Below are 55301 nucleotides of genomic sequence, written 5' to 3'. Positions count from 1 at the left end.
GGGCGTCGCAGGCGTTGGCTGGTTTTCGGCGGAGCGGGCGTCCTGGCGGTCGCAGCGCTGGCGTGGCTCTTTCTGCCCCGGCCGGTGACGGTCGAGGTGGCGCGGATCGGACGCGGCCCCATCGCCGAGCGGGTGGAGGACCAGGGCAAGGCGCGGGTGCGCGAGGCCTATCTGGTGTCGGCGCCCGTGTCCGGCCGCCTCGCGCGCATCGAGCATCATGTGGGGGATCGGATGGTTGCGGGGCGGACGCTCGTGGCCCGCATCGAGCCCCTGCCGGCCGACCTGCAGGATCCCCGCACCCGGGGCCAGGCCGAGGCCGCGGTGTCGGCCGCCGCCGCAGCGGTCGAGGCGTCCCGCGCCTACGCCGAGCAGACCGGCGCCGAGCTGCGGCGGGCCGAATCCGATCTTCGGCGCCTGCAGGCGCTGACCGAGCGCGGCTTCGCCTCCGCGCAGGCGCTGGAGGCGGCGGAGACCTCGGCGCGCACCGCGCGCGCCGCAAGCGAGGCGGCGCGGGCCGACGTGGCCCTGCGGCGAGCCGAGCTGGCGGCCGCGCGCGCCGCCCTGACCGGGCCGGAGGCGCGGGGCGGGACGACGGTGGAGGTGCTGGCGCCCGTCTCCGGCTATGTGACCCGGATCATCGAGCCCAGCGAGCGGACCGTCGCGATGGGCGAGCCGTTGCTGGAGATCGCCGACGCCGGCGGACTGGAGGCGGCGATCGAGTTCCTGTCGCAGGACGCGGTGCGCATCCGCGAAGGCATGGCCGCAGAGATCTACGACTGGGGCGGGCCGGGGACCCTGACGGCCCAGGTGCGCCGGGTCGAGCCGCTGGGCTTCACCAAGGTCTCGGCCCTCGGCGTCGAGGAGCAGCGGGTCCTGGTGCTGCTGCAGTTCACCGATCCGCCGGCGAAGTGGGCGCAACTGGCGCCGGGCTATCGCGTGTGGGGCCGCGTGTTTCTGCGCCAGGCGCCGGACGCGGTGAAGGCCCCGCTCGGCGCGCTCGCCCGGGCGGACGGCGGCTGGGCGGTGTTCCGGGTCGAGGGCGGCAAGGCCCGCCTGCGCCGCATCTCGGTCGGCGCCATCACTGATCGGGACGCCGAGGTGCTGGAGGGGCTCGCCCCCGGGGACGTCGTGGTGGTCTTCCCGTCCGACAAGGTGCGCGACGGCGTGACGGTGCGGGCCGCACGCTGAGGTCTTAGCCCGCGGCCGGATTGGCCCTGCGTGGGGCGGCGGGGGAGGCGCACTCGCCGCGCTCGCCCAGTCCCTTCAGATAGGCGCGACGCACGGCGCCCGAGAGAATCGCCTCGCGGGCCTTTTCCTCGTGCGCCTCGGCGCCGGTCATCTTCCGTATGACGCCGCGGAAGGGAATCCAGCCCGTCGTCAGGCTGCGGAGCGCGCCGGTCACCATGTCGTTCACCGCCGCATCGTCGCCCTCGTCGCCGTCAGCCGCGTCGAGATCCGGGCCGAGCGCGCTGTCGAGGCGCCTGATGTCTGCGGCCAGGGCCGGGCATGACAGGTCCGCCGGCGGCGCGTACGGGCGGCGTGCCGCCGCCTCGAGCTGCGGAGGAATCGGGTCGCGGGTGATGTTGAAGTCCGTGAAGGGCTGCATCATCGCGTCGCCGAAATCGTCCTTGGGATCGACCAGCTGCGACGATGACGTCGAGGGAGCCGTCGCGCCGGTCCCAGTCGAGGTGGTCTGGCATCCGGCGAGGGCGATGGCCGCCATCGCCGCGGACGCGGCCAGTCTTCGAAAGCTCATTCCCGTCACATGCACCTCCAGACAGCCGCGCCAGTGTCCGGCGCCGGCGACAGGGGTGCAACGTCCGGGCGCTAGAGAAGGGTTCCTGCGCGACCGGGGCGGGTATTTCGGAAGACTGGGAAAATGGCGCGAGTGACGGGGCTCGAACCCGCGACCTCCGGCGTGACAGGCCGGCGCTCTAACCAACTGAGCTACACCCGCGTGGGTCTCGCGCAACGCGAGGCGCGCTTGATAGGTTCGCACCGGAATCGTGTCAACCGGCCAGTTCGCCCGGGTGCGAATAATGCACAGGCGCGCCGGGTCCGGTCGGCAGCTCGAGCATCGCCCAGGCGCCGGTCATGAGCATGCCTGCGGCCATCATCGCCGCCGAGTACGGCAGCATGGCGCTGATCAGGCCGCCGACGCCGAAGCCGGGCCGCCAGCGCTGGCAGAACCCCAGCACCAGGCCGAAGTATGGCATCAGCGGCGAGGCCATGTTCACCGTGGAATCGCCCATGCGGTACGCAGCGGTCGTCATTTCCGGACTGACCCCCACCAGCATCAGCATCGGGACGAGCACCGGCGCCAGGGCCGCCCACTTGGCCGACGCCGAGCCGATCAGCATGTCGAGCCCCGCCGTCAGCAGAACGATGGCCATCATCAGCACCGGGATAGGAAGGCCGGAGGCGCGCAGGGCGTCCGCACCGTGGATCGCCAGGATCACGCCGAGGTTCGACCAGGTGAACATGGCTATGAAGTGGGCCGCGGCGAACGCCAGCACGATATAGGGCGCCATCGCCGCCATCGACTCGGACGCCAGGCGCACGACGTCGCGGTCGCTGCGGATCGTGCCGTTGGCCCGGCCGTAGGCGACGCCCCCGGCCAGGAAGAGCACGAAGAAGCCCGCCACCAGGGAGCGGAAGAACGGCGTCCAGCGCGCCGGGCCCTCGGCCTCGTGGTCGACCAGCGGCGCGCCGGGGGCAAGCGTGAGCGCCGCCCACAGCGCCACTACCGTCAGGGCGGCCAGGCCGGCCCAGACCAGGCCGCGCCGCTCTTCGGGCAGGAGGGGCGCGTCGTGGGCGGGCAGGCCGCCCGCCGGCTCCCACGGTCCCAGGCGCGGTTCGACGATGCGCACGGTCACCCACCAGGCGACGGGAACGAAGACCACAGCCCCGGCGGCGGTGAACCACCAGTCGCCGGCGAGGTTCGCAGTCCAGTCCGCGTCGATCAGCCGCGCCGCCGGCTCGCTGAGCCCCAGGATCAGGGCGTCGAACTGGCCGGGGAGGGGATTGCCGGCGAAACTGCCCACCACGCCGGCGAAGGCCGCAGCGATGCCGGCGATGGGGTGCCGGCCCACGGCGGCGAAGGCGGCGCCGGCCAGGGGCAGGAGGATGACGAAGCCGGAATCGGCCGCATGGTTGGAAAGCAGGCCCAGGAGGATCACCATCGGGGTGACGAGGCGGGGCGGGCTCGCCCGCATCATCACCCGGATCGCCGCCGACAGAAGGCCGGTCCGCTCGGCCACGCCGGCGCCCAGCATGATCAGCAGCACATAGCCGAGCGGAGCGAAGCCGGTCAGCGTCTTCGGCATCTCCACCAGCAGCGTGCGCACGTTGTCGGGCGCAACCAGGCTCTTGGCCTGCAGCACCTCGCCGTTCACGGGATTGATCGCGCTGACCCCGGCCCAGGCGCAGATCATGCTGGCCGCCACCAGGGCGCCGATGATCCAGAAGAAGATGAACACCGGATCGGGCAGCCGATCCCCCAGGCGCTCGATCGCATCCAGAGCCCGGTGCACGGCGGTTTTTCGGGTCAATCGCAACTCCCCCTCGGAACGAGACTAGAGGGGTTCGCCCCGCCGATGAAGGCCGTTCGGCGCCGCCGAATCCCGCGGCGCCGCGGCGCCGGCTTTCCGATCATCGTTCTGCGGACGGGGCGGCGCAGCGGAAGTATTTGCGAGCGCTTCGCATCATTGTCCGGGGTGTTTGAACCCCGCGCATTGCTGGTCTAGAAGGGCGCGCGACTCCTTCGAGGACTCCATGAACGCGTTTCTCCTGCAGTACCTGCCGATCGTGATCTTCCTTGGGATCGCGGGGGCTCTGGGGCTGGCTTTCGTCCTGGCGGCCGCCGTCCTGGCTCCCAAGGCGCCCGACCCCGAAAAGCTGTCGTCCTACGAATGCGGCTTCAACGCCTTCGACGACGCCCGCATGAAGTTCGACGTCCGGTTCTATCTAGTCTCGATCCTGTTCATCATCTTCGACCTCGAGGTCGCGTTCCTGTTCCCCTGGGCTGTTGCGCTGATGAAGCTGCCGGCCGAGGTGTCGCAGTTCGCCTTCTGGTCGATGATGACGTTCCTGGGCGTGCTCACCGTCGGCTTCATCTACGAATGGAAGAAGGGAGCCCTGGAATGGGAGTGATCGTTCCGGCCGGCTCGGCCGCCCGCTCCAGCGTCGAGGGCTACGATCCCAAGGTCCATGATCCGTTCTTCGACGGCGTCACCGACCAGCTCGCGGACAAGGGCTTCATCACCGCCGCCGCCGACGACCTCATCACCTGGGCCCGCACCGGCTCGCTGATGTGGATGACCTTCGGCCTGGCCTGCTGCGCTGTGGAGATGATGCAGGCGTCGATGCCGCGCTACGACCTCGAGCGCTATGGCTTCGCGCCGCGCGCCAGCCCGCGCCAGTCGGACGTGATGATCGTCGCCGGCACCCTGTGCAACAAGATGGCCCCGGCCCTGCGAAAGGTCTACGACCAGATGCCGGACCCGCGGTACGTGATCTCGATGGGCTCCTGCGCCAACGGCGGCGGCTACTACTACTTCAGCTATTCCGTGGTGCGCGGCTGCGACCGGATCGTGCCGGTCGACATCTACGTGCCCGGTTGCCCGCCCACCGCCGAGGCCCTGGTCTACGGCGTGCTGCAACTGCAGAAGAAGATCCGCCGCACGGGGACGATCGAACGATGAGCCACTGGTTCACCCCCGACGTGGACTTCGACGCCCTGGGCCAGAAGATCGTCGCCGACGGGCATGGGTTCCTCGGCCACCACGTGGCCTTCGAAGAGCTGACGCTGATCACCACCGCCGACCACGTGGTCGAGGCCCTGACCTGGCTGCGCGACGCCGCGGACCTGAAGTTCACCCAGCTCATCGACCTGACCGGCGTGGACTATCCGGAGCGCCGCCATCGCTTCGACGTGGTCTACCACCTGCTGTCCATGCCCCGGAACCTGCGCGTGCGGGTGAAGCTGGCGGTGGACGAGGACGCGGCCGTGCCGAGCGTCACCGGGGTGTTCCCCTGCGCCGACTGGTACGAGCGCGAGGTCTTCGACATGTACGGGGTGTTCTTCTCGGGGCACCCGGACCTACGTCGGATCCTCACCGACTACGGCTTCCACGGCCACCCGCTGCGCAAGGACTTCCCGATGACGGGCTATGTCGAGCTGCGCTACGACGACGAGCTCAAGCGCGTGGTCTACGAGCCTGTGAAGGCGGTCGAGTTCCGCAACTGGGACTTCCTCTCGCCTTGGGAAGGCGCCGACTACGTGCTGCCCGGCGACGAGAAGGCGGAGACCAAGTGATGGACGACAACGCCGCCAATTTCACGTCGGGGGAATCCACCGACGTCACCGCCGGCCACGCCCAGGAGGTCGCCAGCGGCGAGACCAAGGTCCGCAAGTTCAACATCAATTTCGGCCCGCAGCACCCCGCGGCCCACGGCGTGCTGCGCCTGGTGCTGGAGCTGGACGGCGAGGTGGTCGAGCGCGTCGACCCGCACATCGGTCTGCTCCACCGCGGCACCGAAAAGCTGATGGAGTACCGGACCTACCTCCAGAACATCGGCTACTTCGACCGCCTCGACTACGTGGCGCCGATGAACCAGGAGCACGCCTTCTGCCTGGCCATCGAGAAGCTGGTGGGGCTGGAGGTTCCGATCCGCGGACAGCTGATCCGGGTGCTCTATTCCGAGATCGGCCGGATCCTGAACCACCTCCTGAACGTGACGACCCAGGCGATGGACGTCGGCGCGCTCACGCCGCCCCTGTGGGGCTTCGAAGAGCGCGAGAAGCTGATGATCTTCTACGAGCGCGCCTCGGGGGCTCGGCTCCACGCCAAGTACTTCCGTCCGGGAGGCGTCCACCAGGACCTGCCGCCGCAGCTCATCGAGGACATCGACGCCTGGGCCGAGCACTTCCCCAAGGTCTGCGACGACATCGAAGGCCTGATCACCGACAACCGGATCTTCAAGCAGCGCAACGTCGACATCGGCGTGGTGTCCAAGGAGCAGGCCTTCGCCTGGGGCTTCTCCGGCGTGATGGTTCGGGGTTCCGGCATCGCCTGGGACCTGCGGCGCAACCAGCCCTACGAGTGCTATTCGGACCTGGAGTTCGAGATTCCGCTGGGCGTCAACGGCGACTGCTACGACCGCTATCTCTGCCGCATGGAGGAGATGCGCCAGTCCACCCGGATCATCCGCCAGTGCTGCGAGCGCCTGCGCAAGACCCCGGGCCCGGTGCTGACCGAGGACAACAAGTACGCGCCGCCGCGCCGGGGTGACATGAAGCGCTCGATGGAGGCGCTCATCCACCACTTCAAGCTCTACACCGAAGGGTTCCACACGCCCGAAGGCGAGGTGTACGCCTGCGTCGAGGCCCCCAAGGGCGAGTTCGGCGTCTACCTGGTCTCCGACGGCACCAACAAGCCGTACCGCTGCAAGATCCGCGCGCCGGGCTATCCGCACCTCATGGCGATGGACTGGATGAACCGCGGCCACATGCTGGCCGACGTGTCCGCCATCCTCGGCTCGCTGGACATCGTGTTCGGGGAGATCGACCGGTGAGCGGCGCAGCGGAGATCGTTGCGGCGCAGCTCGCGGCCTACAACTCGCAAGACCTCGACGCCTTCTGCGCCTGCTACGCCGAGGACGCCGTGCTCGCCGGCTACAACGGCGAGGTGACGAATCGCGGCCTCGCCTCGATCCGTGAGCGGCACGCCAAGCTGTTCGCCGACTTCCCGCACAATCGCGCCGAACTGGTGAACCGGATCGTCGTGGGTGCGAACGTGATCGACCACGAGAAGGTCTCGCGCGCCCCCGGCGGCGAAAGCTTCGAGGTCGCGCCGATCTACACCATCGCGGACGGGAAGATCGTCCGCGTCGATTTCGTGAAGTGAGGGCCTCGTGAGCGTCCGTCGCCTTTCGCCGACCCAGCCGGAGAGCTTCGCCTTTTCACCGGAGAGCCTGAAAACGGCCATGTGGTGGATCGCCAAGTTCCCCGAGGGCCGCCAGCAGTCCGCCGTCATCCCCTTGCTGTGGCTCGTCCAGAAGCAGGAGGGGTGGGTCAGCGAACCGGCCATCCGCGTGGTGGCCGAGATGCTGGGCATGGCCCAGATCCGCGTGCTGGAGGTCGCCACCTTCTACACCATGTTCATGCTGGAGCCGGTCGGTTCGGTGGCCCTGGTGCAGGTGTGCGGCACGACCCCATGCATGCTGCGGGGCTCGGGCGACCTGATGTCCGTCTGCAAGAAGAAGATCGGGCCGAAGGACCACCTGAGCGCCGACGGCAAGTTCTACTGGCAGGAGGTGGAGTGCATGGGGGCCTGCTCCAACGCGCCCATGGCAGCCATCAACGACTATTACTACGAGGATCTGACGGCGGAGAGCTTCGAGGCGCTGCTCGACGACTTCGCCGCCGGCAAATCGCCGAAGCCGGGGTCGGCCATCGGCCGCCAGGGCGCCGCGCCGGAAGGGGGGCCGGCGACGCTCAGCGACCCCTCGCTCTATGACGGCTCGCGCTCCAAGGCGATCAAGAAGCTGCCGAACGCCGCGCCGAAGCCCAAGAAGGAGCCCGCGGCGTGACCGGCGTGCTTGAAGACAAGGACCGCATCTTCACCAACCTCTATGGCCTGCACGACTTCGGTCTGGAGGGCGCCAAGGCGCGGGGCGCCTGGCACCTGACGCGGGAGATCCTGCAGCAGACGCCCGAGTGGATCTGCGACCAGATCAAGGCGTCGGGCCTGCGGGGGCGCGGCGGCGCCGGCTTCTCGACCGGGCTGAAGTGGACCTTCATGCCCAAGCAGGAGAGCGAGCGGCCGCACTACCTGGTCGTCAACGCCGACGAGTCCGAGCCGGGCACCTGCAAGGACCGCGAGATCCTGCGCAACGACCCGCACCTGCTGATCGAGGGCTGCCTGATCGCCAGCTACGCGATCCGGGCGCACACCTGCTACATCTACATCCGCGGCGAGTACGTGCATGAGCGCGAGCGCCTGGAGGCGGCGATCGCCCAGGCCTACGCGGCCAAGCTGATCGGCAAGGGCAACGTCCACGGCTGGGACTTCGACCTGCACGTCACCCACGGCGGCGGGGCCTACATCTGCGGCGACGAGACCGCCCTGATGGAAAGCCTGGAGGGCAAGAAGGGCCAGCCCCGGCTGAAGCCGCCGTTCCCGGCGGGCGCGGGCATCTACGGCTGCCCAACGACGATCAACAACGTCGAGTCCATCGCGGTGGTCGGCTCGATCCTGCGGCGGGGCGCCGAGTGGTTCGCCGGCTTTGGGCGGCCGAACAACACTGGCGTCAAGCTGATGGCCATCTCCGGCCACGTGAACCGCCCGTGCGTGGTCGAAGAGGCCATGTCGATCCCGCTCAAGCAGCTCCTGGAGGATCACTGCGGCGGCGTGCGCGGCGGCTGGGGCAACCTGAAGGCCGTGATCCCGGGCGGCTCGTCCGTGCGGATGATCCCGGCGCACGAGGCCGAGACGGCCCTGATGGACTTCGACAGCCTCTCGGCGCTGAAGTCGGGCCTGGGCACGGCGGCGGTGATCGTGATGGACCAGTCCACCGACATCGTGAAGGCGATCGCCAGGCTCTCCTACTTCTACAAGCACGAGAGCTGCGGCCAGTGCACGCCCTGCCGCGAAGGCACCGGCTGGATGTGGCGGGTGATGGAGCGGATGGTCACCGGCGAAGCCGAGATGCACGAGATCGACCTGCTGCTGGACGTCGCCAGCCAGGTCGAGGGCCACACCATCTGCGGCCTGGGCGATGCGGCCGCCTGGCCGATCCAGGGCCTGTTCCGCCACTTCCGCCACGAGGTGGAGGAGCGCATCACCCAGTACCGTGCCGGTCGGCCCCATGTTCAGGGCGCCAAGCTGGAAGCGGCGGAGTAACCGGGATGCCGAAAGCCAAGGTCAACGGGGTCGAGGTCGAGTTCGAGCCCGGCATGAACGTCCTGCAGGTGGCGGAACTGGCCGGGGAGGAGATCCCGCGGTTCTGCTACCACGAGCGCCTGTCCATCGCCGGCAACTGCCGCATGTGCCTGGTCGAGGTGAAGCCTGGGCCGCCGAAGCCGCAGGCCTCCTGCGCCCTGCCGGCCGCCGACGGCCAGGAGATCTTCACCAACACGCCGATGGTGAAGAAGGCGCGCGAAGGGGTGATGGAGTTCCTGCTCATCAACCATCCCCTGGACTGCCCGATCTGCGACCAGGGCGGCGAGTGCGACCTCCAGGACCAGGCCATGGGCTATGGCCGCGACGATTCCCGCTATGCGGAGAACAAGCGCGCGGTCGAAGAAAAGTACATGGGTCCGCTGATCAAGACGGTCATGACCCGCTGCATCCAGTGCACCCGGTGCGTTCGGTTCATCACCGAAGTGGCCGGCGCGCCCGAGATCGGTCTTATCTCTCGCGGCGAAGACGTTGAAATCACGACCTATCTCGGCGCTGCGGTGACGAGCGAGCTGTCGGCCAACGTGATCGACCTGTGCCCGGTCGGCGCGCTGACGTCCAAGCCCTACGCCTTCAACGCCCGTCCCTGGGAGCTGAAGAAGACCGAGAGCGTCGACGTGATGGACGCGCTGGGATCTGCGATCCGGGTGGATTCCCGCGGGCCGGCGGTGCTGCGCGTGCTGCCGCGCATCAACGACGACATCAACGAAGAGTGGATCAGCGACAAGACGCGCTACGCCGTCGACGGCCTGGGGCGTCAGCGCCTGGACCGGCCGTACGTGCGCGAAGGCGGAAAGCTGCGCGCGGCCACCTGGGCCGAAGCCCTCGACGCGGTCGCCGCCAGGCTGAAGGCCGCTGCGCCCGAGCGGATCGGGGTGATCGCCGGCGACCTGCAGGACGCAGAGTCGATGAAGGCGGCGCTGGACCTCTTCGGCGGCCTGGGCGTCAGGAACATCGACTGCCGCCAGGACGGGCTCGTCCTCGGCGCCGGGCCTCGGGAGAGCTGGCTGTTCAACTCGACCCTGGCCGGGATCGAGGACGCCGACGCGATCCTTCTCGTCGGGACCAATCCGCGCCTTGAGGCGCCGGTGCTCAACGCGCGCCTGCGCAAGCGCTGGCTGGCGGGCGCCCTGAAGGTCGGCGTCATCGGCGAGCAGGCCGACCTGACCTACGCCTACGAGTATCTCGGCGGCGGCGCGGCGACGCTGGAGGGGCTGGCCAAGTCCCGCGGCGACTTCGCCAAGGCCTTCAAGGCGGCCGAGCGTCCGGCGGTGATCGTCGGCATGGGCGCCCTGGCGCGCCCGGACGGGGCGGCCGTGCTCAAGGCGGCGGCCGGCGCGGCCAAGGCGTTCGGCGCCACCTGGAACGTGCTGCACACCGCAGCCGCGCGGGTCGGCGGCCTGGACATGGGCTTCATCCCCGGCGAGGGCGGCAAGAGCGCTGGCGAAATGGTCGCCCCGGGCGCCCTGGACGTGCTGTTCCTGCTGGGGGCGGACGAGATCGACGCGACGGCCTCGGACGCCTTCGTGGTCTACCTGGGCACGCACGGGGACGCGGGGGCGCACAAGGCCGACGTGATCCTGCCTGGCGCTGCCTACACAGAGAAGAACGGGCTCTATGTGAACACCGAGGGCCGGGTCCAGATGGGCCAGCGCGCCGTGTTCCCGAAGGGCGAGGCGCGCGAGGACTGGGCGGTCCTGCGAGCGCTGTCGGAGCGCGTAGGGACCAAGCTGCCCTATGACACGCTCGACCAGCTTCGGGCGAAGCTCTTCGCGGACCATCCGACCTTCGGCCAGATCGACTATGCGCCGGCCGGCGGCGGGGCGGGGTTGGACCTGGCGGCGCTGGGCGCGGCCGGGCCGACCTCCGAGGCGCCGTTCCTCAGTCCGATCAAAGCCTTCTATCTGACCAACCCCGTCGCGCGGGCGAGCGTGACGATGGCCGAATGCCAGGCTCTGGCGTCCGGGCAGATCAAGATCGCGGCGGAGTAGGGTATGGACGCTTCCACCAACTTCTGGGCCACGCCGGGCGGCTGGACCCTGATCGCGGTCGGCCAGATCCTGGCCGTGATGATCTGGATTCTGCTGTCGCTGGCCTTCCTGCTGCTGGCCGACCGGAAGATCTGGGCCGGCGTGCAGATGCGCAAAGGCCCCAACATCGTGGGCCCCTTCGGCCTGCTGCAGTCCTTCGCCGACTTCCTGAAGTTCGTGCTGAAGGAGATCGTCATCCCCGACGGCGCGGACAAGGTGGTCTTCCTGCTGGCGCCGCTGATCAGCTTCACCCTGGCCTTCGCCGCCTGGGCGGTGATCCCGCTGGCCCCGGGCTGGGTGGTCTCGGACATCAATGTCGGCGTGCTCTACCTGTTCGCCATTTCCTCGCTCGGCGTCTACGGGATCATCATGGGCGGCTGGGCGTCCAACTCGAAGTACCCGTTCCTCGGCAGCCTGCGCTCGGCGGCGCAGATGGTCTCCTATGAGGTGTCGATCGGTTTCGTGATCATCACGGTGATCCTGCTGGCCGGCTCGATGAACCTGCAGACGATCGTCGCCCAGCAGGCCGGCGGCTTCTGGAACTGGAACGTCCTGGGCGGCGGGCTGCACAACCTGCCGATGGCCCTGGTGATGATCCCGATGATGGTGGTCTTCTTCATCTCGGCCCTGGCCGAGACGAACCGGCCGCCCTTCGACCTGCCGGAGGCCGAATCCGAACTCGTGGCCGGCTACCAGGTGGAGTACTCCTCCACTCCGTACCTGCTCTTCATGATCGGCGAGTACGCGAACATCGTGCTGATGTGCGCCCTGATCACCATCCTGTTCTTCGGGGGATGGCAGGCGCCGGTGCACCTGGCGTTCGTGGAGAGCTGGGCGCCGACGGCGCAGAGCTTCTACGGGTTCATGTGGTTCTTCCTGAAGGTCATCTTCTTCTTCTTCATGTTCGCCATGGTGAAGGCGATCGTGCCGCGCTACCGCTACGACCAGCTGATGCGCCTGGGCTGGAAGGTGTTCCTGCCGACCTCGCTGGTGGCCGTGGTCCTGGTGTCGGCCTGGCGGGTCTTCGGGCCGGCGGCGGCATGAGGGGGGCGCTGATGATCCTGTCCGCCACCCTGGCCCTGGCCGGTTGCGCCGGCGGCGTCCATAGCGCCGGGGGCTATGCGACCTATGACGACCTGAAGCGGGCGACCGACGCCTGCGCGGCCCGCGGCGGCCGCCTGACCCTCGTGCGTGGCGGCGACGCTCGCGACATCCAGGACTACACCTGCGACAAGACGAAGGCTGAAGCGCAATGATGCAACGGATCGGACAAGCCATCCGGGGCGCGGCCCTGATGGACTTCGCCGGCGCCTTCGGCCTGGCGTGGAAGTACATGCTGCGGCCCAAGGCCACGGTGATCTATCCCAACGAACGGGGGCCGCAGTCGCCCCGGTTCCGCGGCGAGCACGCCCTGCGGCGCTATCCGAACGGAGAGGAGCGCTGCATCGCCTGCAAGCTGTGCGAGGCGATCTGCCCGGCCCAGGCCATCACCATCGAGGCCGAGCCGCGGGCGGACGGCAGCCGCCGCACGACCCGCTACGACATCGACATGGTCAAGTGCATCTACTGCGGCCTGTGCCAGGAGGCCTGCCCGGTGGACGCCATCGTCGAGGGGCCGAACACCGAGTTCGCCACCGAGACCCGTGAGGAACTCTACTACGACAAGGAACGCCTGCTCGAAAACGGGGACCGTTGGGAGCGGGAAATCGCGAAGAATCTGGAACTCGACGCGCCGTATCGCTAAGACGTGCGCGCGATTCCGGAAGGCTTTTGACCCGCGCCGGGACTGGCTTGGCCAGTCCTGTCGCGGCGTCTCTTTGAGGGGAGCTTGATCCGCCGATGGCCTTGCAGGCGATCGCTTTCTACCTGCTGGCGACGATCACCGTCGCGGCAGGCTTCGCCGTGGTGTCGGCGAAGAACCCAGTGCACTCGGTGCTGTTCCTGATCCTGGCCTTCTTCTCGGCCGCGGGCCTCTTCGTGCTGCTCGGCGCGGAGTTCCTGGCGATGCTGCTGGTGGTGGTCTACGTCGGCGCGGTGGCGGTGCTCTTCCTCTTCGTCGTGATGATGCTCGACGTGGACTTCGCCGCCCTGCGCCAGGGCTTCGCCCGCTACATGCCGCTGGGCGGCCTGGTGGCCGGGGTGCTGGCGATCGAGATGATCGTGGTCTCCACCACGGTGGCGAGCGGCGGCGCGGCCGGCAGGTCGGCCGGTCCCGTGGCGCCGACGGGGGACGTCACCAACGCCGAAGCGATCGGCCGGGTGCTCTACACCGACTACGTCTACTTCTTCCAGGCCGCGGGCCTGGTGCTGCTGGTGGCGATGATCGGGGCCATCGTGCTGACGCTGCGCCACAAGCCGGGCGTGCGCCGCCAGAACATCGCCGACCAGGTCGCGCGCTCGCCGAAGACCGGCATGCGCGTGGTGACGATCAAGCCAGGCGAGGGGATCGGCGAATGACCATCGGGCTCGAGCACTATCTCGCGGTCGCCGCGATCCTGTTCACGATCGGCGTGTTCGGCATCTTCGTGAACCGCAAGAACATCATCGTCATCCTGATGTCGATCGAACTGATCCTGCTGGCGGTGAACATCAACCTGGTGGCCTTCTCGGTCTATCTCCACGACGTGGTGGGGCAGATCTACGCCATGTTCGTGCTGACCGTGGCCGCCGCCGAGGCGGCGGTGGGCCTGGCGATCCTGGTCACCTTCTTCCGTAACCGCGGCGACATCTCCGTCGACGACGCCTCGATGATGAAGGGCTGAGCGCAGCAACCATGACTCCTCAGTCCATCGTCACGCTTCTCGTCTTCTCGCCGCTGGCGGGCGCGGTCATCGCCGGCCTGTTCGGCCGCCGGATCGGCGACATCGCCTCCCAGGCGGTGACCACCGGCCTGTTGATCCTTGCCTGCCTGCTGTCCTGGACCATCTTCAGCCAGTGGACATGGGGCGGCCTGGAGCCGTTCACCGTCACCTTGGCGCCGTTCATCAGCGTCGGCGACTTCCAGTCGAACTGGGCGGTCCGCATCGACGGCCTGTCGGCGGTGATGCTGGTGGTGGTGACCACCGTCTCGGCGCTCGTGCACATCTATAGCTGGGGCTACATGGCCGAGGACGACTCCCGGCCGCGCTTCTTCGCCTACCTGTCGCTGTTCACCTTCGCCATGCTGGCGCTGGTGACCGCCGCCGACTTCATGCAGCTCTTCTTCGGCTGGGAAGGGGTGGGGCTGGCCAGCTACCTGCTGATCGGCTTCTGGTTCAAGAAGCCCACGGCCAACGCCGCCTCGATCAAGGCCTTCGTGGTCAACCGGGTCGGCGACTTCGGCTTTGCGCTCGGGATCATGACGGTGTTCTGGGCCTTCGGCACGATCCAGTTCGCCCAAATCTTCCCGCAGGTCGCGGCCGGCGCGGCGCGGGTGTGGCACTTCGCCGGCCAGGACTATCACCTGGTCGACCTGGCCTGCGCCCTGCTGTTCGTCGGCGCCATGGGCAAGTCGGCGCAGTTCTTCCTGCACACCTGGCTGCCGGACGCCATGGAAGGGCCCACGCCCGTTTCCGCCCTGATCCACGCGGCGACCATGGTGACGGCCGGCGTCTACATGGTCTGCCTGCTCTCGCCGATGTTCGAGTACGCCCCGGTGACGAAGCAGATCGTCACCGTGATCGGCGCGGTCACGGCCCTGTTCGCCGCGACGGTCGGCCTGACGCAGAACGACATCAAGCGGGTGATCGCCTATTCGACCTGCTCGCAGCTCGGCTACATGTTCTTCGCCGCCGGCGTGGGCGCCTACCAGGCGGCCATGTTCCACCTGTTCACCCACGCCTTCTTCAAGGCGCTGCTGTTCCTGGGCGCCGGCTCGGTGATCCACGGCATGCACCACGAGCAGGACATGCGGCGCTACGGCGACCTGGCCAAGTTCCTGCCGGCGACCTACGCCGCCATGACGATCGGCACGATCGCCATCACCGGCCTGGGCATTCCCTACGTCGACTGGGGCTTCGCCGGCTTCTATTCGAAGGACGCCATCATCCACGCCGCCTATACGGCGGGCGCGCAGACCGGCACGGCCTACTTCGCCTTCGTGATCGGGGTGCTGGTGGCCGGATTGACGGCCTTCTACTCCTGGCGGCTGGCCTTCTTCACCTTCAACGGTCATGCCCGCTGGGGCCACGGCGATCACGGGCATGACACTCACGGTCATGACGCGCACGGGCATGCCGCGCACGGTCATGACGACCACGCCACCGCGGCGCAGCTCGAGACTCACGACGAGCCGCTGCCGGACGATCATGGGCACGGTCACGACCACAAGCCGCACGAGAGCCCGTGGGTGATGCTGCTGCCGCTGGCGGTGCTGTCCGTCGGCGCGATCGCCGCCGGCTTCGTCTTCAAGGAGCAGTTCATCGGCCACGAGCAGGTCGAGTTCTGGCGCGGGGCGATCTTCAACGGCCCGGCGAACCACGTGATGGAGCATCACGAGGCGCCGACGTGGGTGGTCCTGGCGCCCCTGGTCGCCTCGGTCCTGGGGCTGCTGGTCGCGGTCTACATGTACCTGGTGAAGGAAGGGCTGGGCGCGCGCCTGGCCGCCCGCGGCGGGCCGCTCTACACCTTCTTCTACAACAAGTGGTTTTTCGACGAGCTCTACGAGGCGACCTTCGTGCGCGCCGCCCGCGGCCTCGGAGACCTGTTCTGGAAGGGCGGCGACCAGAAGATCATCGACGGCCTGGGACCGGATGGCGTCTCCGCCGTCTCCTACGCCGTGGGCCGCCGCACCGGCAAGCTGCAGACCGGCTACGTCTATCACTACGCCTTCGTGATGCTGCTGGGCGTCGCGGGCCTGCTGTCCTACGCCCTCTGGGCGTGGGCGGCTTAAGGGGAGGGGGGACCTATGACCGGCATCCTGTCGCTCACCACCTACGCCCCCCTCGTCGGGGTGGCTGGGATCCTTTTGCTGCGCGCGTTCGGGCGTCCGGACGACGCCAGGACCGTCGAGGCGGCCAAGTGGATCGCCTTCGTCGCGACTCTCGCCACCCTGGCTCTGTCGGTGTTGCTGACGGCCCAGTTCGACCCCAACGACCCAGGCTTCCAGTTCGTCGAGGACGTCGCCTGGTTCGGCGGCCTCCACTACCGCATGGGCGTGGACGGAATCTCGGTCCTGTTCGTGCTGCTCACCGCTTTCCTGATGCCGCTCTGCATTGCGGCGTCCTGGAAGTCGATCGAGAAGCGCGTGCTCGAGTACATGATCGCCTTCCTGGTCCTGGAGACCCTGGTGATCGGCGTGTTCTGCGCGCTGGACCTGGTGCTGTTCTACATCTTCTTCGAATTCGGCCTGGTGCCGATGTTCCTGATCATCGGCATCTGGGGCGGCAAGAACCGGGTCTACGCGGCCTTCAAGTTCTTCCTCTACACCCTGCTGGGCTCGGTGCTGATGCTGGCCGCCATCCTGGCCATGATCGGCGTCGCCGGCACCGCCTCGATCCCAGAACTGATGACCTATCGGTTCGACCCGAACCTGCAGACCTGGCTGTGGCTGGCCTTCTTCGCCTCCTTCGCGGTGAAGATGCCGATGTGGCCGGTGCACACCTGGCTTCCCGACGCCCACGTGGAAGCCCCGACCGCCGGTTCCGTGATCCTGGCGGGCATCCTCCTGAAGATGGGCGGCTACGGCTTTCTGCGCTTCTCCCTGCCGATGTTCCCGCAGGCCTCCGAGTTCTTCACGCCGCTGGTCTTCGCCCTGTCGGTGATCGCCATCATCTACACCTCGCTGGTGGCGTTCCGGCAGACGGACATCAAGAAGCTGATCGCCTACTCGTCGGTGGCGCACATGGGCTTTGTGACCATGGGCATCTTTGCGGGGAGCCTGGAGGGCCAGCAGGGCGCCATCTTCCAGATGATCAGCCACGGGGTGATCTCCGGGGCGCTGTTCCTCTGCGTCGGCGTCGTCTACGACCGCATGCACACCCGCGAGATCGCCTTCTACGGCGGGCTGGTGAACCGCATGCCGTGGTACGCGGCGGTTTTCATGCTGTTCACCATGGGCAATGTCGGCCTGCCGGGGACCTCGGGCTTCGTCGGGGAAATCCTGACCATGACCGGCGCCTACCAGTATTCCACCTGGACGGCGCTGTTCGCGGCCAGCGGCGTGATCTTCTCCGCGGTCTACGCCCTGACGCTCTATCGGCGCGTGGTCTTCGGCGAACTGACCAACCCGGCCCTGGCCCAGATCACCGACCTGGACTGGCGCGAGGTGGCGATCTTCGCCCCGCTGATCATCTCGACCCTGGTGCTGGGCGTTCAGCCCGGCCTCGTGACCAACCTGACCGAAAGCTCGGTCGCCCAGCTGGTGACGGCGTACCGCGCCGCCATCGGCGGGTGAGGGACCTCTAGGCTCATGACGTTCCAAGCTTCCCTCGGCCTTGCGGTCCCCGAACTGATCCTCGCCGCCTCGGCGATGGTTCTGCTCGTCTGGGGCGCCTTCCAGCCGCGCGCAGGCGCGGTGTTCACCCTGGCCGCCGTGGGCGTGCTGGTCGCAGCCGCCGCGGCAGCGGCCGTGGGCCCGTTCGGCCGCGCCTTCGCGGGCGGCCTAGTGGTCGATGCGGCTTCGACCTTCGCCAAGGTGGCGATCTACCTGGCCAGCGCCGTGGCCATTCCCCTCGGCCAGCGCTGGTTCGAGCGTCGCGGGGTCCGCAATTTCGAGTTCCCGGTGCTGATCATCCTGGCCGCGCTGGGCATGGGAATGATGGCCTCGGCCGGGGACCTGATCTCGCTCTATGTCGGCGTCGAACTGCACTCCCTGGCGCTCTACGTGCTGGCGGCCATGTATCGCGACGACGCCAAGGCCTCCGAGGCCGGGCTGAAGTATTTCGTGCTGGGGGCGCTGTCCTCCGGCCTGCTGCTCTACGGCGCCTCCCTGGTCTACGGCTTCGCCGGCTCCACCCGGTTCGAGGATATCGCCGTGGCGGTGCAGGCCGGCGCCGGCACGGGCGTGCTGTTCGGCCTGGTGTTCCTGATGTGCGGCCTGGCCTTCAAGGTCTCGGCCGCGCCGTTCCACATGTGGACGCCGGACGTCTACGAGGGCGCGCCGACCCCCGTCGTGGCCTTCTTCGCCGCCGCGCCGAAGCTGGCGGCCATGGTGCTTTTCGCCCGCCTGCTGGCCGAGGGTTTCGCCGGCGCGGCCGACCAGTGGCGCCAGATCCTGGTGGCGATCGCGCTCCTGTCGATCGGCGTCGGCGCCTTCGCCGGCCTGGCGCAGAAGAACCTGAAGCGCCTGTGGGCCTATTCGTCGATCGCCAACGTCGGCTACGCCGTGCTCGGTCTCGCCGCCGGCGACACCCAGGGCGTCCAGGCCATGCTGGTGTTCATGGTGCTCTACATGATCGACGTGACGGGCTTCTTCGCCTGCCTCTCGGCGCTGTCGCGCCAGGGCCGGCCGATGGAGACGATCGAGGACATGGCGGGCCTGTTCAAGGAACGCCCGGGCCTGGCGCTGGCGATGACGGCGTTCTCGCTGTCGGCGCTCGGCCTGCCGCCGTTCTCCGGCTTCTGGGCCAAGGTCTATGTGTTCAAGGCGGCCATCGGCGCCGGCCTGGGCGTCGCGGCCGTGATCGGCCTGGTCGGCAGCGTGGTGGCGGCGTTCTACTACCTGCGCCTGATCAAGGTGATGTGGTTCGACGCGGCCCCCGGCGCCACCGACGCGCCGGCGCCGGAAGCGCGGCTCATCGCCATCGTACTGGCGCTCTTCAGCTTCCCCGTCGTCCTCGCCGCCCTGACCTGGCTCGACCCGCTGGCCCAGGCTGCAGCGGCCGCCCTCGGCCTGGCCTGACGTGAATCATCCGCCGGTCGAGGCCTACGAGGAACTCGACTCCACCAATGCGGAGGCGCGGCGCCGCGCTGAGGCCGGGGACGCCGGCCCGGTCTGGATCACGGCTCGGCGCCAGACCGCCGGCCGCGGCCGGCGCGGGCGCGCCTGGTCGACGGAGTCCGGAAATCTCGCCGCGACCCTGCTCTTCGTGACGGACAAGCCTGCGGCGGAAGCGGCGCAGGTGAGCTTCATCGCCGCCCTGGCGGCCGCCGACCTTGCGCAGACGTGCCTGGGCGCGGGGGCGGCGCGGATCAAGTGGCCCAACGATCTGCTGGTCTACGGCCGCAAGGCCGTCGGGATTCTGGTCGAGAGCGGCGCACGCGCCGATGGGCGGCTGTGGATGGCCGTCGGGATCGGGGTCAACCTCGCCCACGCGCCGCAAGACGTGGAGCGCCCGGCCACCGCCTTTTCGGAGCATATGGCGAGCCCGCCGCCCACGCCGCTCGACGCGCTGGAGGTGCTGGCGGCGGCCTTCGAGCGCTGGCGGCTGGCGTGGGAGCGCGATGGATTCGGCCCTATCGCCGCGGCCTGGACCGAGCGGGCCGTGGGGCTCGGCGAGCCGTGCGTGGCGCGGCTGCCCAGCGCCACCCTGTCGGGGCTGGCGGAGGGGCTGGACTTGGACGGGGCGCTGAAGCTGCGCCTCAGCGACGGAACGGTGGCGCGGATCACCGCCGGCGACGTGTTCTTCGGAGAAGGCTGATGCTGCTGGCCATCGAACAGGGCAACACCAACACGCTGTTCGGCGTGCACGACGGCTCCGAGTGGATCGCCCAGTGGCGCTCGGCGACCGACGCCAGCCGCACGGCGGACGAGTACGCGGTGTGGCTGTCGCAACTGCTGTCCATGGCCGGGCTGCAGTTGAGCGGCCTGAAGGCCTGCATCATTTCCAGCGTGGTTCCGCAGTCGATCTTCAACCTGCGGAACCTGTCGCGGCGCTATCTGCATGTGGAGCCGCTGGTGGTGGGCGAGAACGCCGACCTCGGCATCGCGGTGCGCATCGACAAGCCGAGCGAGGCCGGCGCGGACCGCCTGGTCAACGCCATCGGCGCGCATGTCGTCTATCCGGGCACCCTGATCGTCATCGATTCCGGTACGGCGACGACCTTCGACGTCATCGCCGAGGACGGCGGCTTCGAGGGCGGAGTGATCGCGCCCGGCATCAACCTGTCGATGGAAGCGCTGCACCAGGCGGCGGCCAAGCTGCCGCGGGTGGCGATACAGCGGCCGCAGCGGGTGCTGGGTAAAGACACCGTGGGGGCGATGCAATCGGGCGTCTTCTGGGGTTATATCGCCTTGATCGAGGGGCTGATCGCCAGGCTGAAGGCCGAGTGGGGCGCGCCCATGACGGTCGTGGCCACCGGCGGCGTCGCCTCGCTGTTCCACGGAGCCACCATGGCCATCGACCATTTCGACCCGGACCTGACGATCCGGGGCCTGCTCGAGATCCACCGCCGCAACACGGGCCACGGCTGATGGCCAAGGCCGGCGCCGCCGACGAACTCGTCTTCCTGCCGCTGGGCGGGTCGAACGAGATCGGCATGAACTTCAACCTCTACGGTTTCGGCCCGCCGCATGCGCGCAAGTGGATCGTCGTCGACCTGGGCGTGACCTTCGGCGACCAGACCACCCCCGGGGTCGAGGTGATCCTGCCGGACCCCGAGTTCATCGCCGCGCACGCCAAGGACGTCCTGGGGATCGTGCTCACCCATGCGCACGAGGACCACATCGGCGCCGTCGCCTGGCTGTGGCCGCAGCTGCGCGCGCCGCTCTACGCCACGCCCTTCACCGCCTTCGTGCTGCGCGAGAAGCTGCGTGATGCGGGGCTGGAGGACGAGGCGCCGATCAACGAGGTGCCGCTCGGCGGCTCCCTGACTCTCGGGCCGTTCGAACTGGAGCTGATCACCCTCACGCACTCCATCCCCGAGCCGAACGGCCTGGCGATCCGAACGCCGCTGGGGGCGGTGCTGCACACCGGCGACTGGAAGATCGACCCCGACCCCCTGCTGGGCGGCGTCACCGACGAGGACGCCATCCGCCGCCTGGGCGACGAGGGCGTGCTGGCGATGGTGTGCGATTCCACCAACGTCTTCGTCGACGGCGTGGCCGGCTCGGAGGCCGACGTTCGGGTCGCCCTCGGCGAACTGATCGCCGGGCTCAAGGGCAAGGTGGCGGTCTCCTGCTTCGCCTCGAACGTGGCTCGGATGGATTCGGTGATCCGGGCCGCCGAGGCGGCCGGACGGCGGGTGTGCCTGGTGGGCCGCTCGATGCTGCGCATGGCCGCCGCGGCCAAGTCGGTGGGGCTGATGGCCGACATCAAGCCCTTCGTCTCCGAGGGGGAGGCCAACCATCTGCCCGCCGACGGGGTGCTCTATCTGTGCACCGGCAGCCAGGGCGAGCCGCGGGCGGCGCTGGCGCGGATCGCCGACGGCACGCATCCGCACGTGAAACTGGGGGCGGGCGACGCCTGCGTCTTCTCCTCTCGGGTCATTCCGGGCAACGAGGTGGCGATCCGCAACCTGCAGAACCGCCTCGCCGACCGCGGCGTGCGGCTCTACACCGACCGCGATCATCCGGGCATCCACGTGTCGGGCCATCCTTGCCGGGACGAGCTGGCGCAGATGTATCGCTGGGCGCGGCCAGAAATCGCCGTGCCCACCCACGGCGAGCGCCGCCATCTGCTGGAGCACGCCGCCTTCGCCCGCGACCTGCAGGTGCCCCAGCAGGTGACGCCCCGCAACGGGGATATGGTGCGCCTGGCGCCTGGCCGTGCGGAGATCATCGACGAAGTGCCGGCCGGCCGGCTGTTCGTGGACGCCGGCGTGCTGACGCCGGAGAACGGCGAAGCCCTGCGCGAGCGCCGCCACGCCGCCTATAACGGCATGCTGACGGTGGCCGTGGCGATGGACGGGCGAAACCGGATCGTCTCCGGACCGGACGTGCGCGCTCTGGGCCTGCCCACCGAAGAGGGCGAGACGCTCGATGAGGTCCTGGACGAGCTGGCGGACGAGGCCGAAGCGGCCCTGAAGCGACTGTCGGGGGATCAGCGTGACGACGACGACGCGATCGAGACGGCCCTGTCCCGGGCGGTGAAGAAGGCGAGCCAGCGGATCTGGGGCCGGCGCCCCGTGGTCGAGACGATCGTCCTGAGGATCTAGCCCCCCGCGCGGCGATCGGACGCGCGGGCCGATGCCGTCGGGTGATCTGGCGGCCGGACCGTTGCAGGCGTATAGGCAGGCCATGATCGGCAAACTGAACCATGTCGGCGTCGCCACGCCCTCCATCGACGAGTCGGTGAAGCTCTATCGCGACGTGCTCGGCGCCACCTCCATCGGCGAGAAGTTCGCCATGCCCGAGCAGGGCGTGTGGGTGTGCTTCGTGAACCTGCCCAACAGCCAGATCGAGCTGATCGAGCCGTACGGCGAGGGGTCGCCGATCCACGGGTTTCTCGCCAAGAACCCCTCGGGCGGCCAGCACCACATCTGTTTCGAGGTCGAGGACATCATCGCCGCGCGTGACGACATGCGCGCCAAGGGGGCGACGGTGCTGGGCACGGGCGAGCCGCGCATCGGCGCCCACGGCACGCCGGTGATCTTCGTGCATCCCAAGAACATGGGCGGGGTGCTGGTCGAACTGATGGAAACGCCCAAGGGCGCGCACTGATGACGCCCTTCACCGCGGTCGCCACCTACCTCGTCCTGTGGTGGACCGTCCTTTTCGCGGTGCTGCCGATCGGCGTGCAGAGCCACCATGAGGCGGGCATCGACAGGGGCGACGGGGGCGATCCCGGCGCGCCCGTGGATCCGAAGCTGAAACGCAAGTTCATCACCACGACCTGGGTGTCGGCGGTGCTGTTCGTGCTCGTCTGGCTGACGATCTACTTCAAGCTGGTGCCGATGCCGAGCCTGCCTTCGGGACGCTGAAGCGCCTGTTCCCTTCGCAGCCCCCGGCGGCGGCGCGCCCGAATCTTGAGCGATTCCGCCGCGGCTCGCCCCGAGGCGCCGGCGCGGCGAGGCGCCGGCCGTAACGTGCGTTACCTCTGATGCACCGCGACGGGCCGAGTGATGGTCCGTCCCGTGGCGTTTTCCCCGATGACCTTGTGGCCGCCCGCCCGACCGCGGGCGGCCCTTTTTTTGCGCCGCCATGATTTCGCCCGCGACATTGCCAAGGAGTCCGGGGGGGCGCTATCTGGCGCGTCTGATGGGCAGGAACGCCGACACATGCCTGAGAATGCTCGACACCGTCCCCGGCGCGCATGGGCGAGGAAGCTGACCGCGTGAGCAGGGCAGGCGGGCGCGCGGCGCCGTTCGGGCTGTGGGAGCGGATGCTGGCGGGGCGCTATCTGCGCGCCAAGCGCAGCCAGGGCGGCGTGGCCCTTATCTCCATCATCTCGTTCATCGGCATCATGCTGGCCGTGGCGGTGCTGATCATCGTGATGTCGGTGATGAACGGCTTCCGCGCCGAGCTCCTGGACCGGATGCTGGGCTTCAACGGCCATCTCTACATCTCCGGCGGAATCCTGGCCACGCCGGACCGGGCGCGGATCGTGCGGGAGACCGCCGAAATCCCCGGGGTGGTGCAGGTGACGCCGGTGGTCGAGGCCCAGGCGATGGCCCTCGGCATGGGGCAGATCTCGGGGGCGATCGTGCGCGGGGTGACGCCCGCCGATCTCGCGGCCACTCACATCATCTCCGACAACATCGTCGAAGGATCCCTCGAGGGCTTCGGCGCCGGCGAATATGGCGGCGACCTGATCGTCGTCGGCGAGCGCCTGGCCCAGAATCTCGGCCTCCGCCCCGGCGATCCCCTGACCCTGATCTCGCCCACCGGCGGGGCGACGGCGTTCGGCGCCACGCCGCAACGCAAGACCTACACCGTGGCGGCGACCTTCAGCGTCGGCATGAGCGAGTACGATCAGGCCTTCATCTACATGCCCCTGGACCAGGCCCAACTGTTCTTCGGCCGCGACACCGCCATCGATTTCATCGAGATCCGGGTGAACGACGCTGACCGCGCGCTGGCGATGAAGGCCGACGTGGCCCGGGCGGCCGGGCCGGCCGCGATCGTCACCGACTGGACCGAGAAGAACGCGGCCTTCTGGGGAGCGCTGAAGGTCGAGCGCAACGTCATGCGGCTCATCCTGATGATGCTGGTGGCGATCGCGGCCATGAACATCATCTCCGGCCTCGTCATGCTGGTGAAGAACAAGGGCCGCGACATCGCCATCCTGCGCACCATGGGGGCCGGGCAGGGGGCGGTGATGCGCATCTTCTTCATGGCCGGAGCGGCGGTGGGGGCGCTCGGCACCCTGGCCGGGTTCCTCCTGGGGGTGCTGTTCTGCATCTTCATCGAGCCGATCCAGCGGGCCGTGGAGTACGTCACCGGCGCCCAGGTGTTCAATTCTGACGTGTACTTCCTGTCGCACGTTCCGGCCAAGGTGGACTGGAGCGAGGTGGTGGTGATCGTCGGCTTTGCGCTGGTGATGTCCTTCCTGGCGACCCTGCCGCCGGCGTGGCGGGCCTCGCGCCTCGATCCGGTGGAGGCGCTCCGCTATGAGTGACCCGGTTCTCTCCATCCGCGGACTGGAGCGGACCTATACGACGGGGGCGGGGCCGCTGACCGTCCTTCGCGGCGTCGACCTCGACGTCGAGCCCGGCGAGATCGTGGGCCTCGTGGGCCCGTCGGGATCGGGCAAGTCCTCCCTGCTGCACGCCGCGGGCCTTCTGGAGCATCCCAACGGCGGGCGGATCCTGATCGAGGGGCGGGACTGCTCGGACCTGTCGGATCGGGCCCGCACCCAGGTGCGCCTGGCGACGATCGGCTTCGTCTACCAGTTCCATCATCTGCTTCCGGAGTTTTCGGCGCTCGACAACGTGGCCCTGCCGCAGATGATCGCCGGCGCCTCGCGGCGGACGGCGCGGGAGCGGGCGGCGGTCCTGCTGACGGAGCTCGGCCTATCGCAACGCATGGAGCACCAGCCCGCGCAGCTCTCCGGCGGGGAACAGCAGCGGGTGGCGATCGCCCGGGCGCTCTCCAACCGCCCGCGCCTGCTGCTGGCGGACGAGCCCACGGGCAATCTGGATCCGCACACCTCGGCTGGGGTGTTCGAGAGCCTCTACGCCCTTGCTCGGGAGGAGGGAGTGGCCGCCATGGTCGCCACCCACAATTTCGAACTGGCGCGTCACATGGACCGGGTGTTCGCCCTGAAGGACGGCCATCTGGAACCGCAGCGCTTCTAGCTCGCGGTCGTCCCGAACGTCGTGCGGCCGTCGGGGTGGATGGTGCAGCCGGGATTGTGCGCCACCTCCCAGACGTGTCCGTCGGGATCGGCGAAGTAGCCGCAATAGCCGCCCCAGAACACTGCTTCGGGCCGCTTCAGTGCGCTGGCGCCGGCGTCGAGGGCTTGGGCGAAGACGCGGTCGACGGCGTCGGGCGAGCGCTCGTTTATGGCGATGGTCACGCCGCTGAAGCCGCCGTCAACGGAGCGGTGGGCGTCCTCAGCCAGCGCCTGGCGGCCGAACAGCGCGAGGGCGAGACCGGGCAACTGGTAGAAGCATACGTCGTCGAGCGCCTGGATCGGCGTCCAGCCCAGGCCGCCCTCGTAGAAGCGGCGGGCTCTGGCGAGGTCGTCCACGCCCAGGGTGATCAGGCTTATGCGTTGGTCCACGGCATGGCTCCAGGGGCTTGACGGTGAGAACAAAACCAGAATAAGAACATTCCAAGAACTTCAGCAAGGGGTGCGGCACATGGTTCGTCTGGCGCGGGAATCGCTGGCATTTGTCTCCGTCGCGGGCTTCGTTTGGATGATGTGCGCGGTGGCGCAACTGGCGGCCTGACCGGCCGTCGAGCAGGCGGGAGGGGTGCGATGAGCGCGGGCGCGGAAGGTTTTGTCCACCTGCGCGTGCGCTCGGCCTATTCGCTGCTGGAAGGCGCCATCAAGGCGGACGCCGTGGGCAAGCTCGCGGCCAAGGCCGAGATGCCGGCGGTGGCCCTGACCGACCGAGCCAATCTTTTCGGCGCCCTCGAGTTTTCCGTCGTCACCAAGGACGTGGGCGTGCAGCCGATCATCGGTTGCGCGCTGCCGGTGACCGGCATCGGCGAGGGGCCGCCGGAGCGCTGGGCGCGCACCCCCACGATCGTGCTGCTGGCGCAGAACGAGGCCGGCTACCTGAACCTGTCGGCCCTGTCGTCGGCCGCCTTCGTGGAATCCGACGGCGCCGCCGAGCCGAGCGTCGATTGGCAGCGGGTGGTCGCCCACAACGAGGGCCTGATCCTGCTGTCGGGCGGCACGGATGGTCCGGTGGATCCGCTGTTCGCCGCCGGCAAGGTCGCCGAGGGGCGCGCGGCCCTCGCCGAAATGGCTCGGGTGTTCGGCGACCGCTTCTACGTGGAGCTTCAGCGCCACGGCCTGCCCGCGCAGGCGGCGGCCGAGCCTGAGCTGGTGGCATGGGCCTATGAGCATGACGCGCCGCTGGTGGCGACCAACGACGCCTATTTCGCCACGGCCGACCTGCACGCCGCCCACGACGCGCTGCTGTGCATCGCCGACGGCGCCTTCATCGGCCAGGACGAGCGGCGGCGGGTGACGGCCGAGCACTGGTTCAAGCCGGCCGCGGACATGCGGGCGCTGTTCGCCGACCTGCCCGAGGCCTGCGACCATACCCTCGACATCGCCCGGCGCTGCGCCTTCATGGTCAAGAAGCGCGACCCGATCCTGCCGAGCTTCCCCACCGAGGGAGGGCGCAGCGAAGACGAGGAACTGGCGCACCAGGCGCGCGAGGGGCTGAAGGCGAGGCTGTCCAAGCTGCGCGCCGCCGCGGCTCCGGTCGAGGACTACGAGGCCCGGCTGGAGCGCGAGATCGGCGTCATCTGCCAGATGGGCTTTTCCGGATACTTCCTGATCGTTTCGGACTTCATCAAGTGGGCCAAGGCGCGTGGAATTCCGGTGGGGCCGGGGCGGGGCTCGGGCGCGGGTTCGCTGGTGGCCTGGTCGCTGACGATCACCGACCTTGATCCTCTGCGCTACGGCCTGCTGTTCGAACGGTTCCTGAACCCCGAGCGGGTGTCCATGCCCGACTTCGACATCGACTTCTGCCAGGAGCGGCGGGAGGAGGTGATCGCCTATGTGCAGCAGCGCTACGGGCGCGACCGGGTGGCCCAGATCATCACCTTCGGCACCCTGCAGGCGCGCGCCGTGCTGCGGGACGTGGGGCGGGTGCTGCAACTGCCGCTGGGGCTGGTGGACCGCCTGGCCAAGATGGTCCCGGCGAACCCGGCCAATCCGGTGACGCTGGCCAAGGCCATCGAGATCGAGCCGCGGCTGCAGCAGGCGCGGCGGGACGACGAGGCGGTGGCGCGCCTGCTGGACATCGCCCTGCAACTCGAGGGCCTCTACCGCAACGCCTCGACCCACGCGGCCGGGGTGGTGATCGGCGACCGGCCGCTCACCGAGCTGACGCCGCTGTACCGCGATCCGCGCTCGGAGCTGCCGGCCACCCAGTTCAACATGAAGTGGGTGGAGAGCGCCGGCCTGGTGAAGTTCGACTTCCTGGGCCTTAAGACCCTGACGGTGATCGACCGTGCGCTGAAATACCTGGACCAGCGCGGGGCCGGGGTCGTGATGTCCGAGTTGCCGCTGGACGACGCCAAGACCTACGAGCTGATGTCCCAGGCCCAGACGGTGGGGGTGTTCCAGCTGGAAGGGCAGGGTATGCGCGACACCCTGCGCCAGCTGCGGCCCGGCTCGATCGAGGACGTGACCGCCGTCGGCGCGCTCTACCGCCCCGGCCCGATGGACAACATCCCGGCCTTCATCGACTGCAAGTTCGGGCGCAAGCCGATCGACACCCTGCACCCGTCGCTGGCGCCGGTGCTGAAGGAGACCTACGGCATCATCGTCTACCAGGAGCAGGTGATGCAGATCGCCCAAATCCTGGCCGGCTACTCCCTGGGCGAAGCCGACCTGCTGCGCCGGGCGATGGGCAAGAAGAAGAAAGAGGAGATGGAGCAGCAGCGCGCCCGCTTCATCTCCGGGGCGAGCGCGAAGGGGGTGAGCGCCGAGCAGGCCGGCGCCATCTTCGACCTGGTCGACAAGTTCGCCGGCTACGGCTTCAACAAGAGCCACGCGGCCGCCTACGCCGTCGTCAGCTACCAGACCGCCTGGCTCAAGGCCAATGCGCCGGTCGAGTTCTTCGCCGCCTCGATGAGCCTGGACATCTCCAACACCGACAAGCTGGCGGTGTTCTACCAGGACGCCAAGCGCTTCGGGGTGAAGGTGCAGCCCCCGTGCGTCAATCGTTCGGGCGCCGATTTCGAGGTGGCGAACGGCGAGGTGCTGTACGCCCTGGGCGGGGTGCGCAACGTCGGCCTGCAGGCCATGGAGCATCTGGTCGAGGTGCGCCGGGCGGGCGGGCCGTTCCGCGACCTGTTCGACCTGGTCGAGCGGGTCGACCCCAAGCTGGTGAACAAGCGGGTGCTGGAGACCCTGGCGCGGGCCGGCGCCTTCGACGCCATCCATCCCAACCGGGCCCAGATCGTGGCGGCGGCGGACGCGCTGATCGCCTACTGTCAGAGCGTGGCGGCCGAGCGCGCCTCGGCCCAGGCCAACCTGTTCGGCGGCGACCAGGCCGAGGCGGCGCGCCCGCGGCTGCCCAAGGTCGAGCCGTGGAACCCCGTGCAGCGTCTGGACGAGGAACTGGCGGCCGTGGGCTTCTACCTGTCCGGCCACCCCCTGGACGACATGGTCGAGGCCCTGCGACGCAAGCGGACCGACCTCTACACCGAGGCGGTCGCCAAGGCCGAAGCCGGCGCCGAGGCGCTGCGCATGGCCGGGGTGGTGCGTCGCAAGCAGGAGCGGGCCTCCCAGTCGAGCGGTGAGAAGTTCGCCTTCGTCACCTTCTCCGATCCAACCGGGGAGTATGAGGTGCTGTTCCCGCCGGAAGCGCTGCGCAAGTGCCGCGACATCCTGGAGCCCGGCAAGTCGGTGGCCATCCGGGTGCGGGCCAAGGCGCGCGACGGCGAGGTGCGTTTCTTCGGCGACGACGCCGAGCCGGTGGACCGGCTGATCCAGAACGCCGTGGCGGGGCTGCGGGTGCACCTGTCCCCGCGCAGCGCCGAGATCGAGGCGATCAAGCGGCGGCTGGAGGGGGTGTCGGGCCCCCGCGGCGGCGAGATCGTGCTGGTCGCCGGGGTGCAGGGCGGCCGCGAGGTGGAGGTGCGCCTGCCGGGCCGCTACACGCTGGACGCCTCGGTCCGCGGGGCGCTGAAGACGGCGCCGGGCGTCGTCTTCGTCGAGGACCTCTAGCGCCCCCGGGTCAGTAGGGGCTGATGTAGCCTTTCGGCTTCGGCGCGCTTTGACCGCCGGTCGCCGCCGGGCCCTGGTAGGTCGAGCGCCCTTCGAAGGGCTTGAAGGGGCGAGCGGGTTCGGGCTCGGCGATCTTGCCGATCTTCCCCATCGGCGCGAACGGTGCGACCGGCGCGTAGGCGGGGCGCGGGGCCGGAGGCGCGGACGGCGTCAGGGGAGCTCGCGCGCCGGCGCCGAGCCCCGGCGAAGGCTGGCCCGGCGCTCCCAGGCCCGGAGACCGGGAACCGAACGCGCCGAGGCCCGGCCCCTCCGCCAGGGCCGGCCCGGCCGCCAGAGTGAGGGCGAGCACGATCGGGTAAGACGCGTGATGCATAGAAGCCTCCTTGCTCGCATGGGTTTATTCGGCGGCGGAGCGCAAGGCCAGCGCGTTCTCCCATGGCGGGTGAAGCTTGCATTCGGCGCGCTTTTCGCCTAGATGCGCGCCCATTCCACACGCAGGCGTTTGGCGACGTGCGGGGAGACATCCCGTCGTATCCATTCCGGTCCTCCAATCGGAGGGTTTGCCTGCGGAGGCCAACCGGAAAAAGGACCATAAGCCATGGCGCTTCCCGACTTCTCCATGCGTCAGCTCCTGGAAGCTGGCGCCCACTTCGGCCACCAGACGCACCGCTGGAACCCGAAGATGGACCGCTACATCTTCGGCAGCCGCTCGAACATCCATATCATCGACCTGTCGCAGTCGATCCCGCTGCTGCACCAGGCGCTGGTCAAGGCCCGCGAAGTGGCCGCCGGCGGCGGGCGCGTGCTGTTCGTCGGCACCAAGCGCCAGGCCTCCGAGCCGGTGGCCATCGCCGCCAAGCGCTGCGCCCAGTACTATGTGAACCACCGCTGGCTCGGCGGCACCCTGACCAACTGGCGCACCGTGTCGCAGTCGATCAGCCGCCTGCGCGACCTGGAAGGCCTGCTCGATGGCGAAGGCCAAGGCCGGTCCAAGAAGGAGCTGCTGCAACTGACCCGCGAGCGCGACAAGCTGGAGCTGTCGCTGGGCGGGATCAAGGACATGGGCGGCATCCCCGACCTGATGTTCGTGATCGACACCAACAAGGAAGCGATCGCGATCCAGGAGGCGCGCAAGCTGAACATCCCGGTCATCGCGATCCTGGACACCAACTGCGATCCGGACGGCATCACCTATCCGATTCCGGGCAACGACGACGCGGCCCGCGCCATCCAGCTCTACTGCGACCTGATGGCCGATTCGATCCTCGACGGCCTCGCCGCCGGCCAGGCGGCCTCGGGCGTCGACCTTGGCGCTTCGGAGGCGCCGATCGAGCCGACCCTGGCGCGCGAGCTGGCCCCTGAGGCGCCGGCCGCCGAGGCCGAAGCCCAGGAGCAGGCCGCCGGCTGAGCCGGTCCGCCGGCCCGTCGTGAAAACGTGATGGCGAGGCCCCATCTAGGGGGCCCGCCCAACATTCAAGATTGAAGGAGCTGACCATGGCGGAAGTCACCGCTGCGCTGGTCAAAGACCTGCGCGAGAAATCCGGCGCTGGCATGATGGACTGCAAGAAGGCGCTGCAGGAAACCGCCGGGGACATGGAAGCGGCCATCGACTGGCTGCGCACCAAGGGCCTCAGCAAGGCCGCCAAGAAGGCCGACCGCGCCGCCGCCGAAGGGCTGGTGGCCGGCAAGACCAGCGCGGACGGCAAGACCGGCGTGCTGGTCGAACTGAACGCCGAGACCGACTTCGTCTCCAAGAACGAGACGTTCCAGACCGCGGCCCGTGAGTTCGCCGACGTGGCGCTCACGGTCGACGGCGACGTAGACGCCATCCTGGCCGCCAAGACCGCCAAGGGCGACGTGGTCTCCGACGTGATCACCAATCTGATCGCGACCATCGGCGAGAACATGCGCCTGCGCCGTTCGGCGCGCCTGAGCGTCGAGTCCGGCGCTGTCGCGCTCTACCTGCACAACAAGCAGGGCGACGATGTCGCCAAGCTGGCGGTGCTGGTCGCCCTGGAGAGCACCGGTGACGCCGAGGCGCTGAAGGACGTGGGCCGCAAGATCGCCATGCACGTGGCGGGCACGCCGACTCCGCCGCTGGCCCTGACCAGCGCCGAACTCGACCCGGCGGTCGTGGCCAAGGAGCGCGAGATCCAGACCCAGACGGCGATGGAATCGGGCAAGCCCCGCGAGATCGCCGAAAAGATGGTCGAGGGCCGGATCCGCAAGTGGCAGGAAGAAGTGGTCCTGCTGCAGCAGCCCTTCGTCATGAACCCCGACCAGACCATCGAGCAGCTGGTGGCCGAGACCGCCAAGGCGGTGGGCGCGCCGGTGTCCGTGAAGGGCTTCGTGCGCTTCGTCCTGGGCGAAGGCGTGGAGAAGAGCGAGGCTCCGGACTTCGCGACGGAAGTCGCGCAGATGTCGGGCCAGGCCTAAGGGGCCGATCGACCTACGGGGGCGCGGCGCGTTCGACGCGCGCCGCGCCCTTGCGCTATCTTGCCCCGCCAGAATCGGAAACCGTCGCGATGCCCGAGCCCGCCCCGAACCTCCGCTACCGCAAGATCCTCTTGAAGGTCTCCGGGGAGGTCCTGATGGGCGACGCCGCCTTCGGCATCGACTCCAAGACCCTGGATGCGGTGGCCCAGGACATCGCCGAGGTGGTCAGCCACGGCGTCGAGCTGTGCCTCGTGATCGGCGGAGGCAACATCTTCCGCGGCGTGTCGCTGGCCGGCAAGGGTATGGAGCGGGCCAGCGCCGACTATATGGGCATGCTGGCCACGGTGATGAACGCCCTGGCCCTGCAGGGCGCCCTGGAGAAGATCGGGGTCTTCACCCGCGTGCAGTCGGCGATCCCCATGGACGCGGTCTGCGAGCCCTACATCCGCCGCCGCGCCATCCGCCACCTGGAAAAGGGCCGGGTGGTGATCTTCGCCGCCGGCCTGGGGGCCCCGTTCTTCACCACCGACACGCCCGCCGCCCTGCGCGCGGCCGAGATGGGCTGCGACGCCCTGTTCAAGGGCACCAGCGTGGACGGGGTCTATACCGCCGACCCCAAGAAGGTGCCGGAAGCCCAGCGGTACGAGGGCCTGAGCTACCAGGAGGTTCTAGCGAAGGACCTGCGGGTGATGGACGCCTCGGCCATCGCCCTGATGCGAGACAACCAGATCCCGATCGTGGTCTTCTCGATCCGGGAACGAGGAAACTTCCTGAAGGTGCTGAAGGGCGAGGGCGTCTTCACGACCATCGCCTGAACGACCGAACTGCAGATTGGAGAAGCGCCCATGGCCACCGCAGAAAAGCCGGTGCTTTCGAAATACCGGGATCGCATGGACAAGGCGATCACGGCTCTGAAGGAAGAGTTCGCCAGCCTGCGCACCGGACGGGCATCGGCAAGCCTGCTCGACCAGATCCACGTGGAGGCCTACGGCTCGACCGTGCCGCTGAACCAGGTGGCCGCCGTGAGCGTGCCGGAGCCCCGCTCCATCAACGTCAGCGTCTGGGACCGCGGCGTGGTGGTGTCGGTGGAGAAGGCGATCCGCGCCTCCGGCCTGGGGCTCAACCCGGTGGTCGAGGGGCAGAACCTGCGCATCCCGATCCCGCCGCTCACCGAAGAGCGCCGCCGTGATCTGGCCAAGCTCGCCGGCAAGTACGCCGAGCAGCAGCGGATCGCCGTGCGCAACGTGCGCCGCGACGCCATGGACGACCTCCGGAAGGCGGAGAAGGACGGCGTCATCGCCCAGGACGAACACAAGCGCATGGAGGGCGAGGTCCAGAAGATCACCGACGAGGCGATCAAGCGGGTGGACGAAGCCTTGAAAACCAAAGAACAAGAGATCATGCAGGTCTAGCCGTCCGCATTGGTCAGTCAGAGGACGCTCAGGATTCCCATGGCCCTCGCCAAACCCCAGCCGTCGACCAGCGCGGCGGCCGCCGCCGAGGCGCCGGCGCCGCTGCACGTGGCCATCGTCATGGACGGCAACGGGCGGTGGGCCAAGCGCCGCGGGCTGCCGCGGACCCTGGGCCACCGCGCCGGCGTGGAGTCCCTGAAGAAGACGGTGGCCTCCGCCGCCGATCTCAACATCCGCTGGCTGACCGTGTTCGGTTTCTCCACCGAGAACTGGAGCCGCCCGGCCAGCGAAGTGGCCGAACTGATGGCCCTGCCCAAGCGCTATTTCGAGGCCGAGCTCGGCCGCCTGGAACGCGACGGCGTGCGCGTGCGGATCATCGGCCGGCGTGAGGGGCTGTCGCAGGAGCTGGTCGACATCTGCGCCGAGGCGGAGGCCCGTACCGCAGCCAACGACCGGTTCTTTCTGCAGATCGCCTTCAACTACGGCGGCCAGGCCGATATCGCCGACGCCGCCCAGCGCATCGCCCGCGACGCGGTGGCGGGACGGATCTCCCCCGATGCGGTGAACGAGGGCCTGTTCGCCAGCTACCTGGGGACGGCTGGCGTGCCGGCCCCCGACCTGATCGTTCGGCCCTCCGGCGAGCAGCGCCTGTCGAACTTCATGCTCTGGGAAGCGGCCTATGCGGAGTTCGTCTTCCAGGACGTGCTCTGGCCGGACTATGGGCCCGAGCATCTGAAGGCCGCCATCGACGAGTTCCACACGCGTGAGCGGCGATACGGCGGAGCCGTCGCCGATGACGTACTTGCCGCAGGCTAAGCGTTTCGACTGGTCGAACCTCGGGGTCCGCGTCGCATCCGCCATCGTGCTGATCCCGGCCGTCCTGGCGGCGCTGTGGATTGGCGACTGGGCGTTCCTCCTCCTGATCTCCGTAGGCGTCGCCCTGCTCGCCCTGGAGTGGGGCGGGATGAGCGCGCCGCGCGCGCCCAGTCGCGTCGCCGCCGCGATCACGGTGGCTGTGCTGATCGGCCTGTTCCTGGCCCACGGCGGCGCCTTGCCCCTCGCATGGGGGGCGGTGATCGCCGGGGCCGCCGCAGCCGCCCTGGTGGCCCGCGGCGTGGCCGAGCGCCCCGCGGACGCGGCGTTCGGCGTCATCTACATCGGCGTGCCGTGCCTGTGCCTGATGTGGATCCGCACCATGCCCCAGGGCGCGTGGTGGACGCTGATGCTGTTTGCGATCACCTGGGCCGCGGACATCGCGGCGTTCGGCGTCGGCAGTGCGCTGAAGGGGCCCAAGCTGTGGCCCCGGTTCTCGCCCAACAAGACCTGGTCCGGCTTCTTCGGCGGCCTTGCAGGAGCCGTGCTGGCCGGCGCCCTGATGACGTTTGCGCCTCCGTTTCGTCTCAATCCGGTCGCCGCCGGGGTCATCGGGCTCGTGGGGGGCCTTGCGACCATGGCCGGCGACCTGTGGGAATCGATGCTGAAGCGGCGCTTCGGCGTGAAGGATTCCGGCGACCTGATCCCCGGCCACGGGGGACTCCTGGACCGGGTCGACGGACTGATGTTCGCCGCCGTCGTCGTGGCGGCGGCGCGTCTCGTGAATCACCTGGGATGGGACCATTGAGCCTGCCGCGCACCGTCAGCATCCTGGGGTCCACCGGCTCGGTCGGCCTGTCCACCCTGGACCTTCTGGACAAGGTCGGGGAAGAGGTCGAAGTCGCCGCCCTGGTGGCTGGCCGCAACTCCGAACTGCTCGCCCAACAGGCGCTGAAGTGGCGGCCGAAGGTCGCCGTCGTCGAGGACGAGACGGCCCTGCCGGACCTGCGCGAACGCCTGTCCGGCTCCGGAATTCGCGCGGCGGCCGGCGCATCCGCCGTGGTCGAGGCCGCGGCCATGGAAGCCCAGTGGGTGATGTCCGCCATCGTCGGCTTCGCGGGCCTGGCGCCGACCCTGGCCGCCGCCCGCACCGGCGCGATCGTGGCCCTGGCGAACAAGGAGAGCCTGGTCTGCGCCGGGCCCGCGCTGCTGCGCGCCGCCAAGCTCGCCGGCGGGGCGGTGATCCCGGTCGATTCCGAGCATTCGGCGATCTTCCAGGTCTTCGAACGGGAGAACGTCCAGCACATCTCGCGGCTGATCCTGACGGCCTCCGGCGGGCCCTTCCGGACCTGGACGCGGCAGGCGATGAGCGCAGCCACGCGCGAGCAGGCCCTCGCTCATCCGAATTGGTCGATGGGCGCCAAGATTTCGGTCGATTCAGCAACCATGATGAACAAGGGCCTGGAGGTGATCGAGGCCAGCTACCTGTTCGCCATGCCGCCGGAGCGCGTCGACGTCTTGATCCATCCGCAGTCGATCATCCACAGCATGGTGGAGTACGCAGACGGCTCGACGCTGGCCCAGCTCGGCCCGCCGGACATGCGCACGCCCATCGCCTGCGCCTTCGCCTGGCCTGACCGTCTGCCCTGGGACGCGCCGAAGCTCGACCTCACCCGAACGGGGCCGCTGACCTTCGAGGCGCCGGACCCGGAGCGGTTCCCGGCGCTGGAGGTGGCCAAGCAGGCGCTTAGGTCTGGAGGCATGGCCCCGGCCGCGATGAACGCGGCCAACGAGGTGGCGGTGGCCGCGTTCCTTGACCGCAGGATCGGCTTTCTCGATATTGCCGCGACCGTCGCCGAGACGCTTGAGCGACTCGATGCGGACGGCGCTCTCGACGGAGGCGGCGACGCCTTGGAACGGGCCAAGGACACCGATGCGACGGCGCGCCGCGTTGCAAGCGGCCTCGTAGCGGGCCCCCTACGCTCGCGGACAGCCTAAAGGAGCCCCCGTCGCATGCTCGGCTTCGTACAGAGCGCCCTGACCTACATCATCCCCTTCCTGCTGGTGCTGACCCTGGTCGTCACGGTGCATGAGCTGGGGCACTTCCTGGCGGCGCGAAGCTTCGGCGTGGCGGTGGACCGCTTCTCCATCGGCTTCGGGCGGGCGATCGCCCGCTGGACCGACAAGTCCGGCGTGGAATGGCGCGTGGGGTGGATGCCGCTGGGCGGCTACGTCCGGTTCGCCGGCGACGCCAACGCCGCCAGCGTTCCGGACGGCGAAGACCTGGAGGTCATGCGCCGCGAGATCGAGGCGCGGGAAGGAACCGGCGCCGCCGCCCGCTACTATCACTTCAAGCCGATCTGGCAGCGCGCGGTGATCGCCGCGGCCGGGCCCTTCGCCAATTTCTTCCTGGCCGTGGCCCTGTTCGCCGTCCTGTTGATGGCCTTCGGCAAGACGATCTATCCGGCGCGGGTCGACGGGGTGGTCCCCGGCAGCCCGGCCGAGCACGCCGGCTTCCAGGTCGGCGACCGGGTGATCGAGGCCGACGGGCGGCGGATCGAGAGCTTCCTGGAACTGCGCCAGATCGTGTTCCTGCGGGCGGGCGCGCAGATCGATTTCGTGGTCGACCGCGGCGGTCGCACCCTGACCCTGACCGCGACTCCCGAGCGGCGCGTCGTAAGCGACGAAATGGGCGGCGAGCAGCGCGTGGGCGTGCTGGGCCTGGAGGCGCGGGAGAGCTTCAACGACCGCGAGGTGCGCCGCTACAACCCCATCCAGGCCATCGGCGGCGGGGCCGCCATGACCTGGAACATCCTGGACACGACGGTCTACTATCTCGGCCGGCTGGTGAGCGGGCGGGAGACCGCCGATCAGCTCGGCGGGCCGTTGCGGATAGCCCAGGTCTCCGGCAAGGCCGCGCAGGCCGGCGCCGAGGGCGCCAGCGACATCGGCCAGGTGCTGCTGGGCAGCGGCGTGGCCCTGCTCAATCTCGCCGCTGTCCTCTCGGTGGGAATCGGCTTCATGAACCTGTTGCCGGTGCCGGTCCTCGATGGCGGACACCTGCTGTTCTACGCCTATGAGGCCGTCGCGCGCCGCCCGCTGAAGGCGGAAGTGCAGGCGGCGGGCTATAGGCTGGGCCTTGCGCTGTTGGTGGGATTGATGTTGTTCGCCACCTGGAACGATCTGCAACAACTGCGCGTGTTCAAAATCCTCGGCGGCCTCCTGTCCTGAAGCCCGCCCTTTTCCGTACGGCAGACCCGATGCAAAGACCTCGCGCCCGACGCGCCGCGCTCGCCACTGGACTCGCCCTTCTGCTGGGCACGACGGCGCTGGCTGCGCCGCAACTCGCCCTGGCCCAGGCTCCAGCCGAGCAGGGCGGCGTGGTCAACCGCATCCTGGTGGTGGGCAACGAGCGGATCGAGCAGAGCACGGTCATCTCCTACCTGCCGATCCAGCCGGGCGACACGGTGGACCCCCAGCGGCTCGACCTGGCGCTGAAGGCGCTCTACCGCACGGACCTCTTCTCCGACGTCCAGGTCTCGTTCCTGAACGGCGACCTGACGGTCACCGTCGTGGAGAACCCGATCATCAATCGGGTGATCTTCGAGGGCAACAAGGGGATGAAGGAGGACAAGCTGCGCGACGAGGTGACGGTGCGCCCGCGCGGCATCTTCACCCGCTCCAAGGTGCAGCAGGACGTCCAGCGGATCATCGAGCTTTATCGCCGATCCGGCCGCATCTCGGCCTCGGTCGAACCCCAGATCGTCGAGCTGCCGCAGAAGCGCGTGGACCTGATCTTCAAGATCGACGAAGGGCCCAAGAGCGGCGTGCTGCGGGTCAACTTCCTCGGCAACCGGGAGTTCTCGGACAACGACCTTCGCGACGTGGTCGTGACCGAGCAGAGCACCTGGTACAAGTTCTTCTCCAGCAACGCCAACTACGATCCCGACCGGCTGGAATACGACAAGGAGAAGCTGCGCGAGTACTATCGCAACCGCGGCTTCTATGACTTCCGCGTCGTTTCCGGCGTCGCCGAGCTGGCGCCGGACAAGAACGGCTTCGTGGTGACCTACAGCCTGGACGAGGGGCCGGAGTACAAGTTCGGCGAGGTCAAGGTCGAGACCGAACTGCAGAAGCTCAACAAGGACGTGCTGCAGCAGCTCTTGCCGATCCGCTCGGGCGAGACCTACCAGGACGAGAAGATCGAGCAGGCCACCGACGCCCTGACCTTTGCGGCCGGCGCGGCGGGCTTCGCCTTCGTCGATGTGCGGCCGCGCTACACGGCCAACAAGGAAACCAAGACTGTCGACGTGACCTTCCAGGTCCGCGAAGGACCGCGCGTCTACGTCGACCGGATCGACATCGTCGGCAACACCCGCACCCTCGACTACGTGATCCGCCGCGAGATGAACGTGGTGGAGGGGGACGCCTACAACCGCGCTCTGGTGGACCGGTCGCGCAATCAGATCCGCGCCCTCGGCTTCTTCAAGGACGTGACGATCGAGGAGACTCAGGGCAGCGCCCCGGACCGAACCGGCCTGCAGGTGAAGGTCGAGGAGCAGCCCACCGGCGAGCTCTCGTTCAGCGCCGGCTACAGCTCCGTCGACCAGGTCGTGCTCGACCTCGGCGTGACCGAGCGCAACTTCCGCGGCCGCGGCCAGAACGTCCGGGCGCGGATTTCGGTGGGTTCGCTGCGCAAGCAGGTCGACTTCTCGTTCACCGAGCCGCGCTTTGCGGGCCGCGATCTCCAGGCCGGCTACGACCTCTACTACTACGTCTACGACCTGACGGATTATTCGGCCTACAAGACTAGCACCCTCGGCACCGGGGTGCGGCTGGGCTTCCCGCTGACGCTCAATTCGCGGATGGGCCTGCGCTATACGCTGCGGTCCGACGACGTCGAGATCGACGACTCCTACTGCGATCCGAGCGCGCTGCTGGTGTCTCTGGCGCTCTGCGCCCAGCGCGGCTCCTACCTCACCTCGCTGGTCGGCTACAGCTGGCGCCTGGACCGCCGCAACGACCCGATCAACCCCACCCGCGGCTTCTACACCGAGTTCAGCCAGGACCTGGCGGGGCTGGGCGGCGACGTGAACTACCTGCGGACCGAGGGCAGCGCAGGCTGGTACCACGGGTTCAACAAGGACTTCATCCTCAGCGTCGTCGGATCGGGCGGCTATATCGAGGGCTGGAACGGCGACGTGATCCGCGTCAACGACCGGTTCTACAAGGGCGGCAACTCCTTCCGCGGCTTCGAGACGGCCGGCCTCGGCCCGCGCGACACCAACTTTGGACGCTCCGACGCCCTGGGCGGCAAGGCGTACGCCATCGGTTCGGTGGAACTGACCGTGCCGACCTTCCTGCCCGAGCAATACGGCATCAAGGCTTCGCTGTTCTCCGACTTCGGGGCGGTCGGCATTCTGGACGACCAGGACAAGCTCGCCGCCGACGGCACGATCGATCCGGGCATCCGCGACGACTTCTCGCTGCGGGCCTCGGCGGGCATCAGCATCCACTGGCGATCGCCGATGGGGCCGATCCGTTTCGATTTCAGCCAAGTTTTGGCCAAAGAGGACTACGACAAGACCGAATCCTTCAAGTTCTCCACTTCAACCAGGTTCTAGAATCTCATGTCCAACAAACCGCTCGTCGCGGCGACGCTTGTCGCGGCCCTCTCGTTCTCCGTGGGCTCGACGGCGATGGCCCAGCAGGCCGCCGCCCCCGCCGCGCCGCCGGTCACCCACGGGCCCGCCCTGCCGGGCGTCTGCGTGTTGTCCATTGAGGGCGCCATCGCCGGCTCGAGCGTGGGCAAGTACGTCAGCACCCGCATGGAGCAGATCATCACCCAGGTGAACTCCGAGCTGGGCGCCGAGAAGACCGCCATCGACAACGAGGCCAAGACTCTGGACGGTCAGCGCGCAAGCGTCGACCAGAACACCTACGAGCAGCGCGCCGCGGCCCTGCAGGTCCGCGCCAACGCCCTGCAGCGCAAGGCGGCCCTGCGCGACCGCGAGGTGCAGGCGACCCAGCAGAAGGCGCTGGCGCGGGTGGGCCAGGAGCTGGATCCGGTGATCCGGCAGGTCTACCAGCAGAAGCAGTGCAGCATGCTGATCTCGCGCGATGCGCTGGTGATCGCCAATCCGGCCATGGACATCACCCCGCAGGTGGTGACCGGGCTGAACGGCAAGATCGTGCAGTTCGCCTTCGATCGCGAGCGTCTGGACCAGGCCGCCGCGGCCCCGCAGACTAAGCCTGCGACGACTCGCTGATCCGGCGCGCGGGTCGCGCCCAGGGAACTGCATGCCCGATCCGCGCTTCTTCGAGAATCTTGGTCCTGTCAGCCTGGCCGAACTGGCCGAGCTGACGGGCGCCGAGCTGGCTGACCCACAGTCCGGCGGACGCCTCGTTCAAGGCGTGGCGATCCTCGCCAAGGCCACCGCCGACACGGTCACCTTCCTGTCCGACAAGCGCCTGGCGCCTCTGTTGGCCGAGACGTCGGCCGGGGCGTGCTTCGTCACCGCCAAGGCCGCCGACGCCGTGCCCGCGGGCTGCGCCGCCCTGGTGACGCCCTTGCCGCAGGCGGCCTACGCCATGGCCGCCCAGCGCCTGCACAGGCCGCGGCTGCTGGAGCCGGGTCCGGCGATCTCCCCGGAGGCCGTTCTGGAGGAGGGGGTGCGCCTCGCGCCCAACGTGGTGATTGGGGCGGGGGTGCGCATCGGCGCCGGCACCACCGTCGGGGCGGGAGTGGTGATCGGTCCGGGCGTGGCCATCGGCCGCGATTGCGCGATCTCGGCCAACGCCAGCATCGGCTTCGCCCTGATCGGCGACCGGGTGAAGATCCTGGCCAACGCCGCGATCGGCGAGGCCGGCTTCGGCGCGACGCCGGGCCCCAAGGGACTGATCGACATACCTCAGCTCGGCCGGGTGATCCTGCAGGATGGCGTGACGATCGGCGCCACAAGCTGCGTCGATCGCGGGGCCTGGGAGGACACGGTGGTCGGGGAGAACAGCAAGATCGACAACATCGTGCACATCGCCCACAACGTCCAAATGGGCCGCAACTGCGCCGCGGCGGCCTATACCGGAATCTCGGGCAGCGTCACCATCGGCGACGGCGTCCAGTTCGGCGGCCGCGCGGGCGTGGCCGACCACGTCAATATCGGATCAGGCGCGCGTGTGGGCGCCTCGGCCGGCGTTCTGCGGGACATTCCGCCTGGCGAAACCTGGAGCGGCTATCCCGCCCGGCCGCTGCGGGAATGGCTGCGCGAGACGGCCTGGGTGACCAAGATGGCCCGGCGCCGCAGGGAGGGTTCTGAGGAATGAGCCGCAAGGCCCCCGTCAACGAGGCGCCAGACGCCATCGAAATCCTGGAGATCCTGGCGCGGATCCCGCACCGCTACCCGTTCCTGCTGGTGGACCGGGCCGAGGAGTATCGGCCGAGCCAGTCGATTGTCGGCATCAAGTGCGTGACCTTCAACGAGCCGTTCTTCCAGGGCCATTTTCCGGGCTTTCCGGTGATGCCCGGCGTTCTGATCGTCGAGGCCCTGGCGCAGACCGGGGCGGTGCTGATGTCCAAGTCGCTGGACGTGGACGTGGCCGGCAAGACGATTCTGTTCATGTCGCTGGACAACTGCCGCTTCCGCCATCCAGTGCGGCCGGGGGACGTGGTGCGCATGCCGGTCGAGGTGGTGCGCGCCCGCGGCGACGTCTTCAAGTTCCGCGGCAAGGCCCTGGTCGGCGACAAGGTGGCCGCCGAGGCCGAGTTCGCCGCCATGGTGGTGGAGACCCAGTGAGCGCGACCATCCATCCGACGGCCATCGTCGAACCGGGCGCGGAACTGGCGGACGGCGTCAGCATCGGCCCCTACTGCCTGGTCGGCGAGAAGGCCCGCATCGGCGCCGGTACGCGCCTGATGTCCCACGTCGTGATCGACGGGCGCTGCGAGATCGGGGAGGGCAACCTCGTCTATCCGTTCGCCGTTCTCGGCGGGCCGCCGCAGCACACCGCCTACCTCGGCGAGGACACGCGCCTCGTCATCGGCGACAACAACGTCATCCGCGAACACGCCACGATGAACACCGGCACGGTGGCCGGCGGCGGGGTGACGCGCGTGGGCTCCGACGGCTTCTACATGATCGAGTCCCATGTGGGGCACGACTGCGTCGTCGGCGACAACGTGATCCTGACCAAGCAGGCGACCCTGGGCGGCCATTGCCAGATCGGCGACTTCGTCATCGTCGGCGGACTGGCGGCCGTGCACCAGTTCACGCGGGTGGGCCGGCACGCCATGATCGGGGGGCTCGCCGCCGTGGTGAAGGACGTCATTCCCTACGGCTCGGTGTGGGGCAACCACGCCCACCTCGAGGGGCTGAACCTGGTCGGCCTCAAACGCCGCAATTTTTCGCGCGAGACCATCAATACGATGCGCGCGGCCTATCGCCTGCTGTTCGCCGACGAGGGCACCTTCCAGGAGCGGATCGACGACACGGTCGAGACCTATTCGGACTGCGCCGAAGTGATGGAGATCATCGATTTCATCCGCGCCGACGGCAGCCGCCCCCTGTGCCTGCCGCAGCGCGAAGTCTGACGCGGCCATGCGCAAGCTTGGACTGATCGCCGGCGGCGGGTCGCTTCCCGTGGAGATCGCCACGGCCTGCGAGAACTCTGGGCGGCCCTATTTCGTGATCCGCCTGAAGGGAATCGCGGGCGCCGAGTTGGACCCGTTTCCCGGCGCCGAGGTCGGGCTGGCGGAGCTTGGCAAATGCTTCCGCACGCTCAAGCGCGCCGGCTGCCAGGCCGTCTGCCTCGCGGGCAACGTGGCGCGGCCGGACTTCTCGGCGCTGAAGCCGGACCTGCGGGGCTTGGCGCTGCTGCCCGCGGTGATCGCCGCAGCCCGCAAGGGCGACGACGCCCTGTTGCGCATGCTGGTCGGCGAGTTCGAGAAGGAGGGCTTCACGGTCGAGGGCGCCCATGAGGCGATCGGCGATCTGGCCCTCGCAGCCGGCGCCCTGGGCCGCCATGCGCCCGGGCCGGATCATCAGACCGACATCGAGCGGGCCCTGCACGTCGCCCGCGAGATCGGCCGGCTCGACATCGGCCAGGGGGCGGTGGTCTGCGACGGACTGGTGCTGGCGGTGGAGGCCCAGGAGGGGACCGACGCCATGCTTCGGCGGGTGTGCGACCTGCCGGGCGCGATCCGTGGCGCTCCCGGCGCCCCGCGCGGGGTGCTGGCCAAGGCGCCCAAGCCCATCCAGGAGACGAGGGTGGATCTGCCGACCATCGGGCTGAACACCGTCCAGCAGGCGGCCAAGGCCGGCCTTGCAGGCATCGCTGGCGTGGCGGGCGGCATGCTGGTGCTGGATCGTGAGGCCGTGATCGAGCTGGCCGACGAACTCGGTCTGTTCGTCGTCGGCGTCGAGCCTCCGAGCCCATGACGAAGCCGCTCTGCGTCATGCTGGTGGCGGCCGAGGCCTCCGGCGACGACCGGGGCGCGGGTCTGGCTCGGGCGCTGAAGGCGCGGCTCGGGCCGGGCGCCGTCCGCTTCGTGGGCGTGGGCGGCGAACAGATGGCGCGGGAAGGGGTCGAAAGCCCCTTCGACATTTCCGAGCTCTCGATCCTTGGTCTGCTCGAAGGGCTGATGGCCTATCGCAAGGTGGTGCGCCGCGTGGCCGACACCGCAGCCCTGGCGGCGCGCGAACGGCCGGACGTGGCGGTGCTGATCGATTCCTGGGGCTTCACCCTGCGGGTGGCGCAGGCGCTGCGCCGGCAGGACCCGACGCTGCCGCTGATCAAGTACGTGGGGCCCCAGGTCTGGGCGTCTCGGCCGGGACGGGCGAAGACCCTGGCCCGCGCGGTTGACCACCTGCTCGCCATCCACGTGTTCGATGCGCCCTTCTTCGAGAAGGAGGGGCTGAAGGTCACCTTCGTCGGCAACGCCGCGCTCGCGCTGGACTTCGACGGCGCCGACCCCCAGCGCCTGCGCAGGCGGCTGGGCCTCGCCGAGGACGCGCAGATCCTTCTGGTGCTGCCGGGAAGCCGGCCGGGCGAGATCAAGAACGTGCTGCCGGCGTTCGAGGCCGCGGTGAGCCGGCTGAAGGCCGAGCGGCCGGATCTGGAGATTCTGGTGCCTGCCGCGCCCACAGTGCTCGACGCCGTGCGCTCGGCGGTCGCCGGCTGGCCCTATCGCGCCCACGTGCTGGAGGGCGAGGAAGCCAAGTTGGACGCCATGAAGGCCGCCACCGTCGCCCTGGCCTGTTCGGGCACGGTGACCACCGAGCTGGCGATCGCCGGATGCCCGATGGTGGTCGGCTATCGGCTGGGGCGGCTTACCTACGCCATCATGCAGCGGCTGATCCGCACCCCCTACATCACCCTGTTCAACATCGCGGCCCAGGATTTCGTCGCCCCAGAGTTCGTGCAGGATCGCTGCAACGGGGAGGCTCTCGCCGCGGCCCTCGCCGCGCGGCTCGACGACGCCGAATTGCGCGCCCGCCAGGTCGCCGCCCAGGACGCCGCGTTGGTCAAGATGGGGCGGGGCGGTCCTGATCCCTCGGAAGCTGCGGCCGCGGCCGTGCTGAAGGTGCTCGCCGAACGGGGCCCCGGCGCATAGGCGACCACCGCCCCCCCGCGGCCAGGCGCGGCTAGATCGGCCGCTCCGGCACGTGCGGGGGCTGGAACGACCGGGACTCTGACGAGCCGAAAGCCGCCGGCGAGCCCTGCTGGAACGCTGGCAGGACGAACTGCGCCATCTCCGGTGAAGCGGCCGCGACTGCGATCTCGAAATGCTCCGGCGTGGCTTCCGGCAGCCCGAGATCCTTGAGCACTCCGGCGAGGCGGTCGGCGGCGTAGGCGTCCAGGTGCCGCTGCGACTCCCAGATGTCGAAGGACTCCAGGCCGCCCGCCTCGTCGAAGGCCACGACGTGCAGCAACGCGCCTTCCGGCGGATGGTGATCCCAGTCGAGGGCCTGGCGGATCGACTCGTAGACGTCGCGGGTGATGTGCGGCGCGGCGTACTTGACCATGATGGGCATGGCCGCCTCCTGTGAGCTTCGCAACCGGGCCGACGCCCGGCGTTTCACCCTACGCCCGATCCCCGTCGGCGCAATTTCAAAGAACGTGGTTCGTTTTGGGCGGCCGACTTGAAAAACCCCGCCCGGCGTGACCGGGCGGGGTCGGCAATTGCGGCGGGACCGGATTGGGGCCTAGCGCTTGTCCACCGGCACGTAGTCGCGCTGGGCCGCGCCCGTATAGATCTGGCGCGGACGGCCGATCTTCTGGGACGGGTCCTCGATCATCTCCTTCCACTGGGAGATCCAGCCCACGGTGCGGGCCAGGGCGAACAGCACCGTGAACATCTCCGGCGGGAAGCCGAGGGCGCGCAGGGTGATGCCCGAGTAGAAGTCGACGTTCGGATACAGCTTGCGCTCGATGAAATAGGGGTCGTTAAGCGCGATCTTCTCGAGCTCCATCGCCACCTTCAGCAGCGGGTCGTCCGAGTGGCCGACCTCGGCCAGCACTTCGTGGCAGGTCTGCTGCATCACCTTCGCGCGCGGGTCGTAGTTCTTGTAGACCCGGTGGCCGAAGCCCATGAGGCGATAGCGGCGGTCCTTCACGCCCTGGACGTATTCAGGGATGCGGTCGACCGTGCCGATCTCGGCCAGCATGTTGAGCGCCTCCTCGTTGGCCCCGCCGTGGCTGGGGCCCCAGAGGCAGGCGATGCCGGCGGCGATGCAGGCGAACGGATTGGCGCCCGACGAGCCGGCGAGGCGGACCGTCGAGGTGGAGGCGTTCTGCTCGTGGTCGGCATGGAGGATGAAGATCCGGTCCATCGCCTTGGTCAGCACCGGGTTGGGCTTCCAGTCCTCGGCCGGGACCGAGAAGCACATGCGCAGGAAGTTCTCCGAGTAGGAGAGGTCGTTGCGCGGATAAACGAAGGGCTGGCCGCGGAAGTACTTGAACGCCCGGGCCGCGATCGTCGGCATCTTGGCGATCAGGCGATGCGACGAGATCATCCGCTGCTTCGGATCGTCGATGTTCGTGCTGTCGTGGTAGAAGGCGCTGAGGGCGCCCACGGCGCCGACCATGATCGCCATGGGGTGCGCGTCGCGCCGGAAGCCCATGAAGAAGCGGTCGAACTGCTCGTGCAGCATCGTGTGATAGGTGATGGTGTTCTCGAAGGTCGAGAGCTCCTGGGCGTTCGGCAGCTCGCCGTTCAGCAGCAGGTAGCAGACCTCAAGGAACGTGGAGTTCTCGGCCAGCTGGTCGATCGGATAACCGCGGTGCAGCAAAACGCCCGCATCGCCGTCGATGAAGGTGATCTTGCTCTCGCAGCTGGCGGTCGAGGTGAACCCCGGGTCGTAGGTGAAGACATCGGCTTCGGCGTAGAGCTTCCGCACGTCCACGACCTCGGGCCCCGCCGTGCCCTTCAAAACAGGCAGTTCGACGGTCTTGGAGCCGACGCTCATTTTCGCCGTATCGGCCATGCCATCCCCTTTCATCTATCGAAATTTCAAACGCCAGTTGGCGTTGGGTTATAGCGGTTTACGCAGCGTGTGAAAGCGCATCGTCGATGCGCGCGAGGCTTTCGTCGCGGCCGATCGCGACGAGGGCGCCGGCCAGGTCGGGCGCCGGAGAGCCGCCGGACAGGCAGGCGCGGAGCGCCGGACCGAACTTGCCCAGGCCCACGCCTTCGGCCTCGGCGAAGGCGCGCAGGGCGGCCTCCAGGGCGGGGACGGACCAGTCGCCTGCGGCGGAAAATCCATTTCGCAAGCGCGAAAGGCGCGCCCGGGTCTCCTCGTTCAGCATGCCCCTGGCCTTGTCGGAGAGCTCAAGCGGACGTTCCCGCAGGGCGAAGACCGTCAGGTCGGCGAGATCGAGGAGGGTCTTGGCGCCGTCGCGCACCAGCGGAATGGTGCGGGCCAGGATTTCGCGCTGCGCCTGCCCAATCCGCCGGTCCCGGCTTTCGTGGATCTTCGCCGCGAGGTCGACAAGGCGGTCGACGTCAGCCTGGCGCAGGTAGTGGTTATTGATGTGGTTGAGCTTGTCCCAGTCCAGCCGGGCGGGCGCGCCGACCACGTCCTTGATGTCGAACCAGGCCTGGGCCTGGGCGTCGTCGAAGATCTCGTCGTCGCCGTGGCCCCAGCCGAGCTTGGCTAGGTAGTTGCGCATCGCCTCTGGCAGGTAGCCCATGTCGTCGAACTCGCTGACCGCCTGGGCGCCGTGACGCTTTGAGAGCTTCTTGCCGTCCGGGCCGTGAATCATCGGCAGGTGGGCCCAGACCGGCGTGTCCCAACCCAGGCCCTGATAGATCAGCGTCTGGCGGGCGGCGTTGCTGAGGTGGTCGTCGCCGCGGATGACATGGGTGACGCCCATGTCGTGGTCGTCCACCACGACGGCGAGGTTGTAGGTCGGCGTGCCGTCCGAACGCAGCAGGATCAGGTCGTCGAGGTCCTTGTTGTGGAAGCGCACGGCGCCCTTCACCTGGTCGTCGATCAGGGTTTCGCCTTCCAGGGGGCTCTTCAGGCGGACAACGTAGGGCTGGCTCTCGTCGTAGTTGCCCTCGCGGTCACGCCAGGGCGAGCGGATCACGCGGCCTTCCGCGCGCGCGGCTTCGCGTTCGACCTCCAGCTCCTCTGGAGTCATGTAGCAGCGGTAGGCGCCGCCGCGTGCCAGCAGTTCCAGGGCCGCCTCGCGATGGCGCACCGAGCGCTCGGCCTGGAACACCGGTTCGGCGTCGGGCTCGAGCCCCAGCCACTTCAGGCCGTCGAAGATGACCTGGACGGCCTCGGCGGTGGAGCGCTCGCGATCGGTGTCCTCGATGCGCAGAAGGAACTTTCCACCCGTATGGCGAGCATATAGCCAGTTGAACAGCGCCGTGCGGGCCGTGCCGATGTGCATCATGCCGGTGGGCGAGGGGGCGATACGGGTGACGACGGGGCGGTCGGACATCGAACTCGAGCTGGTTGAGAGGAGCGCCGTCCAACTGTACGGCGCGGCGCCTCTTAGCATGCCCGTTCCCGACGCTCCTAGCCCGCCGCGCCCCGCCGGCTGGCTGGCGCGCCAGGCGGCGCTGCAGGCGGATCGCTGGACCTTGTGGACGCCGGTGGCGCTGGGCGCGGGAGCGGCGATCTATTTCGTCCTGCCGCGTGAGCCGCTGGCGGCGCTGGCCTGGGCGTCGCTGGCCCTCGCCCTCGGGCTTGTCCTTGCGGTGCGAAGATGGTCGCAGGCGCGCGCCGTGACGGCCCTTGGGGTGCTGGCGGCGTTCGCCCTGGCCGGGTTCGCCGCCGGCAAGCTGCGGACCGAGCGGGTCCGCGCGCCGATCGTTCCAGCCGAACTGGGCGTGACCGCCGTCGAGGGGTGGGTGGTGGATGTCGCCAGCCCCGGCCGAAGCGGTGCGCGCATCGTGCTGGCGCCCGTCCGGGTCGCCGGGCTGGCCCCGACGGCGACTCCGATCCGGGTGCGGGTGACGCTTCGCGACGGGGTCGCGCCGCCGGCGCCCGGCCGTGCGGTGAGGCTGACCGCACTACTCAATCCGCCGCCGCCGCCGGCCGCCCCGGGGGCCTACGACTTCGCCCGCGACGCCTTCTTCGAGGGGATCGGCGGCGTGGGACTGGCGCTGAGCCCGCCCGCCCCGACGCACCTGCCGCGGCCGCCGGGCGGGTTGCGCCTGGTCATGGACGTGAACGCCATGCGATGGGCCCTGGCGCAGCGTATCGTCGCGACGCTCGGCCCTGAGCAGGGCGGCCTGGCGGCGGCGATGGTGACCGGGCACGACGCCTATGTGCCGCGCCAGCAGGTGGAGGACATGCGCGCCGCCGGGCTGGCGCACATCATCTCGATTTCGGGCCTGCACATGGCCATCGTCGGCGGCTTCGTGTTCGCGGCCGTGCGGCTGGGGATCGCGGCGTGGCCTTGGGCGGGGCTGCGGGCCCCAGGCAAGAAGCTGGCGGCCGCGGCGGGGCTGGCGGCGGTCGCGGGCTACCTCCTCGTCTCCGGCGCGCCGCCCCCTGCGGAACGGGCTGCGATCACAGCGGGGGTGGCGTTCGGCGCCATGCTTGCCGATCGGCGGGCGATCAGCCTGCACGCCCTGGCCGTGGCGGCCCTGGTGATCCTTGTGCTGCAGCCCGAGGCGGTGACCGAACCCGGCTTTCAGATGTCGTTCTCCGCAACCGCGGCGTTGGTGGCGCTGGCCGAGGCCTGGCTGCGGCCGGTGCGGGAGATCAACACCCCCTGGCCGATCCGGCTGATCCAGGGGGCCGGCGGCTGGGTCGCCGCGAGCCTGGCGGCGAGCTTCGTCGCCGGACTGGCGACCGGCCCCTTCGCCATTCAGCACTTCAACCGGGTCGCGAGCTTCGGGCTGCTGGCGAACCTGGCGGTGGCGCCCATCTCGTCCTTCGTCATGATGCCGGCGCTGGCGCTCGGCGCGGCGCTGACGCCGCTTGGGCTGGGCGAGGGGCCGTTGACCGTGGCCGGCTGGGCGATCGGCGCCATGACCTGGATCGCCGCCAAGGCGGCCGCCGCGCCCCACGCCATGCTGCTCGTGCCGAGCGCGCCCAACTGGACCCTGGCGGCGGCCTTTCTCGGCATTCTCTGGCTGTGCCTGTGGCGCGGCCGATTGCGCTGGGCCGGCTTGCCGCTCGCCCTGGCGGTGAGCCTGACACCCCGCGGACCGGCGCCCGACGCCTGGGCCGCGGCCGACGGGGCGGCCATGGCGGTCCGGCACGGCCGCGAGGCGGTGCTGGTTCGGCCGGATGTGAAGCGCTTTGCGGCGGAAGTGTGGGCCCAGCGGCGGGGCCTGGACGTCGCGCCGGAGGCGGAAGGGGCGGCGGCCCGCCAAGGTCGCCTGTCCTGCGGACGCTGGGAGTGCCGCCCGATAAAGGGCGCGGGCCTGGCGCCGGTGGCGACGAGTTGGAGCCTGCGTGATCCTACGGACGAACAGATGGCGCAGCTTTGCGCCGGCGCCGAAGTGGTCCTGGTGCGGGCCCGGGCTCCCCGCGGCGCCTGTCCGGGCGCCATCGTTCTCGACGAACGGTCATTCCGCCGCGGCGGGGCTGTGGAGCTCTACCGCCGTCCGGACGGCGCCTGGCGCGCGTTGTGGGCCCAGGACCTGCGGGGCCAACGGCCGTGGACGCTGGCCCAGGCGCCTTAGTGATAGCGGCGGATCAGGCCCACCAGCCGGCCCTGCACGGACACCTGGTCCGGACCGAAGATGCGGGTCTCGTAAGCGGGGTTGGCCGCCTCCAGCGCGATCGAGGCCCCCTTGCGCCGCAGCCGCTTGAGGGTGGCTTCCTCGCCCATGACCAGGGCGACGACGATGTCGCCGGAGTTGGCCGAATCGGTGCGACGGATGACGACGTAGTCGCCGTCCAGAATGCCGGCGTTGATCATCGAGTCGCCCTGAACCTCCAGCACGAAGTGCTCGCCCGCGCCAAGGATGCTCTCCGGCACGGTGAGCCGATCGCGCTCCTGCTGGATAGCTTCGATGGGGGTTCCGGCGGCGATGCGGCCAAGCACCGGGATCTCGCGGGTGTCGTTGGCCGCGCCCACCGTGGGCGGCGCCTCACCCGGCTCGACGAGCTGCGGCTTGAAGGGCGCGCGTCCCTTGGGCGGCGCGGCGGTCGTGGCCTGCTGCGGCAGCTTGACGACCTCGAGCGCCCGGGCGCGATGGGGCAGGCGGCGCAAAAAGCCGCGCTCCTCGAGCGCCGTGATCAGCCGGTGGATGCCGGACTTGGAGGCGAGGTCCAACGCCTCCTTCATCTCGTCGAACGACGGCGAGACGCCGGTTTCCTTGATCCGCTCGTGAATGAACATGAGCAGTTCGTGTTGCTTGCGGGTGAGCATGGCTGTCGAGCCCTCGAAGAACAAAGCGCAAACGCTGACGATGTTCTCTAGGTGTTCTAGCTTAATGTCAAGTTACCGCGACCGCGTTGATTTTGCGCATCAAATGTGACGCCGGAGGGGCCCGCAACCGCCCTGGAGGGGCGACTCGGAGACGGCTCAGGCGCCGGTGAGGGCCCGGGCGGCGGCGGTCACGTCGGCCTGGCGCATCAGGCTCTCGCCGACGAGCATGGCCTTGGCGCCGCACTTCTCGAGGCGCACGACGTCGTCGTGGGTGAAAATGCCGCTCTCGGTGACGAGCAAGGCGTCGGCGGGGGCTGCGGCGGCCAGGCGCTCGGTGATCGACAGGTCCACCTCGAAGGTGCGCAGGTCGCGGTTGTTGACGCCCACAAGGTCGGCGCCGAGGCGGCCGGCGCGGTCCATCTCCGCGGCGTCGTGGACCTCGACCAGGGCGTCCATGCCGAGGCGGGCGGCCTCGGCCATCAGTTCGGCGGCCAGGCCGTCGTCGACCATGGCCAGGATCACGAGGATGGCGTCGGCGCCGAGGGCCCGCGATTCGGCCACCTGCCAGGGGTCGACCAAGAACTCCTTGCGAATCGCCGGCAAGGCGGTGGCCGCCCGTGCGGCGGTCAGAAAGGCGTCCGCGCCCTGGAAGCTCGGGGTGTCGGTCAGGACCGACAGGCACGATGCGCCGCCGGCCTCATAGGCGCGGGCGAGGGCGGGCGGGTCGAAATCGGCCCGGATCAGGCCCTTCGACGGCGAGGCCTTCTTGATCTCCGCGATCAGGGCGAGGCGGCCGGGGCCGTGGTCGCGTTCAAGGGCGGCGCGGAAGCCGCGCACCGGCGAGGCGGCGCGGGCGGCGGCCTCCAGCGCGGCCGTCGTCCGCTTGGCCTTGCGCTCGGCGACTTCCTCGCGCTTGTAGGCCGCGATGCGCTGGAGGATGTCGCTCATCCGTTGGTCGCCTCGGCCAGTCGGTGCAATGCGGTCCGGGCCAGGCCCTCGTCGATGACGCGCGCGCCAAGGGCCACCCCCTCGCGCAGGGTCTCGACCTTGTCGCCGACCAGGAAGGCGGCGGCGGCGTTCAGGAGCACGATGTCGCGATAGGGGCCGGGGCGGCCGTCCAGCAACTCGCGCAGGGCCGCCGCGTTGACGGCAGGATCGCCGCCCTTCAGGTCGGCGAGATCGGCCCGCGGCAGGTCCACGGCCTCGGGCGTGATGCGGAACAGGCGCACCTGGCCCTCGCGCCATTCGGCGACCTGGGTCTCGCCCGTGGTGCTCATCTCATCCATGCCGGCGCCGTGGACGACCCACGCGCGTTCCGAACCAAGGGCGCCGAGCACGTGCGCCAGCGGCTCCACCCAGCGCTCGGAAAAGACCCCGAGGAGCTGGCGTTTGGCGCGGGCGGGATTGGACAGCGGGCCCAGGAGATTGAACACCGTGCGGAAGCCGAGCTCGGCGCGGATCGGCGAAACATGGCGCATGGCGCCGTGATGGGCCTGGGCGAAGAGGAAGCAGATGCCGGCCTCGTCGAGCGCCCTGCGCTGCTGGTCGGGCGTGGCGTCGATATTGACGCCCAGGGCGGTGAGGACGTCGGCCGTGCCGGACTTGGAAGAGAGGGCGCGGTTGCCGTGCTTTGCCACCTTGAGCCCGCCGCCGGCGGCCACGAACCCGACCGCGGTTGAGATGTTGTAGGTGTGCAGGCCGTCGCCGCCGGTGCCGCAGACGTCGATCACCTCGTGCGGATGATCCAGGAGGATGGCGGCGCCGAGCATGGCCTTGGCGCAGGCGGTGATCTCTCCCACCGTCTCGCCGCGCATGCGCATGGCGGTGACCGCGGCGGCCACCTGCGCCGGGGTCGGCTCGCCCCGCAGGCAGGCGGCGAAGAAGGCCTCCGCGTCCGCGTCGGACAGGGTGGCGCCGTCGGCGAGGCGGCCGAGCAGGGGTTTGAAGGCTTCGGACATCGCCTTAGGCGTCGGTCAGGCGACGAACGCCGGCGAATTCGAGGAAGTTGGCCAGCAGTTGGTGGCCGCCTTCGGTGGCGATGGATTCCGGGTGGAACTGTACGCCGAACACGGGGCGGGTCTTGTGCTGAAAGCCCATGATCTCGCCGTCGTCGGTCCAGGCGGTGACCTCCAGGACCTCCGGCAGGCCTTCGCGCGCCACCGACAGGCTGTGGTAGCGGGTGGCGGTGAAAGGATTGGGCAGGCCCTTGAAGACGCCCTTGCCGGTGTGGTGGATCGGGCTCGTCTTGCCGTGCATCAGATTGCGGGCGCGGATCACCTCGCCGCCGTAAGCCTGGCCGATCGCCTGGTGTCCGAGGCACACGCCCAGGATCGGCAGGTCGTCGGGGGCCGCGCGCAGCAGCGGCAGGCAGATGCCCGCCTCATTGGGCGTGCAAGGGCCGGGGGACAGCAACACGCCTTCGGGCTTCAGGCCGAGCGCGTCCTGAACGCTGATCGCATCGTTGCGATAGACGTCGGTCTCCGCCCCAAGCTCGTTCAGGTAGTGGACGAGGTTGTAGGTGAAGCTGTCGTAGTTATCGATCACCAGGATCATGGCGGTTCTCTAAAGCGAGGCCAGCCAAAGGGGAAGCCCCGGCCTGGCGCATTGCATGCGCGCGGCGATGGAGCGATCCTGCACGCATGCCTGTCCCCGACTCGGCTCTCGATCGCCAGGAACTCGCCCGCGCCCGCGCGCTCCTGCGGCGGCCGCAGGCGAAGGCGACCGCCTGGCCTGCGCTGGGAGCGGCCGCCCTCATGGCGATCAGCGCATTGATGCTGGCCACGGCGATGATCATCGCGCCTCCGACGACCCTGTCGCATGCCGTGAAATCCGAGAGCCGATAGGCCTCAGACGAAGCGCCAGGCCTCCTCGGTCGCCTGCCGGATGGCGCGCGCCTTGTGCAGGGTCTCGTCGTACTCGGCGTCCGGGTCGCTGTCGGCCACCACGCCGCCGCCGGCCTGGACGTAGATCATGCCGTCCTTGATAGCCGCGGTGCGCAGGACGATGCAGGTGTCGACCGATCCGTCGGCGCCGAAGTAGCCGACGGCGCCGGCGTAGGTGATGCCGCGCTTTTCGATCTCCAGCTCGTCGATGATCTCCATGGCCCGGACCTTGGGCGCGCCCGAGAGCGTGCCGGCGGGCAGGGCGGCCATCAGCACGTCGACCGGATCCAGGCCTTCCGGCGCGTCGCCCTCGACATTGGAGACCAGGTGCATCACGTGACTGTATCGCTCGATGAAGAAGCTGTCGGTGACGCGCACGCGCGGCCCCCTGGGCCTGTCGCGCGGTTCGTTCGCGCCGGCGTGCTTGAGCATGGCCACGCGGCCGACGTCGTTGCGGCCGAGGTCAAGGAGCATGAGGTGCTCGGCGTGCTCCTTCGGATCGGCCTTGAGCTCGGCCTCCAGCGCCAGGTCTTCCTCGGGCGTTGCGCCGCGGGGCCGCGTGCCGGCGATGGGGCGGATGGTGATCTTGCCGTCACGCAACCGGACGAGGATCTCCGGGCTGGAGCCGGCCAGCTGGAAATCGCCGAAGTTGAGGAAGAAGAGGAACGGCGAGGGATTCATGCGCCGCAGCGAGCGGTAGAGCGCGAAGGGGTCGTGGGCGAAGGGCGCACGGAAGCGGTGGCTGGGCACCACCTGAAAGATGTCGCCGGCGCGGATGTAGCCCTTGGCCTTCTCGACGATCTCCCGATAGGCCTCGCGGCTCACCGGCGTGGTGAAGCGGTCCGGCTCGGGCTCGCCGGCGCCGGTGAGCGGGGGCGTGGGCTTGCGCAGGTCCGCTCGCACGGCGGCGAGGCGGGCGGCCGCAGCGTCGTAGGCTTCCTTGGGCGAGGCGGCGGATGGACGCACCGTCGTGGCCAGCAGGATCTCCTGGGCGATGGAATCGAACACGGCCACGATCGATGGGCGGGTCATCAGCCCGTCGGGCAGTCCCAGCGGATCGGGATTGACGTGGGGCAGACGCTCGACGAGCCGGATCATGTCGTAGCCGATGGCGCCGAACACGCCTGCCGCCATGGGCGGCAGGCCCTTGGGCATGTCGATGCGGGAGGCCGCGACGAGGTCGCGCAGCGAGTCCAGCGCCCCGCCCGCCTGGGGGGTGAACCGTCCCGCGGCGATGGCGTCGCCCTCGGCGATCTCGGCCTGGTCGCCGCGACAGCGCCAGACGAGGTCGGGGTTGAGGGTGATGACCGAATAGCGCCCCCTCCAGGCGCCGCCTTCCACCGACTCGAACAGGAAGGCGTAGGGACGGCCGTGCCCCAGCTTCAGATAGGCCGAGACGGGGGTTTCCAGGTCGTCGATCAGGCGCGTCCAGATCACCTGGGGCGCGCCCGAGCGGTAACGGGCCTCGAACGCGGTGAAGGCGGGCTCCAGGTTCACTTCGCCTTCTCCGCAGGGGCCTTCGCCTCGGGCGTTGTCTTGGCCGAGGCGGCGTCGGATTCGGGCTCGAGGCCGAGGGCGACGCGGGCGCGGTCCTCGTCCACCCGGATCTTCATCAGGGTGCGGGCGCCGCGCTGGGTGGCCTCGCCGAGTTCACGGAAGAGGCTGGTCGTGACCTGCGGACGGCTCTCCTCCGTCAGGCGGGCCAGGTTCGGGCCACTCGGCTGGCGGATCGCCTCCAGCTTGCCGACGACGAACTCGAACTGCACGC

At 69.2% G+C, this 55301-nt stretch carries 56 protein-coding genes and 1 tRNA gene (2 of these 57 only partly in view); 43 read left to right on the top strand and 14 right to left on the bottom strand.

Translation table 11 applies throughout. The features are described from left to right. Positions 1 to 1188, top strand: partial view of an efflux RND transporter periplasmic adaptor subunit gene (locus tag ACK4YQ_RS12185; RefSeq protein WP_409611678.1) — the 3' portion only. It extends 6 nt beyond the left edge of the window; the window shows 1188 of its 1194 coding nt (coding positions 7-1194); its start codon lies beyond the left edge, outside the window; the stop codon is at positions 1186 to 1188. 4 nt (positions 1189 to 1192) lie between these two features. On the opposite strand, the gene ACK4YQ_RS12180 is transcribed toward ACK4YQ_RS12185, so the two are convergent. The 3 genes from ACK4YQ_RS12180 to ACK4YQ_RS12170 form a co-directional block, all read right to left on the bottom strand. Continuing rightward, positions 1193 to 1723, bottom strand: a complete 531-nt coding sequence (locus tag ACK4YQ_RS12180) for a hypothetical protein (RefSeq protein WP_409611677.1) — start codon at positions 1721 to 1723, stop codon at positions 1193 to 1195. Between the two features lie 157 nt (positions 1724 to 1880). After that, positions 1881 to 1957 (bottom strand) — tRNA-Asp (locus ACK4YQ_RS12175). Between the two features lie 52 nt (positions 1958 to 2009). Beyond that, positions 2010 to 3551, bottom strand: a complete 1542-nt coding sequence (locus ACK4YQ_RS12170; RefSeq protein WP_409611676.1) for an AbgT family transporter — start codon at positions 3549 to 3551, stop codon at positions 2010 to 2012. Between the two features lie 223 nt (positions 3552 to 3774). On the opposite strand from ACK4YQ_RS12170, the gene ACK4YQ_RS12165 reads away from it, so the two are divergent. From ACK4YQ_RS12165 to ACK4YQ_RS12055, 23 genes are all read left to right on the top strand, one after another. Further along, positions 3775 to 4152, top strand: a complete 378-nt coding sequence (locus tag ACK4YQ_RS12165; protein ID WP_409611675.1) for an NADH-quinone oxidoreductase subunit A — start codon at positions 3775 to 3777, stop codon at positions 4150 to 4152. After that, the gene (locus tag ACK4YQ_RS12160) at positions 4122 to 4703 is read left to right on the top strand and encodes a NuoB/complex I 20 kDa subunit family protein (RefSeq protein WP_409611674.1); all 582 of its coding nucleotides are present in this window, start codon (positions 4122 to 4124) and stop codon (positions 4701 to 4703) included. The genes ACK4YQ_RS12165 and ACK4YQ_RS12160 overlap by 31 nt, the downstream gene beginning before the upstream one ends. Next, positions 4700 to 5317, top strand: coding sequence for an NADH-quinone oxidoreductase subunit C (locus tag ACK4YQ_RS12155; RefSeq protein WP_409611673.1), 618 nt, complete (start codon positions 4700 to 4702; stop codon positions 5315 to 5317). The genes ACK4YQ_RS12160 and ACK4YQ_RS12155 overlap by 4 nt, the downstream gene beginning before the upstream one ends. Continuing rightward, positions 5317 to 6576 (top strand): NADH-quinone oxidoreductase subunit D, encoded by a 1260-nt coding sequence (locus ACK4YQ_RS12150; RefSeq protein WP_409611672.1) that lies wholly within the window; start codon positions 5317 to 5319, stop codon positions 6574 to 6576. The genes ACK4YQ_RS12155 and ACK4YQ_RS12150 overlap by 1 nt, the downstream gene beginning before the upstream one ends. Continuing rightward, positions 6573 to 6908 (top strand): nuclear transport factor 2 family protein, encoded by a 336-nt coding sequence (locus tag ACK4YQ_RS12145; protein ID WP_409611671.1) that lies wholly within the window; start codon positions 6573 to 6575, stop codon positions 6906 to 6908. Before ACK4YQ_RS12150 ends, ACK4YQ_RS12145 begins: the two co-directional genes overlap by 4 nt. A gap of 7 nt (positions 6909 to 6915) precedes the next feature. Further along, entirely contained in the window at positions 6916 to 7593 is a 678-nt protein-coding gene (gene nuoE, locus ACK4YQ_RS12140) for an NADH-quinone oxidoreductase subunit NuoE (protein ID WP_409611670.1), read from the top strand. Then, entirely contained in the window at positions 7590 to 8906 is a 1317-nt protein-coding gene (gene nuoF / locus ACK4YQ_RS12135) for an NADH-quinone oxidoreductase subunit NuoF (RefSeq protein ID WP_409611669.1), read from the top strand. The genes nuoE and nuoF overlap by 4 nt, the downstream gene beginning before the upstream one ends. Positions 8907 to 8911: 5 nt before the next feature. Then, positions 8912 to 10954, top strand: coding sequence for an NADH-quinone oxidoreductase subunit NuoG (gene nuoG, locus ACK4YQ_RS12130; protein WP_409611668.1), 2043 nt, complete (start codon positions 8912 to 8914; stop codon positions 10952 to 10954). Between the two features lie 3 nt (positions 10955 to 10957). Beyond that, a complete protein-coding gene (gene nuoH / locus ACK4YQ_RS12125) occupies positions 10958 to 12037 on the top strand; it encodes an NADH-quinone oxidoreductase subunit NuoH (protein ID WP_409611667.1) in 1080 nt (359 codons plus the stop codon). Between the two features lie 11 nt (positions 12038 to 12048). Beyond that, a complete protein-coding gene (locus ACK4YQ_RS12120) occupies positions 12049 to 12249 on the top strand; it encodes a hypothetical protein (protein ID WP_409611666.1) in 201 nt (66 codons plus the stop codon). Continuing rightward, positions 12246 to 12737 carry an NADH-quinone oxidoreductase subunit NuoI gene (gene nuoI, locus ACK4YQ_RS12115; RefSeq protein ID WP_409611665.1) on the top strand — a complete coding sequence of 164 codons (492 nt, stop codon included), beginning with the start codon at positions 12246 to 12248 and terminating at the stop codon, positions 12735 to 12737. Before ACK4YQ_RS12120 ends, nuoI begins: the two co-directional genes overlap by 4 nt. Positions 12738 to 12832: 95 nt before the next feature. Beyond that, positions 12833 to 13450, top strand: coding sequence for an NADH-quinone oxidoreductase subunit J (locus tag ACK4YQ_RS12110; RefSeq protein ID WP_409611664.1), 618 nt, complete (start codon positions 12833 to 12835; stop codon positions 13448 to 13450). Then, positions 13447 to 13755, top strand: a complete 309-nt coding sequence (nuoK, locus tag ACK4YQ_RS12105) for an NADH-quinone oxidoreductase subunit NuoK (protein WP_409611663.1) — start codon at positions 13447 to 13449, stop codon at positions 13753 to 13755. The genes ACK4YQ_RS12110 and nuoK overlap by 4 nt, the downstream gene beginning before the upstream one ends. Before the next feature lie 11 nt (positions 13756 to 13766). Next, positions 13767 to 15863: an NADH-quinone oxidoreductase subunit L gene (gene nuoL / locus ACK4YQ_RS12100; protein WP_409611662.1), complete on the top strand. Its 2097-nt coding sequence runs from the start codon at positions 13767 to 13769 to the stop codon at positions 15861 to 15863. Positions 15864 to 15878: 15 nt separating this feature from the next. Then, complete coding sequence (locus ACK4YQ_RS12095) at positions 15879 to 17366, top strand: NADH-quinone oxidoreductase subunit M (RefSeq protein ID WP_409611661.1); 1488 nt, start codon at positions 15879 to 15881, stop codon at positions 17364 to 17366. Positions 17367 to 17381: 15 nt separating this feature from the next. Then, positions 17382 to 18812 (top strand): NADH-quinone oxidoreductase subunit NuoN, encoded by a 1431-nt coding sequence (gene nuoN / locus ACK4YQ_RS12090; protein ID WP_409611660.1) that lies wholly within the window; start codon positions 17382 to 17384, stop codon positions 18810 to 18812. 1 nt (position 18813) lies between these two features. After that, on the top strand, positions 18814 to 19551 hold the full coding sequence (locus ACK4YQ_RS12085) for a biotin--[acetyl-CoA-carboxylase] ligase (RefSeq protein WP_409611659.1): 738 nt from the start codon (positions 18814 to 18816) through the stop codon (positions 19549 to 19551). Then, positions 19548 to 20324, top strand: coding sequence for a type III pantothenate kinase (locus ACK4YQ_RS12080; RefSeq protein WP_409611754.1), 777 nt, complete (start codon positions 19548 to 19550; stop codon positions 20322 to 20324). The genes ACK4YQ_RS12085 and ACK4YQ_RS12080 overlap by 4 nt, the downstream gene beginning before the upstream one ends. Further along, on the top strand, positions 20324 to 22006 hold the full coding sequence (locus ACK4YQ_RS12075; protein WP_409611658.1) for a ribonuclease J: 1683 nt from the start codon (positions 20324 to 20326) through the stop codon (positions 22004 to 22006). Before ACK4YQ_RS12080 ends, ACK4YQ_RS12075 begins: the two co-directional genes overlap by 1 nt. An 82-nt stretch (positions 22007 to 22088) precedes the next feature. After that, a complete protein-coding gene (gene mce / locus ACK4YQ_RS12070; protein ID WP_409611657.1) occupies positions 22089 to 22511 on the top strand; it encodes a methylmalonyl-CoA epimerase in 423 nt (140 codons plus the stop codon). Continuing rightward, complete coding sequence (locus ACK4YQ_RS12065; protein WP_409611656.1) at positions 22511 to 22771, top strand: DUF1467 family protein; 261 nt, start codon at positions 22511 to 22513, stop codon at positions 22769 to 22771. Before mce ends, ACK4YQ_RS12065 begins: the two co-directional genes overlap by 1 nt. Before the next feature lie 401 nt (positions 22772 to 23172). Then, positions 23173 to 24408: a lipoprotein-releasing ABC transporter permease subunit gene (locus ACK4YQ_RS12060; RefSeq protein ID WP_409611753.1), complete on the top strand. Its 1236-nt coding sequence runs from the start codon at positions 23173 to 23175 to the stop codon at positions 24406 to 24408. Next, complete coding sequence (locus ACK4YQ_RS12055) at positions 24401 to 25087, top strand: ABC transporter ATP-binding protein (RefSeq protein WP_409611655.1); 687 nt, start codon at positions 24401 to 24403, stop codon at positions 25085 to 25087. The genes ACK4YQ_RS12060 and ACK4YQ_RS12055 overlap by 8 nt, the downstream gene beginning before the upstream one ends. Here the strand turns inward: ACK4YQ_RS12055 and ACK4YQ_RS12050 are convergent. Next, the gene (locus tag ACK4YQ_RS12050) at positions 25084 to 25515 is read right to left on the bottom strand and encodes a VOC family protein (RefSeq protein ID WP_409611654.1); all 432 of its coding nucleotides are present in this window, start codon (positions 25513 to 25515) and stop codon (positions 25084 to 25086) included. The genes ACK4YQ_RS12055 and ACK4YQ_RS12050 overlap by 4 nt on opposite strands. Here ACK4YQ_RS12050 and sidA point away from each other — a divergent pair. Continuing rightward, on the top strand, positions 25502 to 25684 hold the full coding sequence (gene sidA / locus ACK4YQ_RS12045; protein WP_409611653.1) for a cell division inhibitor SidA: 183 nt from the start codon (positions 25502 to 25504) through the stop codon (positions 25682 to 25684). The genes ACK4YQ_RS12050 and sidA overlap by 14 nt on opposite strands. 29 nt (positions 25685 to 25713) lie before the next feature. After that, entirely contained in the window at positions 25714 to 29151 is a 3438-nt protein-coding gene (gene dnaE / locus ACK4YQ_RS12040; protein ID WP_409611652.1) for a DNA polymerase III subunit alpha, read from the top strand. A 10-nt stretch (positions 29152 to 29161) separates the two neighbouring features. On the opposite strand, the gene ACK4YQ_RS12035 is transcribed toward dnaE, so the two are convergent. Next, positions 29162 to 29524 carry a hypothetical protein gene (locus ACK4YQ_RS12035; protein WP_409611651.1) on the bottom strand — a complete coding sequence of 121 codons (363 nt, stop codon included), beginning with the start codon at positions 29522 to 29524 and terminating at the stop codon, positions 29162 to 29164. Between the two features lie 225 nt (positions 29525 to 29749). Between ACK4YQ_RS12035 and rpsB the strand changes: the two genes are divergently transcribed. From rpsB to lpxB, 15 genes are all read left to right on the top strand, one after another. After that, a complete protein-coding gene (rpsB, locus tag ACK4YQ_RS12030; protein WP_409611650.1) occupies positions 29750 to 30559 on the top strand; it encodes a 30S ribosomal protein S2 in 810 nt (269 codons plus the stop codon). 86 nt (positions 30560 to 30645) lie between these two features. Continuing rightward, positions 30646 to 31587 carry a translation elongation factor Ts gene (gene tsf, locus ACK4YQ_RS12025; RefSeq protein WP_409611649.1) on the top strand — a complete coding sequence of 314 codons (942 nt, stop codon included), beginning with the start codon at positions 30646 to 30648 and terminating at the stop codon, positions 31585 to 31587. A gap of 89 nt (positions 31588 to 31676) precedes the next feature. Then, complete coding sequence (pyrH, locus tag ACK4YQ_RS12020) at positions 31677 to 32402, top strand: UMP kinase (protein ID WP_409611648.1); 726 nt, start codon at positions 31677 to 31679, stop codon at positions 32400 to 32402. A gap of 30 nt (positions 32403 to 32432) precedes the next feature. Next, positions 32433 to 32999, top strand: a complete 567-nt coding sequence (frr, locus tag ACK4YQ_RS12015; protein ID WP_409611647.1) for a ribosome recycling factor — start codon at positions 32433 to 32435, stop codon at positions 32997 to 32999. A 39-nt stretch (positions 33000 to 33038) separates the two neighbouring features. Beyond that, on the top strand, positions 33039 to 33815 hold the full coding sequence (gene uppS, locus ACK4YQ_RS12010) for a polyprenyl diphosphate synthase (RefSeq protein WP_409611646.1): 777 nt from the start codon (positions 33039 to 33041) through the stop codon (positions 33813 to 33815). Beyond that, positions 33793 to 34620 (top strand): phosphatidate cytidylyltransferase, encoded by an 828-nt coding sequence (locus ACK4YQ_RS12005; RefSeq protein ID WP_409611645.1) that lies wholly within the window; start codon positions 33793 to 33795, stop codon positions 34618 to 34620. The genes uppS and ACK4YQ_RS12005 overlap by 23 nt, the downstream gene beginning before the upstream one ends. Beyond that, complete coding sequence (locus ACK4YQ_RS12000) at positions 34608 to 35810, top strand: 1-deoxy-D-xylulose-5-phosphate reductoisomerase (protein WP_409611644.1); 1203 nt, start codon at positions 34608 to 34610, stop codon at positions 35808 to 35810. The genes ACK4YQ_RS12005 and ACK4YQ_RS12000 overlap by 13 nt, the downstream gene beginning before the upstream one ends. A 15-nt stretch (positions 35811 to 35825) precedes the next feature. After that, a complete protein-coding gene (locus ACK4YQ_RS11995) occupies positions 35826 to 37043 on the top strand; it encodes a M50 family metallopeptidase (protein ID WP_409611643.1) in 1218 nt (405 codons plus the stop codon). A gap of 29 nt (positions 37044 to 37072) precedes the next feature. Next, on the top strand, positions 37073 to 39436 hold the full coding sequence (gene bamA / locus ACK4YQ_RS11990) for an outer membrane protein assembly factor BamA (RefSeq protein ID WP_409611642.1): 2364 nt from the start codon (positions 37073 to 37075) through the stop codon (positions 39434 to 39436). Between the two features lie 6 nt (positions 39437 to 39442). Further along, on the top strand, positions 39443 to 40081 hold the full coding sequence (locus ACK4YQ_RS11985) for an OmpH family outer membrane protein (protein ID WP_409611641.1): 639 nt from the start codon (positions 39443 to 39445) through the stop codon (positions 40079 to 40081). A 31-nt stretch (positions 40082 to 40112) separates the two neighbouring features. Then, a complete protein-coding gene (gene lpxD / locus ACK4YQ_RS11980) occupies positions 40113 to 41135 on the top strand; it encodes a UDP-3-O-(3-hydroxymyristoyl)glucosamine N-acyltransferase (RefSeq protein ID WP_409611640.1) in 1023 nt (340 codons plus the stop codon). After that, positions 41132 to 41605 carry a 3-hydroxyacyl-ACP dehydratase FabZ gene (fabZ, locus tag ACK4YQ_RS11975; RefSeq protein ID WP_409611639.1) on the top strand — a complete coding sequence of 158 codons (474 nt, stop codon included), beginning with the start codon at positions 41132 to 41134 and terminating at the stop codon, positions 41603 to 41605. Before lpxD ends, fabZ begins: the two co-directional genes overlap by 4 nt. After that, positions 41602 to 42399: an acyl-ACP--UDP-N-acetylglucosamine O-acyltransferase gene (gene lpxA / locus ACK4YQ_RS11970; RefSeq protein ID WP_409611638.1), complete on the top strand. Its 798-nt coding sequence runs from the start codon at positions 41602 to 41604 to the stop codon at positions 42397 to 42399. The genes fabZ and lpxA overlap by 4 nt, the downstream gene beginning before the upstream one ends. 7 nt (positions 42400 to 42406) lie before the next feature. Continuing rightward, positions 42407 to 43246 carry a UDP-2,3-diacylglucosamine diphosphatase gene (gene lpxI, locus ACK4YQ_RS11965; RefSeq protein ID WP_409611637.1) on the top strand — a complete coding sequence of 280 codons (840 nt, stop codon included), beginning with the start codon at positions 42407 to 42409 and terminating at the stop codon, positions 43244 to 43246. Continuing rightward, the gene (gene lpxB / locus ACK4YQ_RS11960) at positions 43243 to 44421 is read left to right on the top strand and encodes a lipid-A-disaccharide synthase (RefSeq protein WP_409611636.1); all 1179 of its coding nucleotides are present in this window, start codon (positions 43243 to 43245) and stop codon (positions 44419 to 44421) included. Before lpxI ends, lpxB begins: the two co-directional genes overlap by 4 nt. Positions 44422 to 44452: 31 nt before the next feature. Here the strand turns inward: lpxB and ACK4YQ_RS11955 are convergent, their stop codons facing one another. From ACK4YQ_RS11955 to gltX, 3 genes are all read right to left on the bottom strand, one after another. Beyond that, complete coding sequence (locus ACK4YQ_RS11955) at positions 44453 to 44842, bottom strand: hypothetical protein (protein WP_409611635.1); 390 nt, start codon at positions 44840 to 44842, stop codon at positions 44453 to 44455. A gap of 171 nt (positions 44843 to 45013) precedes the next feature. After that, on the bottom strand, positions 45014 to 46294 hold the full coding sequence (gltA, locus tag ACK4YQ_RS11950) for a citrate synthase (protein ID WP_409611634.1): 1281 nt from the start codon (positions 46292 to 46294) through the stop codon (positions 45014 to 45016). Between the two features lie 58 nt (positions 46295 to 46352). Continuing rightward, a complete protein-coding gene (gltX, locus tag ACK4YQ_RS11945) occupies positions 46353 to 47759 on the bottom strand; it encodes a glutamate--tRNA ligase (protein WP_409611633.1) in 1407 nt (468 codons plus the stop codon). A gap of 58 nt (positions 47760 to 47817) precedes the next feature. On the opposite strand from gltX, the gene ACK4YQ_RS11940 reads away from it, so the two are divergent. Beyond that, on the top strand, positions 47818 to 49959 hold the full coding sequence (locus ACK4YQ_RS11940; protein WP_409611632.1) for a ComEC/Rec2 family competence protein: 2142 nt from the start codon (positions 47818 to 47820) through the stop codon (positions 49957 to 49959). On the opposite strand, the gene lexA is transcribed toward ACK4YQ_RS11940, so the two are convergent. From lexA to ACK4YQ_RS11920, 4 genes are all read right to left on the bottom strand, one after another. Then, positions 49956 to 50651, bottom strand: coding sequence for a transcriptional repressor LexA (gene lexA / locus ACK4YQ_RS11935; RefSeq protein ID WP_409611631.1), 696 nt, complete (start codon positions 50649 to 50651; stop codon positions 49956 to 49958). The genes ACK4YQ_RS11940 and lexA overlap by 4 nt on opposite strands. A 156-nt stretch (positions 50652 to 50807) precedes the next feature. Next, positions 50808 to 51599 (bottom strand): indole-3-glycerol phosphate synthase TrpC, encoded by a 792-nt coding sequence (trpC, locus tag ACK4YQ_RS11930; protein WP_409611630.1) that lies wholly within the window; start codon positions 51597 to 51599, stop codon positions 50808 to 50810. After that, a complete protein-coding gene (gene trpD / locus ACK4YQ_RS11925; protein WP_409611629.1) occupies positions 51596 to 52609 on the bottom strand; it encodes an anthranilate phosphoribosyltransferase in 1014 nt (337 codons plus the stop codon). The genes trpC and trpD overlap by 4 nt, the downstream gene beginning before the upstream one ends. A gap of 4 nt (positions 52610 to 52613) precedes the next feature. Next, entirely contained in the window at positions 52614 to 53204 is a 591-nt protein-coding gene (locus ACK4YQ_RS11920; RefSeq protein ID WP_409611628.1) for an anthranilate synthase component II, read from the bottom strand. Between the two features lie 86 nt (positions 53205 to 53290). Here ACK4YQ_RS11920 and ACK4YQ_RS11915 point away from each other — a divergent pair, with 86 nt between their 5' ends. Further along, complete coding sequence (locus ACK4YQ_RS11915; RefSeq protein WP_409611627.1) at positions 53291 to 53494, top strand: hypothetical protein; 204 nt, start codon at positions 53291 to 53293, stop codon at positions 53492 to 53494. A gap of 3 nt (positions 53495 to 53497) precedes the next feature. On the opposite strand, the gene trpE is transcribed toward ACK4YQ_RS11915, so the two are convergent. Beyond that, complete coding sequence (gene trpE / locus ACK4YQ_RS11910; RefSeq protein WP_409611626.1) at positions 53498 to 55030, bottom strand: anthranilate synthase component I; 1533 nt, start codon at positions 55028 to 55030, stop codon at positions 53498 to 53500. Continuing rightward, positions 55027 to 55301: the 3' portion of a SurA N-terminal domain-containing protein gene (locus ACK4YQ_RS11905; protein WP_409611625.1), read on the bottom strand. The gene runs 1675 nt beyond the window's last position; only the last 275 of its 1950 coding nucleotides appear in the window; its start codon lies off the right edge, out of view; the stop codon is at positions 55027 to 55029. Before ACK4YQ_RS11905 ends, trpE begins: the two co-directional genes overlap by 4 nt.

It is taken from the genome of Phenylobacterium sp., assembly GCF_046291545.1.
Classification (GTDB): Bacteria; Pseudomonadota; Alphaproteobacteria; order Caulobacterales; family Caulobacteraceae; genus Phenylobacterium.
This window is presented reverse-complemented; position numbering and strand designations above follow the sequence as displayed.

What these genes read in the sequence shown, in the direction of transcription:
- sidA (WP_409611653.1), top strand. Translation starts at nt 25,502, where the DNA reads ATGCGTTGGTCCACGGCATGGCTCCAGGGGCTTGACGGTGAGAACAAA.
- ACK4YQ_RS12120 (WP_409611666.1), top strand. Translation starts at nt 12,049, where the DNA reads ATGATCCTGTCCGCCACCCTGGCCCTGGCCGGTTGCGCCGGCGGCGTC.
- nuoH (WP_409611667.1), top strand. Translation starts at nt 10,958, where the DNA reads ATGGACGCTTCCACCAACTTCTGGGCCACGCCGGGCGGCTGGACCCTG.
- ACK4YQ_RS12180 (WP_409611677.1), bottom strand. Translation starts at nt 1,723, where the DNA reads ATGGCGGCCATCGCCCTCGCCGGATGCCAGACCACCTCGACTGGGACC.
- nuoL (WP_409611662.1), top strand. Translation starts at nt 13,767, where the DNA reads ATGACTCCTCAGTCCATCGTCACGCTTCTCGTCTTCTCGCCGCTGGCG.
- nuoI (WP_409611665.1), top strand. Translation starts at nt 12,246, where the DNA reads ATGATGCAACGGATCGGACAAGCCATCCGGGGCGCGGCCCTGATGGAC.
- nuoG (WP_409611668.1), top strand. Translation starts at nt 8,912, where the DNA reads ATGCCGAAAGCCAAGGTCAACGGGGTCGAGGTCGAGTTCGAGCCCGGC.
- uppS (WP_409611646.1), top strand. Translation starts at nt 33,039, where the DNA reads ATGGCCCTCGCCAAACCCCAGCCGTCGACCAGCGCGGCGGCCGCCGCC.
- ACK4YQ_RS12000 (WP_409611644.1), top strand. Translation starts at nt 34,608, where the DNA reads ATGGGACCATTGAGCCTGCCGCGCACCGTCAGCATCCTGGGGTCCACC.
- ACK4YQ_RS11940 (WP_409611632.1), top strand. Translation starts at nt 47,818, where the DNA reads ATGCCCGTTCCCGACGCTCCTAGCCCGCCGCGCCCCGCCGGCTGGCTG.
- tsf (WP_409611649.1), top strand. Translation starts at nt 30,646, where the DNA reads ATGGCGGAAGTCACCGCTGCGCTGGTCAAAGACCTGCGCGAGAAATCC.
- ACK4YQ_RS12075 (WP_409611658.1), top strand. Translation starts at nt 20,324, where the DNA reads ATGGCCAAGGCCGGCGCCGCCGACGAACTCGTCTTCCTGCCGCTGGGC.
- pyrH (WP_409611648.1), top strand. Translation starts at nt 31,677, where the DNA reads ATGCCCGAGCCCGCCCCGAACCTCCGCTACCGCAAGATCCTCTTGAAG.
- ACK4YQ_RS11920 (WP_409611628.1), bottom strand. Translation starts at nt 53,204, where the DNA reads ATGATCCTGGTGATCGATAACTACGACAGCTTCACCTACAACCTCGTC.
- ACK4YQ_RS11985 (WP_409611641.1), top strand. Translation starts at nt 39,443, where the DNA reads ATGTCCAACAAACCGCTCGTCGCGGCGACGCTTGTCGCGGCCCTCTCG.
- ACK4YQ_RS12165 (WP_409611675.1), top strand. Translation starts at nt 3,775, where the DNA reads ATGAACGCGTTTCTCCTGCAGTACCTGCCGATCGTGATCTTCCTTGGG.
- nuoK (WP_409611663.1), top strand. Translation starts at nt 13,447, where the DNA reads ATGACCATCGGGCTCGAGCACTATCTCGCGGTCGCCGCGATCCTGTTC.
- lexA (WP_409611631.1), bottom strand. Translation starts at nt 50,651, where the DNA reads ATGCTCACCCGCAAGCAACACGAACTGCTCATGTTCATTCACGAGCGG.
- ACK4YQ_RS12160 (WP_409611674.1), top strand. Translation starts at nt 4,122, where the DNA reads ATGGAAGAAGGGAGCCCTGGAATGGGAGTGATCGTTCCGGCCGGCTCG.
- gltX (WP_409611633.1), bottom strand. Translation starts at nt 47,759, where the DNA reads ATGTCCGACCGCCCCGTCGTCACCCGTATCGCCCCCTCGCCCACCGGC.
- ACK4YQ_RS12065 (WP_409611656.1), top strand. Translation starts at nt 22,511, where the DNA reads ATGACGCCCTTCACCGCGGTCGCCACCTACCTCGTCCTGTGGTGGACC.
- mce (WP_409611657.1), top strand. Translation starts at nt 22,089, where the DNA reads ATGATCGGCAAACTGAACCATGTCGGCGTCGCCACGCCCTCCATCGAC.
- nuoN (WP_409611660.1), top strand. Translation starts at nt 17,382, where the DNA reads ATGACGTTCCAAGCTTCCCTCGGCCTTGCGGTCCCCGAACTGATCCTC.
- dnaE (WP_409611652.1), top strand. Translation starts at nt 25,714, where the DNA reads ATGAGCGCGGGCGCGGAAGGTTTTGTCCACCTGCGCGTGCGCTCGGCC.
- ACK4YQ_RS12060 (WP_409611753.1), top strand. Translation starts at nt 23,173, where the DNA reads ATGCTGGCGGGGCGCTATCTGCGCGCCAAGCGCAGCCAGGGCGGCGTG.
- ACK4YQ_RS11955 (WP_409611635.1), bottom strand. Translation starts at nt 44,842, where the DNA reads ATGCCCATCATGGTCAAGTACGCCGCGCCGCACATCACCCGCGACGTC.
- ACK4YQ_RS12155 (WP_409611673.1), top strand. Translation starts at nt 4,700, where the DNA reads ATGAGCCACTGGTTCACCCCCGACGTGGACTTCGACGCCCTGGGCCAG.
- trpD (WP_409611629.1), bottom strand. Translation starts at nt 52,609, where the DNA reads ATGTCCGAAGCCTTCAAACCCCTGCTCGGCCGCCTCGCCGACGGCGCC.
- rpsB (WP_409611650.1), top strand. Translation starts at nt 29,750, where the DNA reads ATGGCGCTTCCCGACTTCTCCATGCGTCAGCTCCTGGAAGCTGGCGCC.
- frr (WP_409611647.1), top strand. Translation starts at nt 32,433, where the DNA reads ATGGCCACCGCAGAAAAGCCGGTGCTTTCGAAATACCGGGATCGCATG.
- ACK4YQ_RS11995 (WP_409611643.1), top strand. Translation starts at nt 35,826, where the DNA reads ATGCTCGGCTTCGTACAGAGCGCCCTGACCTACATCATCCCCTTCCTG.
- ACK4YQ_RS12150 (WP_409611672.1), top strand. Translation starts at nt 5,317, where the DNA reads ATGGACGACAACGCCGCCAATTTCACGTCGGGGGAATCCACCGACGTC.
- ACK4YQ_RS12110 (WP_409611664.1), top strand. Translation starts at nt 12,833, where the DNA reads ATGGCCTTGCAGGCGATCGCTTTCTACCTGCTGGCGACGATCACCGTC.
- ACK4YQ_RS12035 (WP_409611651.1), bottom strand. Translation starts at nt 29,524, where the DNA reads ATGCATCACGCGTCTTACCCGATCGTGCTCGCCCTCACTCTGGCGGCC.
- ACK4YQ_RS12005 (WP_409611645.1), top strand. Translation starts at nt 33,793, where the DNA reads ATGACGTACTTGCCGCAGGCTAAGCGTTTCGACTGGTCGAACCTCGGG.
- lpxD (WP_409611640.1), top strand. Translation starts at nt 40,113, where the DNA reads ATGCCCGATCCGCGCTTCTTCGAGAATCTTGGTCCTGTCAGCCTGGCC.
- bamA (WP_409611642.1), top strand. Translation starts at nt 37,073, where the DNA reads ATGCAAAGACCTCGCGCCCGACGCGCCGCGCTCGCCACTGGACTCGCC.
- gltA (WP_409611634.1), bottom strand. Translation starts at nt 46,294, where the DNA reads ATGGCCGATACGGCGAAAATGAGCGTCGGCTCCAAGACCGTCGAACTG.
- ACK4YQ_RS11915 (WP_409611627.1), top strand. Translation starts at nt 53,291, where the DNA reads ATGCCTGTCCCCGACTCGGCTCTCGATCGCCAGGAACTCGCCCGCGCC.
- ACK4YQ_RS12095 (WP_409611661.1), top strand. Translation starts at nt 15,879, where the DNA reads ATGACCGGCATCCTGTCGCTCACCACCTACGCCCCCCTCGTCGGGGTG.
- lpxB (WP_409611636.1), top strand. Translation starts at nt 43,243, where the DNA reads ATGACGAAGCCGCTCTGCGTCATGCTGGTGGCGGCCGAGGCCTCCGGC.
- lpxI (WP_409611637.1), top strand. Translation starts at nt 42,407, where the DNA reads ATGCGCAAGCTTGGACTGATCGCCGGCGGCGGGTCGCTTCCCGTGGAG.
- ACK4YQ_RS12055 (WP_409611655.1), top strand. Translation starts at nt 24,401, where the DNA reads ATGAGTGACCCGGTTCTCTCCATCCGCGGACTGGAGCGGACCTATACG.
- trpC (WP_409611630.1), bottom strand. Translation starts at nt 51,599, where the DNA reads ATGAGCGACATCCTCCAGCGCATCGCGGCCTACAAGCGCGAGGAAGTC.
- fabZ (WP_409611639.1), top strand. Translation starts at nt 41,132, where the DNA reads ATGAGCCGCAAGGCCCCCGTCAACGAGGCGCCAGACGCCATCGAAATC.